This window comes from Nonomuraea sp. NPDC003214, from assembly GCF_053590035.1.
Genome location: NZ_JBSFSX010000004.1, coordinates 448,917 through 506,587, shown reverse-complemented (window position 1 = coordinate 506,587; position 57,671 = coordinate 448,917). Strand labels below are relative to the sequence as shown.

Annotated in this window: 42 protein-coding genes (1 of these 42 only partly in view); 10 read left to right on the top strand and 32 right to left on the bottom strand. The window is 75.1% G+C overall.

The window, feature by feature from the left end; translation table 11 throughout:
• The 3 genes in view from ACWDXC_RS14675 to ACWDXC_RS14665 are tightly spaced (at most 28 nt apart) and all read right to left on the bottom strand, a layout consistent with a single transcriptional unit that may run on beyond the window.
• Window positions 1-3,984 carry the 5' portion of an SDR family NAD(P)-dependent oxidoreductase gene (locus ACWDXC_RS14675; protein WP_449981654.1) on the bottom strand. Its footprint begins 1,323 nt before the window's first position, so 3,984 of the gene's 5,307 nt are visible here — the first part of the coding sequence; its start codon is at window positions 3,982-3,984; its stop codon lies beyond the left edge, outside the window.
• A gap of 4 nt (window positions 3,985-3,988) precedes the next feature.
• Window positions 3,989-9,355 (bottom strand): type I polyketide synthase, encoded by a 5,367-nt coding sequence (locus ACWDXC_RS14670; protein WP_449981652.1) that lies wholly within the window; start codon window positions 9,353-9,355, stop codon window positions 3,989-3,991.
• Window positions 9,356-9,383: 28 nt separating this feature from the next.
• Window positions 9,384-18,098, bottom strand: a complete 8,715-nt coding sequence (locus ACWDXC_RS14665; RefSeq protein ID WP_449981650.1) for a type I polyketide synthase — start codon at window positions 18,096-18,098, stop codon at window positions 9,384-9,386.
• 264 nt (window positions 18,099-18,362) lie between these two features.
• On the opposite strand from ACWDXC_RS14665, the gene ACWDXC_RS14660 reads away from it, so the two are divergent.
• Window positions 18,363-19,727, top strand: coding sequence for a condensation domain-containing protein (locus ACWDXC_RS14660; RefSeq protein WP_449981648.1), 1,365 nt, complete (start codon window positions 18,363-18,365; stop codon window positions 19,725-19,727).
• 24 nt (window positions 19,728-19,751) lie between these two features.
• Window positions 19,752-21,284 carry an AMP-binding protein gene (locus ACWDXC_RS14655; protein ID WP_449981646.1) on the top strand — a complete coding sequence of 511 codons (1,533 nt, stop codon included), beginning with the start codon at window positions 19,752-19,754 and terminating at the stop codon, window positions 21,282-21,284.
• Between the two features lie 33 nt (window positions 21,285-21,317).
• On the opposite strand, the gene ACWDXC_RS14650 is transcribed toward ACWDXC_RS14655, so the two are convergent.
• The gene (locus ACWDXC_RS14650; RefSeq protein WP_219509639.1) at window positions 21,318-21,587 is read right to left on the bottom strand and encodes a phosphopantetheine-binding protein; all 270 of its coding nucleotides are present in this window, start codon (window positions 21,585-21,587) and stop codon (window positions 21,318-21,320) included.
• A gap of 177 nt (window positions 21,588-21,764) precedes the next feature.
• On the opposite strand from ACWDXC_RS14650, the gene ACWDXC_RS14645 reads away from it, so the two are divergent.
• Genes ACWDXC_RS14645 through ACWDXC_RS14635 form a run of 3 tightly spaced genes read left to right on the top strand, consistent with a single transcriptional unit; the run spans window position 21,765 to window position 25,477 of the window.
• Window positions 21,765-23,399, top strand: a complete 1,635-nt coding sequence (locus ACWDXC_RS14645) for a condensation domain-containing protein (protein WP_449981644.1) — start codon at window positions 21,765-21,767, stop codon at window positions 23,397-23,399.
• A 4-nt stretch (window positions 23,400-23,403) separates the two neighbouring features.
• The gene (locus ACWDXC_RS14640) at window positions 23,404-24,294 is read left to right on the top strand and encodes an LPD16 domain-containing protein (RefSeq protein ID WP_449981642.1); all 891 of its coding nucleotides are present in this window, start codon (window positions 23,404-23,406) and stop codon (window positions 24,292-24,294) included.
• A gap of 4 nt (window positions 24,295-24,298) precedes the next feature.
• Complete coding sequence (locus ACWDXC_RS14635; RefSeq protein ID WP_449981640.1) at window positions 24,299-25,477, top strand: cysteine desulfurase family protein; 1,179 nt, start codon at window positions 24,299-24,301, stop codon at window positions 25,475-25,477.
• On the opposite strand, the gene ACWDXC_RS14630 is transcribed toward ACWDXC_RS14635, so the two are convergent.
• Genes ACWDXC_RS14630 through fabG form a run of 18 tightly spaced genes read right to left on the bottom strand, consistent with a single transcriptional unit; the run spans window position 25,464 to window position 42,374 of the window.
• Window positions 25,464-26,441, bottom strand: coding sequence for a hypothetical protein (locus tag ACWDXC_RS14630; protein WP_449981638.1), 978 nt, complete (start codon window positions 26,439-26,441; stop codon window positions 25,464-25,466). The genes ACWDXC_RS14635 and ACWDXC_RS14630 overlap by 14 nt on opposite strands.
• Before the next feature lie 17 nt (window positions 26,442-26,458).
• Window positions 26,459-27,616, bottom strand: coding sequence for an ABC transporter permease (locus tag ACWDXC_RS14625; RefSeq protein WP_449981636.1), 1,158 nt, complete (start codon window positions 27,614-27,616; stop codon window positions 26,459-26,461).
• Window positions 27,613-28,791 carry an ABC transporter permease gene (locus ACWDXC_RS14620; RefSeq protein ID WP_357588057.1) on the bottom strand — a complete coding sequence of 393 codons (1,179 nt, stop codon included), beginning with the start codon at window positions 28,789-28,791 and terminating at the stop codon, window positions 27,613-27,615. Before ACWDXC_RS14620 ends, ACWDXC_RS14625 begins: the two co-directional genes overlap by 4 nt.
• 1 nt (window position 28,792) lies before the next feature.
• Entirely contained in the window at window positions 28,793-29,731 is a 939-nt protein-coding gene (locus tag ACWDXC_RS14615) for an ABC transporter ATP-binding protein (RefSeq protein WP_357588059.1), read from the bottom strand.
• On the bottom strand, window positions 29,728-30,744 hold the full coding sequence (locus ACWDXC_RS14610) for a right-handed parallel beta-helix repeat-containing protein (protein ID WP_449981633.1): 1,017 nt from the start codon (window positions 30,742-30,744) through the stop codon (window positions 29,728-29,730). The genes ACWDXC_RS14615 and ACWDXC_RS14610 overlap by 4 nt, the downstream gene beginning before the upstream one ends.
• A complete protein-coding gene (locus tag ACWDXC_RS14605; protein ID WP_449981631.1) occupies window positions 30,735-31,256 on the bottom strand; it encodes a hypothetical protein in 522 nt (173 codons plus the stop codon). Before ACWDXC_RS14605 ends, ACWDXC_RS14610 begins: the two co-directional genes overlap by 10 nt.
• On the bottom strand, window positions 31,253-32,050 hold the full coding sequence (locus tag ACWDXC_RS14600) for an alpha/beta fold hydrolase (protein WP_449981629.1): 798 nt from the start codon (window positions 32,048-32,050) through the stop codon (window positions 31,253-31,255). The genes ACWDXC_RS14605 and ACWDXC_RS14600 overlap by 4 nt, the downstream gene beginning before the upstream one ends.
• A gap of 11 nt (window positions 32,051-32,061) precedes the next feature.
• The gene (locus tag ACWDXC_RS14595) at window positions 32,062-32,904 is read right to left on the bottom strand and encodes an ester cyclase (RefSeq protein ID WP_449981627.1); all 843 of its coding nucleotides are present in this window, start codon (window positions 32,902-32,904) and stop codon (window positions 32,062-32,064) included.
• Window positions 32,904-33,443, bottom strand: coding sequence for a phosphopantetheinyl transferase (locus tag ACWDXC_RS14590; RefSeq protein WP_449981625.1), 540 nt, complete (start codon window positions 33,441-33,443; stop codon window positions 32,904-32,906). Before ACWDXC_RS14590 ends, ACWDXC_RS14595 begins: the two co-directional genes overlap by 1 nt.
• Complete coding sequence (locus tag ACWDXC_RS14585) at window positions 33,440-34,345, bottom strand: ACP S-malonyltransferase (protein WP_449981623.1); 906 nt, start codon at window positions 34,343-34,345, stop codon at window positions 33,440-33,442. Before ACWDXC_RS14585 ends, ACWDXC_RS14590 begins: the two co-directional genes overlap by 4 nt.
• A 12-nt stretch (window positions 34,346-34,357) precedes the next feature.
• Window positions 34,358-35,227, bottom strand: a complete 870-nt coding sequence (locus ACWDXC_RS14580) for an alpha/beta fold hydrolase (RefSeq protein WP_357588069.1) — start codon at window positions 35,225-35,227, stop codon at window positions 34,358-34,360.
• Window positions 35,224-36,468 (bottom strand): NAD(P)/FAD-dependent oxidoreductase, encoded by a 1,245-nt coding sequence (locus ACWDXC_RS14575; protein ID WP_364170740.1) that lies wholly within the window; start codon window positions 36,466-36,468, stop codon window positions 35,224-35,226. Before ACWDXC_RS14575 ends, ACWDXC_RS14580 begins: the two co-directional genes overlap by 4 nt.
• Window positions 36,465-37,193 carry a nitroreductase family protein gene (locus ACWDXC_RS14570; protein ID WP_219509626.1) on the bottom strand — a complete coding sequence of 243 codons (729 nt, stop codon included), beginning with the start codon at window positions 37,191-37,193 and terminating at the stop codon, window positions 36,465-36,467. The genes ACWDXC_RS14575 and ACWDXC_RS14570 overlap by 4 nt, the downstream gene beginning before the upstream one ends.
• The gene (locus ACWDXC_RS14565) at window positions 37,190-39,742 is read right to left on the bottom strand and encodes a beta-ketoacyl synthase N-terminal-like domain-containing protein (RefSeq protein ID WP_449981620.1); all 2,553 of its coding nucleotides are present in this window, start codon (window positions 39,740-39,742) and stop codon (window positions 37,190-37,192) included. The genes ACWDXC_RS14570 and ACWDXC_RS14565 overlap by 4 nt, the downstream gene beginning before the upstream one ends.
• Before the next feature lie 31 nt (window positions 39,743-39,773).
• Window positions 39,774-40,838, bottom strand: coding sequence for an aminomethyltransferase family protein (locus ACWDXC_RS14560; RefSeq protein WP_364170735.1), 1,065 nt, complete (start codon window positions 40,836-40,838; stop codon window positions 39,774-39,776).
• Between the two features lie 2 nt (window positions 40,839-40,840).
• On the bottom strand, window positions 40,841-41,317 hold the full coding sequence (gene fabZ / locus ACWDXC_RS14555; RefSeq protein ID WP_219509623.1) for a 3-hydroxyacyl-ACP dehydratase FabZ: 477 nt from the start codon (window positions 41,315-41,317) through the stop codon (window positions 40,841-40,843).
• Window positions 41,314-41,604, bottom strand: a complete 291-nt coding sequence (locus ACWDXC_RS14550) for an acyl carrier protein (RefSeq protein WP_219509622.1) — start codon at window positions 41,602-41,604, stop codon at window positions 41,314-41,316. Before ACWDXC_RS14550 ends, fabZ begins: the two co-directional genes overlap by 4 nt.
• A 41-nt stretch (window positions 41,605-41,645) precedes the next feature.
• Window positions 41,646-42,374, bottom strand: a complete 729-nt coding sequence (fabG, locus tag ACWDXC_RS14545; protein WP_308125978.1) for a 3-oxoacyl-ACP reductase FabG — start codon at window positions 42,372-42,374, stop codon at window positions 41,646-41,648.
• 161 nt (window positions 42,375-42,535) lie between these two features.
• Here fabG and ACWDXC_RS14540 point away from each other — a divergent pair, with 161 nt between their 5' ends.
• Window positions 42,536-44,173, top strand: coding sequence for an FAD-dependent oxidoreductase (locus ACWDXC_RS14540; protein ID WP_449981617.1), 1,638 nt, complete (start codon window positions 42,536-42,538; stop codon window positions 44,171-44,173).
• 17 nt (window positions 44,174-44,190) lie between these two features.
• Here the strand turns inward: ACWDXC_RS14540 and ACWDXC_RS14535 are convergent, their stop codons facing one another.
• Entirely contained in the window at window positions 44,191-45,606 is a 1,416-nt protein-coding gene (locus tag ACWDXC_RS14535; RefSeq protein ID WP_449981615.1) for a BTAD domain-containing putative transcriptional regulator, read from the bottom strand.
• A complete protein-coding gene (locus tag ACWDXC_RS14530) occupies window positions 45,606-46,793 on the bottom strand; it encodes a macrolide family glycosyltransferase (RefSeq protein WP_449981613.1) in 1,188 nt (395 codons plus the stop codon). Before ACWDXC_RS14530 ends, ACWDXC_RS14535 begins: the two co-directional genes overlap by 1 nt.
• Before the next feature lie 171 nt (window positions 46,794-46,964).
• Between ACWDXC_RS14530 and ACWDXC_RS14525 the strand changes: the two genes are divergently transcribed.
• Window positions 46,965-48,065, top strand: a complete 1,101-nt coding sequence (locus tag ACWDXC_RS14525) for a DegT/DnrJ/EryC1/StrS family aminotransferase (RefSeq protein WP_449981611.1) — start codon at window positions 46,965-46,967, stop codon at window positions 48,063-48,065.
• Here the strand turns inward: ACWDXC_RS14525 and ACWDXC_RS14520 are convergent.
• The 3 genes from ACWDXC_RS14520 to ACWDXC_RS14510 are packed head-to-tail and all read right to left on the bottom strand — an operon-like array spanning window position 48,037 to window position 50,467.
• The gene (locus ACWDXC_RS14520; RefSeq protein ID WP_357588079.1) at window positions 48,037-48,636 is read right to left on the bottom strand and encodes a dTDP-4-dehydrorhamnose 3,5-epimerase family protein; all 600 of its coding nucleotides are present in this window, start codon (window positions 48,634-48,636) and stop codon (window positions 48,037-48,039) included. The genes ACWDXC_RS14525 and ACWDXC_RS14520 overlap by 29 nt on opposite strands.
• A 3-nt stretch (window positions 48,637-48,639) precedes the next feature.
• Window positions 48,640-49,860: a methyltransferase domain-containing protein gene (locus tag ACWDXC_RS14515; RefSeq protein WP_449981609.1), complete on the bottom strand. Its 1,221-nt coding sequence runs from the start codon at window positions 49,858-49,860 to the stop codon at window positions 48,640-48,642.
• A gap of 10 nt (window positions 49,861-49,870) precedes the next feature.
• Window positions 49,871-50,467 carry a DUF1707 SHOCT-like domain-containing protein gene (locus ACWDXC_RS14510; protein WP_449981607.1) on the bottom strand — a complete coding sequence of 199 codons (597 nt, stop codon included), beginning with the start codon at window positions 50,465-50,467 and terminating at the stop codon, window positions 49,871-49,873.
• A 96-nt stretch (window positions 50,468-50,563) separates the two neighbouring features.
• Between ACWDXC_RS14510 and ACWDXC_RS14505 the strand changes: the two genes are divergently transcribed.
• The gene (locus ACWDXC_RS14505) at window positions 50,564-51,985 is read left to right on the top strand and encodes an NDP-hexose 2,3-dehydratase family protein (RefSeq protein ID WP_449981605.1); all 1,422 of its coding nucleotides are present in this window, start codon (window positions 50,564-50,566) and stop codon (window positions 51,983-51,985) included.
• Here ACWDXC_RS14505 and ACWDXC_RS14500 read toward each other — a convergent pair.
• Window positions 51,966-52,802 carry a TIGR03621 family F420-dependent LLM class oxidoreductase gene (locus tag ACWDXC_RS14500; protein WP_364170716.1) on the bottom strand — a complete coding sequence of 279 codons (837 nt, stop codon included), beginning with the start codon at window positions 52,800-52,802 and terminating at the stop codon, window positions 51,966-51,968. The two genes, ACWDXC_RS14505 and ACWDXC_RS14500, sit on opposite strands and share 20 nt — an antisense overlap.
• Entirely contained in the window at window positions 52,799-53,509 is a 711-nt protein-coding gene (locus tag ACWDXC_RS14495; RefSeq protein WP_219509612.1) for a 4'-phosphopantetheinyl transferase family protein, read from the bottom strand. Before ACWDXC_RS14495 ends, ACWDXC_RS14500 begins: the two co-directional genes overlap by 4 nt.
• A 280-nt stretch (window positions 53,510-53,789) precedes the next feature.
• Here ACWDXC_RS14495 and ACWDXC_RS14490 point away from each other — a divergent pair, with 280 nt between their 5' ends.
• The gene (locus ACWDXC_RS14490) at window positions 53,790-54,755 is read left to right on the top strand and encodes an aldo/keto reductase (RefSeq protein WP_219509611.1); all 966 of its coding nucleotides are present in this window, start codon (window positions 53,790-53,792) and stop codon (window positions 54,753-54,755) included.
• Here ACWDXC_RS14490 and ACWDXC_RS14485 read toward each other — a convergent pair.
• Window positions 54,731-55,390: a response regulator transcription factor gene (locus tag ACWDXC_RS14485; protein ID WP_449981602.1), complete on the bottom strand. Its 660-nt coding sequence runs from the start codon at window positions 55,388-55,390 to the stop codon at window positions 54,731-54,733. The genes ACWDXC_RS14490 and ACWDXC_RS14485 overlap by 25 nt on opposite strands.
• Entirely contained in the window at window positions 55,380-56,156 is a 777-nt protein-coding gene (locus ACWDXC_RS14480) for a sensor histidine kinase (RefSeq protein ID WP_449981600.1), read from the bottom strand. The genes ACWDXC_RS14485 and ACWDXC_RS14480 overlap by 11 nt, the downstream gene beginning before the upstream one ends.
• 54 nt (window positions 56,157-56,210) lie before the next feature.
• On the opposite strand from ACWDXC_RS14480, the gene ACWDXC_RS14475 reads away from it, so the two are divergent.
• Window positions 56,211-56,399 carry a hypothetical protein gene (locus tag ACWDXC_RS14475; protein ID WP_219509608.1) on the top strand — a complete coding sequence of 63 codons (189 nt, stop codon included), beginning with the start codon at window positions 56,211-56,213 and terminating at the stop codon, window positions 56,397-56,399.
• Between the two features lie 156 nt (window positions 56,400-56,555).
• On the opposite strand, the gene ACWDXC_RS14470 is transcribed toward ACWDXC_RS14475, so the two are convergent.
• The gene (locus tag ACWDXC_RS14470) at window positions 56,556-57,476 is read right to left on the bottom strand and encodes a UbiA family prenyltransferase (protein ID WP_449981597.1); all 921 of its coding nucleotides are present in this window, start codon (window positions 57,474-57,476) and stop codon (window positions 56,556-56,558) included.
• Between the last annotated feature and the right edge of the window lie 195 nt (window positions 57,477-57,671).

Genomic DNA, 57,671 nt, shown 5'->3' with positions numbered 1-57,671 from the left:
GGGCTTGCGGCGGGCCAGGCGCGGGATGAGGGCCTTGCCGTCCACGACGCGGACCTGGGGCTCGCCGGTGGCGGTGACGAGGGCCCAGTCGGTGTGGCCTTCCTGGGCCTCGGCCAGCACGAACCGGCCGGGCTGCTCCGACTGCGCCGAGCGCACCAGCCCCCACACGGCGGCCGCCGCCGGGTCGCCGGGCCGGGTGGCGAAGACCACGGTGGCGTCGTCGGGCTGCGCGGCGACGGCGTCGAGGACGCGTGTGGTCAGCTCGCGCACGCGGGACGGCACGTCGGGGTGGTCGCTGACGCACGGGATCACCACGGGGTCGGCGGCTCCGGCCGCGGCGGCGGGGGCCTCGACCCAGTCCACGCCGTGCGCTGCCGTGCCGGTGGCGGCGCGGCGGGGCGCGGCGGCGCGGACGCGCAGGCTGCCGATCGACAGGACGGGCGCGCCGTCCGGACCGGCCGCCTCGACGTGCGTGTCGTCGCCGTCCACGGCGAGGCGTACGCGCAGCTCGGGGGCCTGCGAGGCGTGCAGGGCGACGCCGCCGAACGCGAACGGCAGCCGCAGCTCGTCGTCGCCGCCGGCCAGCACGAGCGGGTGCAGCGCGGCGTCGAGCAGGGCGGGGTGGATGCCGAACCCGTCGGGGTCGACGCCGTCGGGCAGGGCGACCTCGGCGAACAGCTCGTCGCCGCGCCGCCACACCGCGCGCAACCCCTGGAACGCCGGACCGTACTCGTAGCCGCGCTCGGCCAGCCGCTCGTAGCCGCCCTCGACCTCGACCGGCTCGGCGCCCTCCGGGGGCCAGGTCCCGGCCCACGGGTACGCGGCCGTGTGCGGGGCGCCGGGGGTGAGGGCGCCGGAGGCGTGCCGCTGCCAGCCGTCGGGGGTGCGGGAGTGGACGGCGACGGCGCGGCGTCCTTCGTCGCCGGGCGGGTCGACCGTGACCTGGAGGGTGACGGCGCCGCTGTCGGGGATCGGCAGCGGGGCCTCGATGACGAGCTCGTCCAGGCGGCCGCACCCGGCGTGGGCGCCGGCTTCGAGCGCGAGCTCGGCGAACGCGGCGCCGGGCAGCAGCGCGCCGCCTTCCACGGCGTGGTCGGCGAGCCAGGGCGCGCCCCGCGCCGACAGCGGGCCGGACAGCACGTACGCGTCGCCCGCGACGGGGACGACGGCGGCGAGCAGCGGGTGCCGGGAGCCGTCGATGCCCGCGCCGGCCGGGCGGGCGGGCGCCTCGTGGTCGCCGAGCCAGTAGCGGCGCCGTTCGAAGGCGTAGGTGGGCGGCTCCGCGGCCGGGTACGGGGCGGCGGCCAGGGCGGTGAGCCAGTCGACCGGCGCGCCGAGCACCCAGGCGTGGGCGAGCGCGGCCAGCATGCGCGGCCAGTCGCCCGCGCCGCGCCGCAGGGAGGCACAGACCCCGGCGGTGATGCCGGCGGCGTGCCGGCTGTCGTCGGCGTCGGCGCCGAGCACCGGGTGCGGGCTGCACTCGACGAACAGCGGCGTGCCGGTCCCGGCGAAGGCCCGGACCGCCTCGTCGAACAGCACCGGGTTGCGCAGGTTGTCGTACCAGTAGCCGGAGGTGAGCCGGTCCGGCTCGACGAAGCGCCCGTCGAGGGAGGAGCAGAAGGCGACGCCGGTGTCCTGCGGCCGTACGCCGTCGAGGGCGGCGGCGAGCTCGTCGGCGATGGGCTCGACGAGCGGGGTGTGGGAGGCGTAGTCGACGGCGATGCGGCGCGTGCGGACGGCGTCGCCGCAGGCGGCGGCGAACTCGTCCAGGGCGGCGTCCTCGCCGGCGACGACGCAGGAGGCGGGGCCGCTGTGCACGGCCACCCAGAGGCGGCCCGCCCACGGCTCGATCCGCGCCTGAGTGTCGGCGGCGGGCAGGGCGACGGCCATCATGCCGCCGGTGCCGCTGAGCCGCAGCAGGGCGCGGGAGCGCAGGGCGACGACGCGGGCGGCGTCCTCCAGGGTGAGCGCCCCGGCGACGCAGGCGGCGGCGATCTCGCCCTGGGAGTGGCCGAGGACGGCGGTGGGCTGGACGCCGAGCGAGCGCCACAGCTCGGCGAGCGAGACCATGACGGCGAACAGGACGGGCTGGATGACGTCGGTGCCGTCGAGCGCGGGGGCGCCGCCGGTGCCGCGCAGCACGTCGACGACGGACCAGCCGGTGTGCGGGCGCAGTGCCTCGTCGCAGCTCAGCAGCCGGTCGTGGAAGACGTCGCTGGTGTCGAGGAGGTCGACGGCCATGCCCGCCCACTGGGAGCCCTGGCCGGGGAAGACGAACACGGGCCGGGGGGCGGGCAGCGCCTCGCCGAGGACGGCGGCGGCGTGCGGGGCGCCGGTGGCGAGGGCGTCGAGCGCGTCGAGCAGCTCGGCGCGGCCGTCGGCGACGACGGCGGCGCGGTGTGCGAACGCGGCGCGGCGGGCCAGGGCGCGGCCGGTGGCGCGCAGGTCGGCGTCGGTGGCGGTGGCGGCGTAGCGGCGCAGGCGGGCGGCCTGGGCGCGCAGCGCGGTCTCGGTCTTGGCGGACACGGTCCAGACGAGCGGCTCGCCGGTCGTGGCGGGCGTGCCGGCGGGGGCGGGGACGGCTTCGAGGATGACGTGGGCGTTGGTGCCGCTGACGCCGAAGCTGGACACGCCGGTGCGGGCCGGGCGGTCGGCGGGCAGCGCGACCTCCTCGGTGGCCACGCGGACGCCGCCGGACTCCCAGTCGACGTGCGCGGTGGGCTCGGTGACGTGCAGGGTGCGCGGCAGCACGCCGTGGCGCATGGCCTGCACCATCTTGATCACTCCGGCCACCCCGGCGGCGGCCTGGGTGTGGCCGATGTTGGACTTGACCGAGCCGACCCACACGGGCTGGTCATCGGCGCGGCCCCGGCCGTAGGTGGCCAGCAGCGCCCCGGCCTCGATCGGGTCACCGAGGCGGGTCCCGGTGCCGTGCGCCTCGACGGCGTCCACGTCGCGGGTGTCCAGCAGGGCGTCGGCGAGAGCCTGGCCGATCACGCGTTCCTGGGCGGGGCCGCTGGGAGCGGTCAGGCCGTTGCTGGCGCCGTCCTGGTTGACGGCCGAACCGCGGATCACCGCGAGCACGCGCCGCCCGTTGCGGATCGCCGACGACAGCCGCTCCAGCACCAGCACGCCCACGCCCTCGGACCACGCCGCCCCGTCGGCGGAGGCGGAGAACGACTTGCACCGCCCGTCCGCCGACAGCGCCCGCTGCCGCGAGAACTCGATGAACGGCACCGGTGACGCCATCACCGTCACGCCGCCGGCCAGCGCGAGCGCGCACTCCCCGCGCCGCAGCGACTGCACGGCCAGGTGCAGGGCGACGAGCGAGGAGGAGCAGGCGGTGTCGACGGTCAGGCTGGGGCCCTCCAGCCCGAGCGTGTACGAGACGCGCCCCGACAGGACGCTGGAGGCGCTGGAGGTGAACAGGGTGCCCTCGACCGAGCCGGGGGCCAGCTCCAGGAACCGGGTGGAGTAGTGCTCGTACATGCATCCGGCGTAGACGCCGGTGCGGCTGCCGCGCAGCGTGCCCGGGTCGATCCCGGCCCGCTCCAGCGCCTCCCAGCACGACTCCAGGAACAGCCGGTGCTGCGGGTCCGTCGCCAGCGCGCTGCGCGGGCTCATGCCGAAGAATCCCGCGTCGAACTCCCCGGCGTCGTGGACGAAGCCGCCGTGCCTGACGTACGACTTGCCCGCGGCCTCGGGGTCGGGATCGTAGAGGCCGTCCAGGTCCCAGCCCCGGTCGGCGGGGAACTCGGTGATGGCGTCGCCCCCGGACGCCACCAGGTCCCACAGCTCCTCGGGGCTCGTCACCCCGCCGGGGTAGCGGCAGGCCATGCCGACGATCGCCACCGGCTCGTGCCGGCGGCCCTCCTCGTCGGCGAGTTGCCTGCGGGTGTCCGCCAGTTCGACGGTCGCGCGCTTGAGGTAGGCGCGGAGCTTGTCCTCGGTGCCCATCGGTCTGGCCCTTCCGGTCTCGGTCATGGCGTCACATCTCGTTGTCGATGAGGGCGAAGATCTCCTCGTCGGAAGCGGAATCGATCTTGTCCATCACCGTGTCGGGACGGCCCGCGCCGTCCGGAGCCGCGCCGAACCTGGCCAGGCCGCTCTGCAGCACCGCGACGAGCTTGCTGCGGATGGCCTCGCCGTCGCCCGTGGCGCTGGTGAGCATGGATCCCACACGTTCGAGCGCGCCGCGCAGGGTCTCCTCCGGGGAGGGCGGGGCAGGCGCGAGGGTGCTGAACAGGTACTCGGCGAGCGAGCTGATCGTCGGATGGTCGAAGACGAGCGTGGGCGGCAGGCGCAGACCGGTGTCGGCGTTGAGCCGGTTGCGCAGTTCGACGGCGGTGAGGGAGTCGAAGCCGAGCTGGTTGAAGGCGCGGTCGACGCTGACCTTGTCGGGGCTGCCGTGGGCGAGCACGACGGCGACGTGGCCGCGCACCCGTTCGGTGAGCAGGCGCAGCGCCTCGTCCCTGGTGAGCGTGGCGAGCCGGGACATCAGCTCGGCCACGCCGGCGGGCTTGGCGGTGCGGCGGGGGGTGCGGACGAGGCCGTGCAGCATGGGCGGCAGGTCGCCCGCCTCTGCTCGGGCGCGCAGCCCGGCGGTGTCCCAGCGGGCGGCGACGACGAGCGGGTCGGGGCTGGTGAGCGCGGTGTCGAACAGGTCGAGGCCCTGCTCGACGGTCAGGGGGGCGATGCCGGTACGGGCGAGCCTGGCGACGTCGGCCTGCGAGAGGCCGCCCGACATTCCGGACGCGGTGTCCCACAGGCCCCAGGCGACCGACACCGCCGCCAGGCCCAGCTCCCGCCGGTGCGCGGCGAGGGCGTCCAGGAACGCGTTCGCCGCCGCGTAGTTGCCCTGACCGGCGTTCCCCAGCACCCCGGCCAGCGACGAGAACAGCACGAAGAACGCCAGGTCCCGGTCGCGGGTGAGCTCGTGCAGGTGCCAGGCGGCGTCGGCCTTGGGGCGCAGCACCGCGTCCATGCGTTCGGGGGTCAGGCTCTCGATCAGCGCGTCGTCCAGGACGGCCGCGGTGTGGACGACCCCGGCCAGGGGCACGTCCGCGAGCAGGGCGGTCAGCGCGTCGCGGTCGGCCACGTCGCAGGCCGCGACCGTGACCCGGGCGCCCAGCCCCTCCAGCTCCGCCACCAGCTCACCGGCACCCGGAGCGGCCTCACCACGCCGCGACACCAGCAGCAGATCCCGTACCCCGTGACCTGTCACCAGACGGCGGGCCACCAGCGCGCCCAGACCACCCGTGCCACCAGTCACCAGCACAGGTCCCGAAATTTCCGGCAATGGGCGGGTTTCGGGCTTGCGGCGGACGAGGGCCGGGGCCAGCACCCTGCCGTCGCGGACCCGTACCTGGGGCTCGGCGACGGCGGCCAGGCTGCCCCAGTCGGCGTGGCCGTCCTCGACCTCGGCCAGCACGAACCGGCCGGGCTGCTCGGCCTGCGCCGCCCGCACCAGCCCCCACACGGCGGCGCCCGCCGGGTCGCCGGAGCGGGTGACGAACGCCAGCCGCGACTCGGCCATCCGCGCGTCGCCGATCGCCGCCAGCACCTGCTGGGTGAGCCGGCGGACGGCGGCGGGGACGTCGCCGGGACGGTCGGTGACGCACGGGATGACGACGGCCTCGGCCACGCCGCTGCCGGGCGGCGTCTCGGACCACTCCACGGCGTACACGGCCTGCGCGGGCCCGGCCGGCGTCCCGGACGGAACCGCCCGCACGCGAAGGGAGGCGAAGGAGAGCGCCGGCTGTCCCGCCGGGGTGGCGGCCTCCAGCGCGCACTCGTCGCCGCCCGCGCCGGTCAGGCGCACCCGCAGCCGGTCCGCGCCGGGCTGGAGGAGCCGCAGGCCGCGCAGCTCGAACGGCAGCCGCACGCTCTCGTCGTCCCCGGCGACGAGCAGCGGGTGGAAGGCCGCGTCGAGCAGCGCGGGGTGGATGCCGAACCCGTCGGGGTCCACGTCGCCGGGCAGGGCGACCTCGGCGAACAGCTCGTCGCCGCGCCGCCACACCGCGCGCAACCCCTGGAACGCCGGACCGTACTCGTAACCTCGCTCGGCCAGCCGCTCGTAACCGCCCTCGACCTCGACCGGCTCGGCGCCCTCCGGAGGCCAGATCGCGGCCCACGGGTACGCGGTCGCCTGCGGGGCGCCGCCCGCCGTGACGGTGGCGGACACGTGGCGGGTCCAGTCGGCGTCCGGGTCGCCGGCGGGCCGCGAGTACACGCGTACCGGCCTGGCCCCCGCGTCGTCGGCGCTCTCGGCGACCACCCGGACGGCCACCGCGCCCTCCGGCGGCAGCGTCAGCGGCGACTCGAACACCAGCTCCTCGACCGCGTCGCAGTCCACCCGCCCGGCCGCCTCCAGGACCAGCTCGGCCAGCGCCGCCCCGGGCAGCACGACCGTCCCGGACACCGCGTGCCCGGCCAGCCAGGGCGCCGTGGCCACCGACAGGCGCCCGGTCAGCACCACGGGCCCGTCCTCGGGCAGGTCGACGGCCGCGCTCAGCAGCGGGTGCCCGGCCTCGCGCAGCCCGGCCGCCGCCAGGTCGGCGGCGGGCGCGGGCGGGGCGAGCCAGTAGCGTTCGCGCTCGAAGGCGTACGTCGGCAGGTCCACGAGCCGGCCGCCCGCCGCCCGCGCGGGCCAGTCCACGCGCACCCCCGCCGTCCAGGCGCGGGCCAGGCAGCCGGCGAGCCCGTCGGTCTCGGTACGGTCGCGGCGGTGCAGGGGGACGATCGCGGCGTCCTCGCGGGTGACGCAGTCGTGCGCCATCCCGGACAGCACAGCCTGCGGCCCCACCTCCACGAAGACGCCGACGCCCTCGTCCTCCAGGCGGGAGATCGCCGCCCGGAACAGCACCGGCCCGGTGATCTGGTCGAGCCAGTAGGAGGTGCTCGCCCACGTGCCGCCCGCTCCCGGGACGACCGTGGTGTGCGGCCTGCCGAACGTCACCCCCGCCAGCTCGGCGGCGAACGCCGACAGCATCGGCTCCATCAGCGGCGAGTGGAAGGCGTGGCTGACCGGCAGGCGGCGGATGCGGCGGCCCCGGGCCCGCCACTGCTCGGCGACGGCCAGGCACTCCCGCTCGGCGCCGGACACGACCACGGCGGCAGGGCCGTTGACGGCGGCGACGCTCACGCGCGACTCCAGTCCGGCGATCGACCCGGCGACCTCCTCGGCGGTGGCCTCCACGGCCACCATCGCGCCGGGCTCGCGCAGCTCCTGCATGAGCCGGCCGCGCGCGGCGATGAGGCGGGCGGCGTCGGCCAGGGACCACACCCCGGCGGCGTACGCGGCGGCGTACTCGCCCACCGAGTGCCCGGCGACCGCGTCCGGCCGCACGCCGTGCGAGGCGAGCAGCTTGAGTGCGGCCACCTCGAAGGCGAACAGCGCCGGCTGCGTGTAGGCGGTCCGGTCGAGCAGAGCGGCGGTGGCGCTGCCGGGCTCGGCCCACATCACGTCCCGCAGCGGCCTGTCGAGGTACGGGCCCAGCGCGTCCCACACGTCGTCCAGGGCGGCGGCGAACACGGGGGACGCCGCCGCGAGCTCGCGGCCCATCCCGGCCCGCTGCCCGCCCTGCCCGGTGAACAGGAACGCCGTCCTCGGCTGCTCCCCCGCCACCCCTTCCACCACGGTCGCCCCGCTCGGGGAGCTCCCGTCGGCGGGGACCGCCCTCCCGTTGGCGTGCGCGGCGGGGACCGCTGTCCCGTTGGCGTGCGCGGCCGGGGCGGGTGTGCCGGTGGCGTACGCGGCGAGGGCGGTGGTGAGGGCGGCGTGGTCGGGGCCGAGGACGACGGCGCGGTGCGGGAGGGCGGCGCGTCCGGCGAGGGTGCGCGCCACGTCGGCGGGCCGGGGCGGCTCGTCGGAGGTGACGGCGGCGTGCAGCCGGGCGGCCTGGGCGCGCAGGGCCCGGGGGCTGCGGGCGCTGATCGGCCAGGCGACCTGCTCCGGTGGCTCCGGCGTCACGGGCCCGGACTCGGGCTCGGCGGCGGGCTCGGCGGCGGGGGCCTCCTCGATGATGAGGTGGGCGTTGGTGCCGCTGATGCCGAACGAGGAGATCCCGGCCCGGCGCGGCCGTTCCCCCGAGGGCCAGGCACGGGCGGCAGTCAGCAGCTCGGCCCGCCCGGACTCCCAGTCGACGTGCGGGGTGCGTTCGGTGACGTGCAGGGTGGGCGGCAGCACCTCGTGGCGCATGGCCTGCACCATCTTGATCACTCCGGCGACGCCGGCGGCGGCCTGGGTGTGGCCGATGTTGGACTTGACCGAGCCGACCCACACCGGCCGGTCGTCGGCGCGGCCCCGCCCGTAGGTGGCCAGCAGCGCCCCGGCCTCGATCGGGTCACCCAGACGGGTCCCGGTGCCGTGCGCCTCGACGGCGTCCACGTCCCGCGTGTCGAGCCGCGCGTCCGCCAGGGCCTGGCCGATCACGCGCTCCTGGGCCGGGCCGCTCGGTGCGGTCAGCCCGTTGCTGGCGCCGTCCTGGTTGACCGCCGAACCCCGGATCACGGCCAGCACGCGCCGCCCGTTGCGGATCGCCGACGACAGCCGCTCCAGCACCAGCACGCCCACGCCCTCGGACCACGCCGCCCCGTCCGCCGAGGCCGAGAACGACTTGCACCGCCCGTCGGCCGACAGCGCCCGCTGCCGCGAGAACTCGACGAAGATGTCCGGCGCGGCGATCACGGTGACGCCGCCGGCCAGCGCCAGCGTGCACTCGTCCTGGCGCAGGGCGCGCGTGGCGAGGTGGAGCGCGACCAGGGACGACGAGCAGGCCGTGTCCACGGTGATGGACGGCCCCTCGAGCCCGAGCGTGTACGAGACGCGCCCCGACAGGACGCTCGGCGTGCTGGAGGTGAGCAGGCTGCCCTCGACCTCTTCGGGCACCCGGTCGAGGAAGCGCGTGGAGTAGAGCTCGTACATGCTCCCCGCGTAGACGCCGGTGCGGCTGCCGCGCAGCGTGCCCGGGTCGATCCCGGCCCGCTCCAGCGCCTCCCAGCACGACTCCAGGAACAGCCGGTGCTGCGGATCCGTCGCCAGCGCGCTGCGCGGGCTCATCCCGAAGAATCCCGCGTCGAACTCCCCCGCGTCGTGCAGGAACCCGCCGTGGCGCACATAGGACTTCCCGGACGCCTCCGGGTCGGGGTCGTACAGCCCGTCCACGTCCCAGCCCCGGTCGGCGGGAAACTCGGTGATCGCGTCGCCCCCGGACGCCACCAGGTCCCACAACTCCTCCGGGCCCGTCACCCCGCCGGGGAAACGGCACGCCATGCCGACGATCGCCACCGGCTCGTGCCGGCGGCCCTCCTCGTCGGCCAGCCGCCGGCGGGTCTCCGCCAGCTCGACGGTCACACGCTTGAGATAGGCACGGAGTTTCTCGTCATTCGCCACGTTCTGGCCTTTCCATAGACAGGGGGGACGTCATCGCCCGGTTGTCGATCAGGGCGAAGATCTCCTCGTCCGATGCGGAGCCGATCTCCGCCGCGCCGCCGGTGCCGGCGGGGTCGGCGGAGGGGACGGCGCTGGTGGCCCCGATCCTCGTGAGAGCGCTCTGCAGGATGGCGACGAGCTGGCCGCGCATGGCGTCCGCCTCGCCGTCGGCCGTCCGCAGCATCGACTCGGCCTGGTCCACGGCGGCCCGCAGCGTGTCCTCGGCCGACGGCGCCTCGGGCGCCAGCGCGCCGAACAGGTAGGCGGCCAGCGCGGTGACGGTCGGGTGGTCGAAGACCAGCGTGGCGGGCAGCCGGAGCCCGGCGTCGGCGTTGAGCCGGTTGCGCAGTTCGACGGCGGTGAGCGAGTCGAAGCCCAGCTCGTTGAAGGCCCGGTCGACGTCCACGTCTTCAGGGCTGCCGTGGGCCAGGACGGCGGCGACGTGCGAGCGGACCAGCTCGACCAGGTGGGCGCGGCCGTCGGCCTCGGCCATCCCGGCCAGCCGCTCGGTCAGCCCGCCGGGGCCGGCGACGGCCGCCGTGCTCGTCGCCGCCGTCGCGCGCCGAGGGGTGCGGACGAGGCCGCGGAGCATGGGCGGCAGGTCGCCCGCCTCCGCTCGGGCGCGCAGCCCGGCGGTGTCCCAGCGGGCGGCCACGATCAGCGGCTCTGAGCTGGTCAGGGCCGTGTCGAACAGGTCGAGGCCCTGCTCCACGGTGAGCGGGGCGATGCCCGCGCGGGCCAGCCTGGCCACGTCGGCCTGCGACAGGCCGCCCGACATGCCGGATTCGGTGTCCCACAGGCCCCAGGCGATCGACACCGCCGTCAGGCCCAGCTCCCGCCGGTGGGCGGCCAGCGCGTCGAGGAACGCGTTCGCCGCCGCGTAGTTGCCCTGACCGGCGTTCCCCAGCACCCCGGCCAGTGACGAGAACAGCACGAAGAAGGACAGCTCGCGATCCTGGGTCAGCTCGTGCAGGTACCAGGCCGCGTCGGCCTTGGGCGCCAGCACCGCGTCGAGCCGGGCCCCGGACAGCCCTTCCAGGACGGTGTCGTCGAGCACGGCCGCCGTGTGGACGACCCCGGCCACCGGCACGTCCGCGAGCAGCTCGGCCAGCGCGTCGCGGTCCGACACGTCGCAGGCCGCGACCCTGACCCGGGCGCCCAGCCCCTCCAGCTCCGCCACCAGCTCACCGGCACCCGGAGCGGCCTCACCACGCCGCGACACCAGCAGCAGATCCCGTACCCCGTGAACCGTCACCAGACGGCGGGCCACCAGCGCGCCCAGACCACCCGTGCCACCAGTCACCAGCACAGGTCCCGAAATTTCGGGCAATGTTCCCGGGGTGAGCTCCTGCCGGGTCAGGCGGGGCGCCAGCAACTGCTCGTCGGCCGTGGCCAGCTGGGTCTCGCCGGAGGCGACGGCGGCGGCGAGGCGTTCCCAGGCGGTGAAGCCTGGCCCGATCTCGGCCAGGGCGAAGCGGCCGGGATGCTCGGACTGGGCCGACCGCAGCAGGCCCCAGACGGCGGCCGTCCCCGGCCCGCCCGGCCGGGTGGCGAACACCAGCCGCGACCCGGCGAACCGCTCGTCGGCCAGCCACCCCTGCGCCAGGTCGAGGACCTCGCGCAGCGCGTCGTGCGCCGAGTACGGCAGGTCGTCGCCGTCCACCTGGACAGGAGCCAGCACGGTGGCGGGCACGCCGCCCGCGTTCATGCCGGCCAGCGAGGCGAGGTCGTAGTGGCGCGGCGCGGCGATCCCCGCCCGCTCCAGCTCGGCCGCCAGCTCGTCGGCGGCCTCGTCGTACCCGACGAGCGCCCAGCCACCGGCCCCGGCCGCGGACGGCTCGGGCAGCGGCGTCCAGTCCAGCGTGTGCCCGGCGGCCCCGGCGGCGGGCCGGGCCGCGCCGCGCGGCAGGCGGCGCAGGGCCAGCTCGGCGGCGGCGATCCGGGCGCCCGTGCCGTCGAACAGCGCCAGCGCGATCCGGTCGTCGCCCAGGTCGGTGATCCGGGCGCGCACCGTCTCGGCCCCCAGCGCGGTGACGCGCACGCCGCTCCAGGAGAACGGCAGCAGCAGCGCCGACGGGTCGTCGGCCGACTCCAGCACCACCAGGTGCAGCACCGCGTCCAGCAGCGCCGGATGCAGCACGAACCGGCCGGCGTCGGCGCGCGCCTGCTCGGGCAGCGCCACCTCCACGTACGCGTCGCCGCCGTCGCGCCAGGCGGCCCGCAGCCCCTGGAACGCGAGACCGTACGCGTAACCGCGCTCGGCGAGCAGCTCGTAGAGGCCGTCCAGGCCGATCGGGCTCGCCTCGGGCGGCCAGCCGGGCAGCCACTCGGGGGCGTCCCCGGCGCCGGGGCCGAGCAGGCCGGTGGCGTGGCGCGTCCAGGGGGCGTCGGCGTCGCCCGCCGGGCGGGCGTGCACGGTCAGGGCGCGGCGGCCCTGCTCGTCCGGCCCCGACACGCTGACCTGCACGTGCGCCGCGCCCTCCGGCGGAAGCGGCAGCGGCGCCTCCAGGGTCAGGTCCTCGACGGCGTCGCAGCCGGCGGCGGCCGCGGCCTGCAGCGCCAGCTCGACGAAGGCGGTGCCGGGCAGCAGGACGCCGCCGTCGATCGCATGGTCGGCCAGCCACGGCACGGCCGGCACGGACAGCCGCCCGGCCAGCAGGAACCCGTCGTCGGCGGCCACCGGCAGCACGGCGCCCAGCAGCGGGTGCCCGGAGCCCGGCGCGCCGAACAGCTCCCCCGAGCCGCCCGAGGGGGCGGTGAGCCAGTGCCGGGCCCGCTCGAACGGGTAGCCGGGCAGGGCCTCGTGGTGGCGGCGGGCCGTGCCGAGCGCGGCGGCCCAGTCGACGCCCGCGCCGAGCACCCACGCCTGGCCGAGCGCCTTGAACAGCCTCGGCGCGCCGCCGTCGCCGCGCCGCAGCGTGCCCGTGGCGCCGCCGGGCGCGCCGGCCGCCGCGAGCGTGTCCTGGACGTGGCCGGTCAGCACCGGGTGCGGGCTGGCCTCGACGAACACCGGCGTGCCCGCCGCCGCGACCGCCTCGATCGCCTGCTGGAACCGGACCGGGTTGCGCAGCCCGGTGAACCAGTACTCGGCCGTGAGCAGGCCCGGGTCGATGAACTCGCCCGCGTACGAGGAGCAGAACGCCACCTCGGTGTCGCGGGGCCGTACCCCGTCGAGGACGCGCAGGATCTCCTCCCGCAGCTCGTCGATGTGCGGGGTGTGGGCGGCGTAGCCGATGGCGACGCGGCGGGTCTGCACGGCGTCGCCGCAGGCGGCGGCGAACTCGTCGAGCGCGTCGGCGTCGCCCGCCACGACCGTGCTGGACGGGCCGCTGAACACGGCCGGCCACAGTCGTCCGGCGAACGGCTCCAGCAGCTCGCCGACGCGGTCGGCGGGCAGCGACACGGCGAGCATGCCGCCCTTGTCGCCCAGCCTCGTCAGCGCCCGGCTGCGCAGCACGACCACGCGGGCGGCGTCCTCCAGGGAGAGCGCCCCGGCGGCGCACGCGGCGGCGATCTCGCCCTGCGAGTGGCCGACGACGGCGGCGGGGTGGACGCCGAGCGTGCGCCACAGCCCGGCCAGCGCGACCATGACCGTGAACAGCACCGGCTGGATGACGTCGGAGCCCTCCATCGGCGGCGCGCCGGGGCGTCCGCGCAGCACGTCGATGACGGACCAGCCGGTGTACGGGAACAGGGCGCGGTCGCAGCGGGCGGCCTGCTCGCGGAAGGCGGGGCTGCCGTCCAGCAGGTCGACGGCCATGCCGGCCCACTGGGAGCCCTGGCCGGGGAAGACGAACACCGGCTTGGCCTCGGCGGGCGCGACGCCGCTGGTGACGGCGGCGTGCGGCGTCCCGGCGGCCAGGGCGGCGAGCCCGGCCAGCAGCTCGTCCGGGTCCGCGGCCACCACCACGGCCCGGTGCGCGAACACCGCCCGCCGCGCCAGCGTCCGCCCCGCATCCACCAACACCCCGACCACACCACCCGCGACCGCGTCGGCGGACTCACCAGCGGGGACGTCGGCGTCCGCAGGGACGTCGGCCTCCACAGTGGCGGCCTCCGCAAGGGCGGCGACGTCCGTGGAGGTGGCGGCCTCCGGGTGGGTGACGGCGCCCGCGAGGGCGGCGGCCTCCGCAGCGGTGGCGGCCTCCGCGAGCTGGGCGGCCTCCGCGAGGGCGGCGGCCGACCCGGCGGTGGGGTCGGTGGCTTCGGAGGTGGGGGCGGCGATCTCGGCGGTGGGTTCGGGGGTGGGGGTCTGGGTGATGAGGGTTTCGGCGTGGGTGTGGAGGCGGGCGGCCTGGGTGCGCAGGGCGGCCTCGGTGCGGGCCGACACGACCCAGACGATCGGCCCGGCGTCCGTGCCGGCCACCGGCTCCTCGTACGGGAGCTCGGCGGGCGATGGGGCGGCTTCCACGATGACGTGCGCGTTCGTGCCGCTGATGCCGAAGCTGGAGACCCCGGCCCGGGGCGGCCGGTCCCCCGTGAGCTCGACCGGCTCGGTGAGCAGGCTGACCCCGGCCGAGGCCCAGTCGACGTGCGGCGTCGGGTCGGCGGCGTGCAGGGTGGGCGGCAGGGTCCGGTGCTCCAGCGCCTTCACCATCTTGATCACCCCGGCGACGCCGGCGGCGGCCTGGGTGTGGCCGATGTTGGACTTGAGCGACCCGAGCCAGACCGGCCGGGCGGGGTCGCGGCCCTCGCCGTAGACGGCGATGACCGAGTCGGCCTCGATGGGGTCGCCGAGCCGGGTGCCGGTGCCGTGCGCCTCCACGGCGTCGACGTCGGCGGCGGTGAGCCGGGCGTCGGCGAGCGCCTGCCTGATGACCTCGCGCTGGGCCTGCCCGCTGGGGGCGGTGAGCCCGTTGCTGGCGCCGTCCTGGTTGACGGCGCCGCCGCGCAGGACGCCGAGGACGCGGTGGCCGTGGCGGCGGGCGTCGGAGAGGCGTTCGAGCACGAGCATGCCGGCGCCCTCGGCCCAGCCGGTGCCGTCGGCCTGCGCGGAGAACGCCTTGCACCGCCCGTCGCGGGCCAGCCCGCCCTGCCTGCTGAACTCGACGAACATGCCGGGCGTCGACATCACGGTCACGCCGCCCGCCAGCGCCAGCGCGCATTCGCCGCGCCGCAGCGCCCGCATCGCCAGGATGATCGAGACGAGCGAGGAGGAGCAGGCCGTGTCGGTGGTGATCGCGGGGCCGCGCAGGCCGAGCGTGTAGGCGATGCGGCCGGAGACGACGCTGAGCGCGGTGCCGGTCAGCAGGTGGCCGTCGGAGGCGCCGTCCGGCTGGTGCAGGCGGGGCCCGTAGTCGGGGGCCATCGCGCCGACGTACACGCCGGTCGGGGAGCCGCGCAGCGCCGCCGGGTCGATGCCGGCGCCTTCGACGGCCTCCCAGCAGATCTCCAGGAGGAGGCGCTGCTGCGGGTCCATGGCGGTGGCCTCGCGCGGGCTGATCCCGAAGAACGCGGCGTCGAACCGGTCGGCGTCGTGCAGGAACCCGCCGTGCCTGGTGTCGCTGGTGCCGGAGCCGCCCGAGCCGAACAGGGTGCCGAAGTCCCAGCCCCGGTTGGCGGGGAACTCGGTGATGGCGTCGGAGCCGGTGCTGACGAGCCGCCACAGGTCCTCGGGCGAGGCGACCTCGCCGGGGTAGCGGCAGCCCATGCCGACGATCGCGATCGGGTCGTCGTCGGCCCGCGCCGGGGTGACGGCGGCGGCGGTGGCGGGCTCCGGCTCCGCTCCGGTGAGCAGTCCGTGCAGGAAGGCGGTCAGCCGGTCGGGCGTGGGGTGGTCGTACAGCAGCCCGGCGGGCAGCCGCAGCCCGGTGGCCGAGCGCAGCTTGTCGCGCAGCTCGACGGCGGTGGCGGACTCCATGCCGAGGTCCTTGAACGTGCGGCCGGGCTCGACCGCCGCCGCCTCGCCGTAGCCGAGCAGCCGCGCCGTCGTGTCCAGCACCAGCTCGCGCACCTCGGCGCGCGACGTCCCGCCGCGCGGCGCCGCCTCCTGCGGCTCCGCGTCCAGCGGGACCGGCGTCGCCGGCGCGGTGCGGCGGGGCGTGGCGGAGGCGCCGTGGGTCAGGTGCTGGAACGGGTACGTGGGCAGGTCGATCGGGCGTCCGCCGGGGCAGAGGCGGGCCCAGTCCACCGGTGCGCCCTGCGCGTACGCCTGGGCCAGCGACCGGGTCAGCCGTTCGGCGCCGCCCTCGCCGCGGCGCAGGGTGCCGGTCACGGCGACGTCGCGGCCCGCGTCCTCGGCCGTCTCCTCCACGCCGGTGACCAGCACCGGGTGCGGGCTGCACTCGACGAACAGCCCGCACTCCTCCAGGGCGGCGCGCACCGCCTGGCCGAAGCGGACGGGGCGGCGCAGGCTGCGGTACCAGTAGGCGGCGTCGAGCCCGGCGGCGTCCATCGGCTCGCCCGTGAGCGTCGAGACGAACGTCGTCTCCACACTCACCGGCCGGATCGGGGCGAGCGCGGCCAGCACGTCCTCGCGCACCGCCTCGACCTCGGGCGAGTGGGAGGCGTAGTCGACCGGAATGATCTTGGTGCGGTGCCCGGGCAGCCGGGTGGCGAGCTCGGCCAGCGCCTCGCGGGGGCCGGAGACGACCAGCGAGCGCGGCCCGTTGTAGGCGGCGACGGAGACACCGTCGGGCAGCACGGGCTCGACCACGTCCAGCGGGGCGGCGACCGACATCATGCCGCCCTTGCCGGTGATGCCGGCGATGGCGCGGCTGCGCAGGGCGACGACCCTGGCGGCGTCGCCCAGCGTGAGCGCCCCGGCGACGGCGGCGGCGGCGATCTCGCCCTGCGAGTGGCCCACGACGGCGGCGGGGTGCACGCCGTGGGCGCGCCACGTCCCGGCCAGCGCGACCATGACCGCCCACAGCGCGGGCTGCACGACGTCGACGCGGTCCAGGCCGGGCGCGCCGGGGCGCTCGCGCAGGACGTCCATCAGCGCGTACGGGACGAAGGGCGCGAGGGCGTCGGCGCACTCGGCGAGGCGGGCGGCGAACACCGGGGAGGCGTCGATCAGCTCGCGCGCCATCCCGGGCCACTGGGAGCCCTGGCCGGGGAAGACGAACGCGCACCCGCCGGGCACGGCGGCGCCGGTGACGACGGAGTCGTGGGGACGTCCCTCGGCCAGGGCGGCGAGCGCGTCCCGCCGGGCTTCGCGGCCGGTGGCGAGGACGACGGCGCGCCGCTCGAACGGCGTCCTGGTAGCGGCGAGGCTGAGCGCCACGTCCACCGGCGCGGCGGCGGGGTCCGCGGCGAGCGCGGCCAGCCGGGCGGCCTGCTCACGCACGGCCCCCTCCGCTCGCCCGGACAGCACCCACGGAGCCTGATCGCCCGCTCCCGTGACGGCCCCGGCCCCGGCTTCGCTTTCGGCTTCGGCGGGTGCCGCCGCGCCGGGGGCGGGCGGCGGGGGCTCGGCGAGGATGAGGTGGCAGTTGGTGCCGCCCATGCCGAACGAACTGACGCCCGCGAGCAGGCGGCCGCCGTCCGGCCAGGGGCGGGTCTCGGCGACGACGCTCAGGCGCAGCGCGTCCAGGGGGATGGCGGCGGGCGGCGTGCGGAAGTGCAGGCTGGCGGGCAGTTCGCGGTGCTTGACGGCCAGCACGACCTTGAGCAGCCCGGCGATGCCCGCCGCGCCCTCCAGGTGGCCGATGTTCGTCTTGACGGACCCGACCAGCAGCGGCTCGGCGCGCCCGGTCCCGTAGGCGGCGCCGAGCGCGGCGGCCTCCACCGGGTCACCGGCCTTGGTGCCGGTGCCGTGCAGCTCGACGTAACGCACCTCGCCGGGCGTCACCCCGGCCTCGGCGCAGGCGAGCCTGATGACCTCCTCCTGGGCCCGGGCGCTGGGCACGGTCAGCCCTTCGCCGCCGCCGTCGTTGTTGACGGCCCCGCCGAGGATCACCGCGTGCACCCGGTCGCCGTCGGCCAGCGCGTCGGCGAGCCGCTTGAGCACGACGACGGCGCCGCCCTCGCCGCGCACGTACCCGTTGGCCCGCTCGTCGAAGACGTGGCAGCGGCCGTCGGGGGACAGCGCGCCGAACGCGCCGATGGCGGCGGTGGTCTCGCCGAGCAGGTTCAGGTTGACGCCGCCGGCGAGCGCCACGTCGCTCTCGCCGCGCCGCAGGCTGGCCGCGGCCATCTGGACCGCGACGAGCGACGACGACTGGCCGGTGTCGAGGGTGAGGCTGGGGCCGCGCAGCCCGAGCGCGTACGAGATCCGGTTGGCGATCAGCGCCCGGTTGACGCCCGTGTAGGCGTGGCGGCCGGGGCCGGGCGCCCGGTCGCGCAGGGCGGCGTAGTCCTGGGAGATCGCGCCGAGGAAGACGCCGGCGGCGCTGCCGCGCAGCGTGGCGGGCACGACGCGGGCGTGCTCGAGGGCTTCCCAGCCGAGTTCGAGCGCCAGCCGCTGGTGCGGGTCCATCGCGGCCGCCTCGTTCGGCGAGATGCCGAAGAAGGCGGCGTCGAAGCCGTCGACGTCGTCGAGGAACCCGCCCCGCCGGTACTCGGCCGCCTCGGGCCATCGGCCTTCGGGCGCGTCCGTGACCGCGTCCTCGCCATCGCGCAGGAGTTTCCAGAAACTGTCCGGATTCGTTGCCCGCGGCAGTCTGCACGCCATGCCGATGACGGCGATGGCGTCCGGCTCGCTCCGCTGTCCCGACTCACCCATCAATGCGCCACCCCAAAGCCTCGGGCGTCCAATTGACGCCGTTTATCCGAACGGCTGTGAAGCATTTACCGACAGCCGGACGAGTTCGCGGCCATTGCATAGTGAGTGAGACCCTAATTGGCGGTTCGGACCGGGGGCACAGGTCGCAGGCGGCACCTTGTTGCCGCCATTTGTTGCCATCGCCGCCGGCCGTCCGGCCCCTTGACCCGGGCGGCGGCGGTCGGGGATGAATGACGGACGGACGAAGCCGCGGGAGGAGGGCGCATGCCCGTCGAGTCTCCGCTCAGCCACGGCCAGTTGTTCAGCTGGCGGGAGATCGAGCGGTATCCGGAGGACTGGCTGGCCGAGGCGAACCTGCCCGCCACCTGGGACCTGCGCGGCCTGTCCATCGGCCAGGTGACCGCCGCGCTGGAGCGGCTCGTCGCCCGGCACGAGGCCCTGCGGACCACGTACGACCCGGGCGGCGGCACGCCGGTGCAGCGCGTGCACGAGAGCGTGGCGCTGCCGATCGAGCGGGTGGACCGGGTGGTGACCGACCCGGCCGAGCACGAGCGGACCAAGGCGGAGCTGGTGGCGGTGCCGTTCGCGATGGCGGACGACCTCAACTGGCGGGGCCGGCTGGTGTGCTCGCGCGGCGCCCCGGTGTACCTGACGCTGGTGTTCTCCCATCTGATCGTGGACCTGTGGTCGATCCACCACCTCCAGGACGAGTTCAAGGCGCTCACGTCGGGCGCCCGCCCGGCGCCCGCGGGACCGCCGCCGCGCGAGGTGGCGCGGCGGCAGCGCGCGGACGCCTGGCGGCCCCGCCAGGAGGGCGCCGAGCGCTACTGGCGGTCGGTGCTGGCCGAGGGGCTGACGGACGAGCTGCCGACGCTGCCCGCGCGGGTCAAGCGCGAGCGGCTGGAGCTGACGCTGCACTCGCGACGGCTGGGCGGCCTGGCGGCGGAGGCCGCGCGCAGGCACGGCGTGACCGCGCCGGCGGTGGTGATGGCGTTCGTCGCCGCCGGGCTGGCCCGGCACCTGGGCACCGACCGGGTGACGATGAGCCTGATGTCGTCCAACCGGTTCGCCCCGGAGGACCAGCACCTCATCGGCACCATGAACCAGCTCGTCCCCGTCGTGACCGAGGTGGACCGGCGGGCCACGCTCGCCCAGCACATCAAGCGGCTGCACTGGGCGGGGGCCAGGGCCTACCGGCACGGCAGCTACGACTTCGACCGCGTTACCGAGGTGGCCGGGCCCGCGCCGGAGCACGGCTGCTGGGTCAACCACTTCTTCCGCGCCTGGTTCAACTACGTGCAGGTGGACCGGCGGCCGAGCGACCCGGCCGACCAGACGCCGGCCGAGCTGGCCTGGACGCCCGTCGCCCAGCCGTACGGGCAGGCGTTCCGGGTGCGGGTCGAGGTGCGGGGCGGGCGCACCGGCGTGCTCATGCTGGGCGACCCCGACGTGCTGCCGGCCGAGGCGATGACGGACCTCATGCGGACGATCCCGATGGGGATCCAGCTCGCGCTGACGGAGCCGGACCGGGCGCTGAAGGACCTGTGGAGCGCGGGCGCCGAACTTCCCCTGGCGCTGTTCCCGGCGAACCCGCCCAGCCCGCCCGGCCCGGCCGGGTCGTCCCGGTAGCGGGCCGTCATCGAGGGAGAGGCCATGGCACGCACCCTCCACCAGTGGTTCGCCGCGTCGGCGGCGCGTCACGGCGACCGGGTCGCCCTGGAGACCGGCGGCGAGCGCTGGACGTACGCCGAGCTGGAGGCGCTGTCCGGGCGGCTGGCGGCGCTGATCGCCGGCGCCTGCGACGGGCCGCCGTCGCGGGTGGGGCTGCACGCGGGCCGCGGCCCGCTGGCCTACGCCGGGTACCTGGCGATCCAGCGGCTCGGCGCGGCGGCCGTACCCCTGAGCCCGGCCGCGCCGCCCGCCCGCAACCGGCTGGTGGCCGCGTCCGCCGGGCTCGGCGCGGTGCTGTCGGACGCGGGCCTGGAGCCGCCCGGACTGCCGGACGGCGTCCGCGTGGTGCGGGCCGGCGCCGGGCAGCCGCACCCGTCGGGCCCCGCGCCGTCCGCGCGGGCGCGGGCCGACGACGTCGCCTACGTGCTGTTCACCTCGGGCTCGACGGGGACGCCGAAGGGCGTGCCGATCCGTCACCGCAGCGTGGACGCCTACCTGCGGCACGTGATCCCCCGGTACGGGCTCGGGCCCGGGTGCAGGGTGTCGCAGACCTTCGACCTGACGTTCGACCTGTCGGTGTTCGACCTGTTCGCCACCTGGGGCAGCGGCGCGACGCTGGTCGTGCCGGGCCGCTACGACCTGCTCAAGCCCGTCGCGTTCGTCTCCCGGGAGCGGCTGACCCACTGGTTCTCGGTGCCGTCGGTGGTGTCGGTGGCGATGCGGCTGCGCCGGCTGGCGCCGGGGTCGATGCCGTCGCTGCGGTGGAGCCTGTTCTGCGGGGAGCCGCTGACGCTGCGGCAGGCGGAGGCGTGGCGGGCGGCGGCGCCGGACAGCGTCCTGGAGAACGTGTACGGGCCGACGGAGCTGACGCTGAGCTGCACCGAGTACCGCCTGCCCGCCGACTCTGCGCGCTGGCCCGCGACGGCCAACGGGACGGTGCCGATCGGCCTGCCGTACCCGGGCGTGGAGCACCTGGTGATCGACGGCGACGGGCGGCCGGCCGAGGAGGGCGAGCTGTGCCTGCGCGGCGTGCAGCGCTTCCCCGGCTACACCGATCCGGCGGTGAACGCGGGCCGGTTCGCCGCGTTCGACGGGCGGGTCGCGACCGGCGCGGAGACGGGCGCGACGGCGGCGCCGGAGCTGTGGTACCGCACCGGGGACCGGGTGTCCTGGCGTGACGGGGTGCTGGTGCACCTGGGCCGGCTGGACCAGCAGGTGAAGATCTCCGGTCACCGGGTGGAGCTGGGCGAGGTGGAGTGCGCGCTGCGCGGGCAGCCGGGCGTGCAGGAGGCGGTCGTGCTGGCGCTGCCCGGCCCGGACGGCGAGCCGGAGCTGGCCGCCGCCTGCACCGGGCTCGACGGGGCGGTGCTGGACCCGGTGGCGCTGGTCAAGGGGGTCACGCAGGTGCTGCCCGGCTACATGGTGCCGCGCTCGGTCACGCCGGTGGCGGAGCTGCCGCTCAACGCCAACGGGAAGGTGGACCGCCGGGCCGTGGCGGCGGTCCTGCGCGGGTGACGGCTGCGGGACGGCCCCGCTCAGAACGGCCGCTCAGAACGGCCTGGGGCGGTCCGGGCGGGTCGTCATCAGCGTGGACAGCGCCAGCCACAGCGAGCCGACGGTCGCGAACGTGGACTCGTCCAGGAGCTCGTCGGGCAGCTCGACCGCGTAGCCGTTCTCGATGTCGACCATCAGCCGCACCACGCCCATCGAGTCGAGACCGAGCGCCGACAGCTCGTCGCGGGCGGTGAGCCCGGCCGACTCCGCGTACGGCAGATGCGCGCGCAGAATGCTCTGGAACCGGTCCGGAATTTCCAGCATCGCGTTACCCCCAATCCAGTGGTGAATATTCAGGCTGCCGAACGGCGGATCATCGGTCAACAATGGCGCTCCTGGCCGTTTCCCACGGCCGGAACCTGCCATTGAACAGCGGTTGTGCCGGCTGTCCTGAAAAGCCGATCCTCGAATGTGTCCGCCGACCGCCGGGGGTGGGAGAAAATGAAATCCGCGAGCCTGTGCTGGGGGCAGCGCTACATGTGGCTGCGGGTCCACCAGCTGCCGCCCGGCCACCAGCACGAGACGCACGTGGTGCTGCGGTTCGACCTGCCCGCGGGGCTGACGGTCGCCGCCTGCCGGGCGATGCTCACGTACCTGACGCGGCGGCACGAGATCCTGCGCACGACCTTCGGCCCGGGGCCGGAGCAGCGGGTGTGTCCGCCCGCGCCGCTGCCCGTCACGGTGGTGACCGCCGAGCGCGACGGCGGCGCCACGCCCGCCGAGGTGGTCGAGGAGCTCAGCACGCGCCCGTTCGACCTGGCCGGGGAGTGGCCGGTGCGGGCGTGCCTGATCACCTCCGGCGGGGCGCCGCGGCAGTGCGTGCTGGTGTTCAACCACCTGGCGGTCGACATGTGGACGCTCGGGGAGATCAAGCGGGAGCTGCGCACGCAGAGCGCGGGCGTCGTCGCCCGCCGTCCGGCCACGCTGCCGCCGGTCCGCCACCAGCCCGCCGACCTGGCCCGGCACGAGGCGTCGGCGGACGCGGCCATCGTGGCGTCGCGCGCGATGGCGTACTGGCAGGAGGAGGTCGGCGCGCTGCCGGCCGACCCCTTCGCGGCGCGCCGGACCGAGCGGGCCGACGGCCCTCCGGCCGGGCACGCGACGCTGATCTCGCCGCCCATGCTGGCGGCGTCGCGGCGGATCGCCGCCCGGCACGGCGTGTGGCCGTCGCTGGTGCACGTGGCCGCCTACACGGCGATGGCGGCCCTCTACACCGGGCGCGCCGACGTGGCGCACCTGGCGTTCGTCAGCAACCGCGAGTCGCACCCGTGCCCCGACGTGCTGACGTGCATGTTCTCGCCGATGCTGGTGCGGGTGAGCTGCGCGGGCGACCCCTCGTTCGGCGAGCTGCTGCGCCGGGTGGCCGCCGCGTACGGGCGGGCCGGGGAGCACGCGTACGTGCCCTACGACAAGGTCGTGGAGATGGTGTCGCGGGAGGGGTCGCGGCGCGGCGCCGCCGTACGGCTCGGCTCGGAGATCAACTTCATCAAGCAGCGCACCCGCGAGTACGGCGGCCGCCGCACCGCCTTCACCTGGAACCCGGTGCCGTGGGCGTGGGCGCACCACGGCGACGACACGTACCTGCGGGTGGACGAGTGGCGCGACGCGGTCGCCCTGTCGCTGCACGCCGCCTCGTCCGTCATGGACGCCGGCGACGTCGAGCGGTTCCTGCGCGGCATGGAGGCGCTGGTCCTCGCCTGCGACGCCCGCACGTCGCAGGAGGGCGCGCCCGGTCCGACGCTCGGCGAGGCGGCCAGGATCGCCGGGTTCGCCCCGGCGGGCGCGCCGCCCGGCCCCGTCCCGCTGGAGACGTGGGACGGTCACGCCGGCCCCGCCGCCCGCGCCCTGGCCGACGCCGTGCGGGAGGCGCACGGCCTCGGCCCCCTCGATCTCTCCGACAGCTACACCCTCGCCGGAGGCCAGGCCCTGCGCATCCCGCAGGTGCTGGCCGAGCTCGCGCGGCGCGGCTGGGAGGGTCTGACCCTCAACCAGCTCGCCGGGCCCGCACCGCTGGGCGCGCTGGCCTCCCGGCTGGCCCAGGGGCGCCTTCACCAGAACCAGGCACACTCGGAGTGAGACCATGAACCACGCATCCACCGGCCAGGTGACCAGGTCACAGCGCCTGGTCGCCTCGGAGCGGGAGCTCCGCGACGCGATAGCACGCGAACTGCCCGGCGAGGACCTCGCCAACCTGGTCGTCATGGGCGGCCACTTCATGCTGTTCGAGGACGCGGCGTCGGGGCGGCTCGTCCCGGGCGTCATCGAGGAGCAGGCGGACGAGACGATGCGCCGCCGGATCGCCGGCCGCGTCGGCATCTTCCCCGGCTACACCTGGGAGCTGTCGGCCGGGCTGCTGCGCGACTACGCCGCCGCCGGCGTCGACACCCGGCTGCTGCTGCTCGTCAACGACTGGCAGTACGTGCCGTCGGCGGACCGCCCGGCCTCCGAGCTGCGCGCGGAGTTCTTCGCCGGCTTCGCCGAGCTGCCCGGCTCGTACGAGAAGATCCTGCGCGAGGCCGGGCTGTCGGCCGAGGACGTGCTGCCGAGCAGGAAGCACCCGCTGGCGTTCCCGGAGACGTGGCTGAAGTACCGCTTCCAGAAGGCCGCCGACCGGCTGGTCAAGCAGGGCCGGCTGGAGAAGCGCTACCTCGACTCGGGGAGCGGCGACAGCGAGGTGGCCTTCCTCGACGCCGACGGCAACTACCGCACGCTCATCAGCTGCGGCATCACCGGCTGCGCCGGCGAGATCACCGAGATGGTCTCCGAGGTGTACCGGGCGGGCTACCGGGCCATTCTGATCTTCGCGCCGGGCGAGTGCCTGATGCCCGTGCAGACGGGCGTGGACATCGCGCTCAACCTGTACGAGCTGCCGGGCATGCGGGTGGTGATCGCCGATCCGGGCGGCAGCGGCGAGATGTCCGCCGAGGAGATCTACGGCAAGCTCGTCACCGTCAGCACGTTCGGGAGCTGACGCCATGAAGGTCATCTATCTGGACGGCTGCGCGACGACGCGGGTGGACGACGAGGTCCTGGACGCGATGCTGCCGTTCCTGCGCGAGGAGTACGGCAACCCGTCGTCCCCGCACGTGCTGGGCAAGCGGGCCAGGCGGGCGGTGGACGAGGCGGCCGCGTCGGTGGCGGCGCTCCTGGGCGCCGACCCTGGCGACGTGGTGTTCACCTCGGGCGCGACCGAGAGCAACAACCTGGCGCTGCTCGGCATGTTCGGCCACGACGACCGGGCGCCCGTCAACGGGCTGTTCTGCCCGACGGACCACAAGTCGTCGCTGGCGATCGGCCGGGCGCTGGCCGGGCGCGGCGTGGACGTGCGGATGATGCGGGTCGGCCCGGACGGCCGGATCGACCTGGAGCACCTGGCCGGGCGGCTCGACCTGCACTCGCGGGTGGCGACCGCCGCGTGGGTCAACAGCGAGATCGGCACCGTGCAGCCGGTGGCGGAGCTGGCCGCGCTCTGCCACGAGGCGGGCGCGCTGCTGCACGTGGACGCGGCGCAGGCGGCCGGGCGGATCCCGTTGCGGGTGCGGGAGGCGGCGGCCGACACGCTGTCGATCTCCGGGCACAAGATCCGCGGCCCGAAGGGCGTCGGCGCGCTGTACGTGCGGCCGGAGATCCGGCACCGGCTGCGGCCGGTGATGTTCGGCGGCGGCCAGTACGAGCTGCGCAGCGGGACGATCCCGGCGCACCTGGTGGTGGGGCTGGGCAAGGCGTGCGAGCTGGCGCTGGCCCGGCTGGAGGCCGAGCGGGCGCGGGCCGCCGAGCTGCGCGCGACCGCGCTGGACATGCTGCGGGCGGGGCTGCCGGGCGTGCGGGTCAACGGCGACCCGCGCCACGGCGTGCCGCACGTGCTCAGCGTGGTGCTGCCCGGCGTGCGCGGGGAGAGCCTGGTGTCGAGCCTGTCGTCGGTGGCGCTGGCCACCGGGTCGGCGTGCAACTCCGGGTCGCAGGAGCCCTCGCACGTGCTGACGGCGATCGGCCTGGACGCGGAGGACGCCAACAGCACGGTCCGGATCTGCCTGGACGCCCGGATGCCGTTCGAGGATCTGGTGCTCGGGCTCGACCTGGTCGTGGAGCGGGCCCGCGACCTGGCCGGCGTGGTCGTCGCCACGGGCGCTCAGGCCCCCCTCAGCCCGTCTTGAGGAACTTCCTGGCCGCTTCCACCCCTGCCTGGAAGCGGCTGGTGGCGTCCAGGTCGCGCATGAGCGTGGCGATGTGGCGGCGGCAGCTGCGCACCGACATGCCGAGCTTCCTGGCCACCACCTCGTCGGTGTAGCCCTTGGCCATGAGGGCGGCGATGGACTGCTGGAGGTCGTCGGCGACGGTGCCGTAGCCGAACTCGACGCCCTCCAGCGGGGTCGCGCTCTCCCACAGGTGGTTGAACATGTCGAGGAAGAACCGGGCGATCCCCTGGTTGCGCACCCGGGCCAGGGACACGTCGCCGTCGCCGTCGCCGAACAGGGCGACGAGGGAGCGGTCGAAGACGATCGCCGAGCGGGGCACGTTGCTGACGGTGTAGACCTCGACCCCGGCGTCCGTGAGCCGCTTCATCGCCAGCCGGGTGGCCACGTCGGCGCGGCTGCGGTGCTGGCAGATGACGCGCACGGTCACGCCCCTGGCGACCAGCACGAGGTACATCTGCGACAGGTCGCCCGCCTCGCCGATCCCGGCCTGGAGCACGAGCAGCTCGTCCCGGCAGGCGTCGCCGGCCGTCTTGAGGAAGCCGCGCACCTCCAGGTCGCCGACGAGGTAGTCCACGGTGCTGCGGGCGGCGTCGCCGCCGAGGAAGCCGACGCCCTCGCGGATCTGGTCGATGAGCTCGCGCCGCCGGTAGATCTCCCGCTCGACGGAGGAGACCAGCGAGGCGACCGCGAGATCGGGGTCGACGGGCACGTACCGGCCGATGGTGGCGGCGTCGGCGCGCAGCAGCCGGTTCTCCACCAGGTGCTGGACGGCCTGGCTGACCAGGTGGACGTCGATGCCCAGGTCGGCGGCGGCCACGTCGACGGCCTCGATGGCCCCCTTGCGGGCCGCGTAGTGGTAGACGTCGGTCTCGTGCCCGCCGTCGGAGGCGGACCTGCCGGTGAACAGCGCTGTCATGGACATGGTCGTCACTCCTTCTCTCACGCCGGCGTGCGGCGGCTGAACAGGACAAGTGAGGCGGACAGCAGGAGGGCCGCCATCCCGGCGAGCACGCCGAGCTGCGGCAGCACCGCGCCGAGGCCGGTGCCGGGCTCGGCGAGCCGCAGCAGCGCGTCCATGCCCCAGGCGTGCGGGAACAGGTGGCCGATCGCGTTGAGCACGTCCGGCGAGGACTCGCGCGGCCACAGGCAGCCGCCGAGCATCCCGAGGACGACGCCGAGCGGCGGGCCGATCGCGGGGGCCTGGTCGGGCGAGCTGAGCAGGGTGCCGGTGAGGATCGCGGCGCCGGTGGCGACGAGCGCGAACACGCCCACGACGGCCGCCACGCCTACCGGGTCGCCCCACGAGACGCCGAACAGCAGCGCGCTGACCACGACGATGAGCGCCGCCTGCGCGAGCGCGACGATCAGGCGGCTGACGGCCTCGCCGAGCAGCACCGACCTGCGGGTCACGGGCGCGGTGAGCGCCCGCTGCAGCATGCCGAGCCGGCGACTCTCCACGAGCGCGGCGGCCACGGCCATCGAGTTGATGAACGTGAACAGCAGCAGGTTGGCCGGGGCGGTGTAGGCGAAGCCGCCCGGGTCGCCGCTGCCGGTGGCGGTGCCGGTCACGCCGACGCGCCCCGACTCGGCCTGCGCCCGGCGTACGTGGGCGGCGGCCTCCTCGGCGGTGGCGCCCGCGGCCCTGACGGCGCGGGTGGCCTCCAGGACGGCGGCGACCTTGGCGACCGCGCCGTCGACGGCGCCGCGGGCGGCCAGGCCGCTGCCGTTGGCCTGGGTCATGACGAGGTCAAGGCGGCCGGCGCCGGGCCCGATGATCAGACCGGCGGCCAGCTCCCCCGACCGCACGGCCGAGCGTACGTCGTCCGTCTCCGTCATGGCGCGCACGTCCAGGTCGGCGTGCGCGCGCAGCTCGGCGAGCAGGGCGGCGGTGACGGGGTCGGAGCCTTCGGCGACGACGCCGACCGGCAGCTTGCCGGAGGCGCCGCCGCCGAACGCCATGCCGACGAACAGGATCGACACGAACGGCATGATCACCATGAAGAACAGGCCGGTGCGGTCGCGGGCGTGCCTGCGCAGGTTGGCGGCCACGAGCGCGGCCACCGGCCTGGGCCGGTGCGGTGCCTGCGCGGGCGTCACAGCAGCATCCCCTTCCTGAGGCCGAGGACGGCCAGGCCGCCCGCGACGAGCGCGATCGCCAGCAGGACGGCGACGGGGCCCGCGACGGCGGCCACGCCCGCGCCGGACCCGGCGAGCTCGGCCAGCGCCGTGGCGGTCCAGCCGTTGGGGGTGAGCAGCGCCGCCGTCTGCAGCGGGCCGGGCAGGCTGTGCAGGGGTACGAGGCTGCCGCCGAGGAACGCCGCCACGAACGAGATCACCATGATCACCCCGTCGGCCTGGGCGTCGGTCCTGACCCGGGCGGCGACCAGCATGGTGATCGCGGCGGCGGCGAGCACGTGCGCGGTCAGCACGGTCAGCACGGCGAGCGGGTCGCCCCAGGAGGAGCCGAAGATGAGCGTGCCGGACGCCCAGGTGGCGCAGACGCTGACCATCGCCAGCCCGAACCCGACGACGGCCTTCCCGGCGACCGGCACCCAGGCGGCGAGCGGCCCGGCGCGCATCCGGTCGAGGGTGCCGAGCTTGCGCTCGGTGAGCAGGCTGCGGAAGGACGCGCCGACGACGAAGAAGGCGAACAGCGCCGCCATGCCGGAGCCGTAGTAGACGGCCAGGTCCACCTTGCCGCCGGCCAGCGGGTCGCCGGTGAGCGCGAGCGCGGGACCGGCGGCGCCGTTGCGCTCGACCAGCTCCTTGACCTCGTCGCCGGGCACCCCGGCGAGCAGCGCGGCCCGCACGGCCAGAGTCCTGGCGTCCACGACGGCGGAGATGCGGTCCACGACCGCGCCCGCGACCACGCCGGCCAGCGGCGATCCGGCCGAGGTGAGGACGGTGACGTCGCCGCCCTCCCCCGCGCCGACGCGGGCGCTGAACCCTGCGGGGAAGACGATGGCCGCGCCGATCTCGCCCGCGTCGAGCGCCCGCCGCGCCTCCCCGCCGTCCGGCAGGTCGCGCAGCGTCACGCTGCCCTTCAGCTCCTCGGCGCCCGCCACCTCGCGGCGCACGCTCGCCGGGAACTCGCCGCCGTCCAGGTCGACCAGGCCGATGGTGGCGCGCAGCGGCGGGTCGTCGCCGCCGAGCGCCAGCCCGAACAGCGTGGCCAGCGTGACGGGGACGATCAGCGCGATGACGATCGCGGTGCCGTCGCGCAGCCTGGTGCGCAGCTCGTGCGCGCTCACCGTGAGCAGGGCCCGCCCCATGTCAGTCCCGCAAGGTGGTGCCGGTGAGGTGCAGGAACGTGGCTTCCAGGTCGGGCTCGACGACCTGGGCGGCGGTCACGGTGGCATGTCCCTCCACGGCGGTGATGAGCGACGGCAGCAGGTAGCGCCCGCCGTCGGCGAGCAGCCGCACGGACGACTCCCCGGTCCTGGCGGCCTCGCTCACGCCCTCGACGGCGCGCAGCTTCCCGAACGCGGCGGCGACGTCGCCGTCCAGCACCAGCTCCACGGTGTCGGCGCCGCCGACGAGGGAGACCAGCTCGCGGCGGGTGCCGTCGGCGACGATGCGGCCGTGGTCGATGATCGCCACCCGGTCGCAGACGCGCTCGACCTCCTCCATGTAGTGGGAGGTGTACAGCAGCGCCATGCCGTCGGCGACGAGGCGTTCGAGGCCGTCGAGGATGGCCTTGCGGCTCTGCGGGTCGACGCCGACGGTCGGCTCGTCCAGGATGAGCACCTGGGGGCGGTGCAGCAGGGCGGCGCCGATGTTGACGCGCCGCTTCATGCCGCCGGAGTAGGCGCCGAGCTTGCCGTCGGCCCGGTCGGCCAGGCCGATCAGGTCGAGCACCTCGTCGACGCGGGCGGCCAGGCCACGCCGGGGCAGGCCGAACAGGCGGCCGAAGAAGCGCAGGTTCTCCCTGCCGGTCAGCTCCGGGTAGAGGGCGATCTCCTGCGGGACGTAGCCGATCCGCGCCTTGGCGCGCAGCGGCTCGCGGGCCAGGTCGACGCCGCCGACCAGCACCTCGCCGGCGTCGGGGCGGAGCAGGCCGACGAGCATGGAGATCGTGGTGGTCTTGCCGGCGCCGTTCGGGCCGAGCAGCCCGTACGCCTGCCCGGGGGCGATGGACAGGCCCACGTCGTCCACGGCGACCAGGTCGCCGTAGCGTTTGCCGAGGCCCCGGCAGGCGAGTGCGGCCGTCATCGCCGCCACCCGGGCGCGTCCTGCGGGTCGCCCTTGCCCGCCGTGTTGCCCGCGTACACCTGCCGGGCGGGGTCGGCGCCGAGCTGGTAGTCCAGCGGGCTGTTGCCGGTGACCCGGTTCCACAGCAGGTGGCAGCCGTCGACGTCGTCGCCGCCGAAGTCCTTGGACGAGCCCAGGACGAGCCCGGCGCCCATCACCGACTCGCCGCTGGGGTGGTTGTCGTGGATGCGGTTGTCGACGACGGTGACGCGGTGCGCGCCGATCAGGGCGAGGCCGACGCCGGAGATCGGCGGCCCGGCCGCGCCCAGCCCGTCCGGCTCGGCCCCGGCGGCGAGCACGTTGCCGTACAGGTCGTTGCCGGAGACGAGGCAGTCGCGCACGCCGCCTTCGGGCTCGCCCTCGTACACCTGGTTGAGCAGCAGGATGCCGATCGCGTTGCCGTGGCAGGAGTTGCCCGTCACGCGCGCCTGCGAGGAGTTGTCGACGAAGACGCCGAAGGCGTTGCCGGTGCACTCGTTGCCGGTGATCTCCGCGTCGGAGCGGGGGCAGAAGCTGAGCGCGACGCCGCCGTACTGGCTGCCGGAGGCGTGGCAGCGCACCACCCGGCAGCCGGTGGACTCGCGCAGGTAGACGCCCCAGACGGCGTTGCCGCGCAGCTCGGCGTCCCGCACGCTCACCCCGGCGACGGTGTGGGCGTAGACGCCCGCGCCGGAGAAGCCGCGCACGCTCAGCGCCTCGACACGCACGCCGCCGGCGGACTCGCCGTACACGGTGACGCCGCTGACCACGTCCTCGGCGGCGTCGTGCAGCCGGGGGACGCCGGCCGGGCCGCCGCCGCCGGGCTCCAGCACGGTGCGCCCGGCCCCGGCTCCGGTCAGCGTCACTCCGGGGTGCCTGATCCAGACGCTCTCCCGGTACGTGCCCTCCTCCAGGACGACGCGGGCGCCGGGGCCCGCCTCGTCGAGGGCGCGCTGGATCGGCTCGCCGGGGCGGACGGTTCTCGTCACGGACATGCGTTCCCCTTCTCGGCCAGGTAGACGATCGCCAGCGACACGAACACGCCGCCGCCCTCGCCCCACCGGGCGGCGGCGGCCACGGTCCGGGACCGGGGCGCGCCGCCGGCGGCGGTCGCTGGAGCCTTCTCGGGAGCGTTTTCCGGAGCTGCCAGCCGGAGCAGGGCCGCGCGGGCGCTGGCGCCGCGCACCCGGTACGCCGCCCCGCCCGTCAGGGGGAGCCCGGTGGAGTCGGCCAGCTCGCAGGCCGCCTCGTCCAGCAGCGGGCGCGCCCACGGGGCCGGCGGCTCCTTCACGGCCTCGAAGTCGTGCCAGGTGAAGCCGGGCGGCCGGCCGCCGACGGCCTTGATCAGGCTCTCCTTGACCGAGACGGCGACCGGGCCCGCCCCCAGGCTCCGCTCGGCGGCGGTGGCGACGTGCCGGGCCAGCAGGTGCCCGCCCCGGCCGACGGCCGCGGCCAGCCGGTCGGCCTCCACGATGTCCACGCCCAGCAGGACGGCCGGCGCGCTCACGCGAGCGTCCCCGCGCCGGTCGCCGCGCCGGTCCCCGCCACGAAGGACGTCAGGGCCGCCGTGTACTCCTCGGCCCGCTCCACCATCGGGATGTGGCCGCTGTCCTCGACGAGCAGCAGCTCGTGCCCGTCGCGCCCGGCCAGCGCCTCCGCCCACGGCGCCACGGGCGTCATCCTGTCGTGCCGCCCCCACACGTACAGGGCCGGGCAGGTCACCTTGTCCAGCGCGGGCGGCACCCGGTAGGCGCGGGTGGCCTTGAGGCTGCGCGCCATCGACACCATCGACTCGGGGCGGGCCAGCAGCTCGCCCGCCTCCGCCATGCGCTCGGCGGAGAAGTGGCAGCCCTCGTGGAACAGGGCGGCGACCATGCGGCGGCCGAAGTCCTCGCCGGTCGGCCGGATGCTGCCGCGCCGGTCGAAGCTCAGGCCGACGTCGGGGTCGGCGGACAGGCCGGGGGCGCCGCTCACCACGATGGCGCGCACCCGGTCGGGGCGGCGGCCCGCCAGGTCGATCGCGACCAGGCCGCCGAGGGAGTTGGCGCAGACGACGACCTGGCCGTCCGCCCCGGCGGCGTCGCAGGCGTCGAGCAGCGCGTCGCCGAGCCGTTCGATGGAGCCGGCCAGCCGCCGGTCCAGGCCGCAGATCGGCTCGTTCGTGCGCAGCACCGGCACGCCGGCCCGCTCCAGGCTGCGGTAGGGGTGGTCCCAGATCCAGCCGCCGGCGAACAGCGCGGACATGAACACCACGGCGGTGTCCGCGTCGCCGAGCCGGTGCTCGGTGGTGAATTCCCTCATCGTGGCTCCAGTCACAGCGTCGGGGCGTCGTCGGGGGTCCAGCCGCACCCGCAGGCCGCGCCCGAGGCGACGACCTGCTCGCACGTCGGGCAGCGGGCGTAGTCCCGCGCGGAGGCGGGGTACCAGACGCTGGTGTGGACGCGGGTGCACAGGCCGCTCCTGAAGAAGCGGCGCATGGCCCGCTGGTGCGGCCGGGCGTGCACGGCGCGCATCGACTCGGGCCGGTCGAAGGCGCTCAGCGTGAACTTGCGCCCGCCGACGTCGAACGTGGTCACGCCGAGGAAGCCGCGCGTGGCGCGCAGCGACTTGACGATCTCGACGCTGAGCAGGTCCACGTCGGCGGCCTCGGCGTCGTCGCGGATCTCCAGCCAGGTCAGGACGAGCGCGCCGGGGCGCTCGGTGCGGCCGGTGGCGGCCCTGGCGCTCACGCCGAACTCGCGCGTCCCGTCGGAATCGGGCGTGAAGCGGGCCGTGTGGCCGAGCGCCGCGGCGAGGGCGAGCCGGTCGAACGTGCGCCGCACGTGCGGGCCGTCCGCCCCGGCGGTGACCAGGTCGACGCCGTCGACGGCGACGGCGCCGCCGGTCGCGGGCATGCCCAGGTACGGCTCGCGGTGGTCGGCGGTCAGCCGCCACGACACGGCGGCGGCGCTCTCGTCGCCGGTGACGCGCTCCACGTCGAAGCGGGCGTTCCTGAAGCGGGACAGCGTGGCGGCGGCGTGCGCGGCCAGCGCCTCCCCGGCCAGCGGGGCCCCGGTGTCGGGGTCGGCGTAGGTGGCGGCGGTGGCCGCGACGGCCTCGGCGTCGCCGGACCCCCACGCCTCCAGATGCGCCTCGGCGAGCTTCCTGGCGTCCATCAGCGGCCCCCGCCCTCGATCAGCCGGTTCGTCCGCTCGGTCCGGGCCCCGCCCTCGGGCAGGCGGTTCGTGGGCTCGGTCCGGGGCCCGTTGTCGGGGAGGCGGGTCGTCCGCATGGCCCGGGACCCGTCCTCGGGGAGGCGGGGGGTGCGGACGGCCAGGGCCAGGGCGCGCAGGTCGGTGTGGCTGACCGACACCCGGATCCACCCGGGCACGGACGCGGCCAGCGCCGGCAGGTCGCCGAGTAGGCGCACGGACGGCGGATGCCCGTCACGGCAGGCCGCGTCCGCGGCGCAGGCCGGGGTCGGCAGCGGCAGGATCTCCACCTGGCCCAGCCGCTCGGCGTCCGCCGGCAGCCCGAGCAGGCGCAGCACCGCCCGCTTGGCGGCCAGCCGGCCCGCCCAGCGCTGCAGCGTCCGCCCGCCCGACCTGACCCGTTCGGCGCGGGTGAAGACGACCTCCAGCGGCATGCCGGCGACCAGGTCGCGCGGGCCGCCGAGCCCGGCGTGGCCGACGATCGCGCTGCCCCACCGCCTCACGCCGCCACCCCCTTGGCCAGGCGTCGCGGCGTGGCCGGGTCGGCCATGCTCAGGCAGCGCACCCCGGCGCGGCGGGCCAGCCCGGCGAGCACCTTGCTGTCGCCCACCTCGACGAGGGACGGCGCGAGCGGCGCGACCGCCGCCATCGTGGCGGTCCAGCGGACCCGGCCGGTGAGCTGGGCGACCAGGGCGCGGCGCAGGACGTCCACGTCGGTGGTGGGCTCGCCGGTGACGTTCGGGACGACGGGGAGGCGCGGCTGCCGCAGCGGCGCCCCGGCCACCGCCGCCGCCCACGCGGCCTCGGCCCCGGCCATCAGCGGCGAGTGGAAGGCGTCCCCCACCTTCAGCGGCACGATCTTGACGTCGGGGGCGAGTCCGGCCAGCCGGTCCAGGCCGGGCGGCGCGCCCGACACCACCACGTGGCCGGGCGCGTTCTCCAGCGCCACGACGACCGGCTCCCCCGGCTCCGACGCGGCCCCGGCCAGCTCCTCGACCCGCTCCACCGGCAGGCCCATCACCGCCCGCATCCCGCCCGACGCGGCCACCCCGGCCATCAGGCGGGCCCGCAGCTCGACCAGCCGCACGGTCGCGGCCAGGTCCAGGACGCCCGCCGCGTGCAGCGCGCTCAGCTCGCCCACGCTGTGCCCGGCCACGACGGCGGGCTCGTACCCCTCCTCGTCCAGCACGGCCAGCGCCGCCAGGTTGCACGCCGTCACCGCGATCTGGGCGTGCTCGGTGGCGACCAGCCGGTCCAGCGGCCCCCGCGCGCACAGCGGCGAGATCGGCCGCGCCAGCAGCGCGTCGACCTCGTCGAGCCGCTGCCGGGCCGCCGGGCTGCGGCGCAGCCAGGCTCCCATGCCGACGCGGACCGTCCCCTGCCCGGGGAAGAGATAGCCGAGCATGTGCCGTCCCCTCTAGAGCCGGCGCCGGGGGCGCCGCTCCTCGTGCGCGGGCCGCTCGGTGCCGAGGAAACCGAGCAGCAGCTTGCTGACCTCGTCGGGGGCGTCCAGGGGCAGCCAGTGACCGGCGTCCTCGATCCGCTCGTAGCGCCAGGGGCCCTTCACGTACTTGCCGGAGGCGGTCATGCCCTCCTCCAGCAGCGCCTTGTCACCCGCGCCCCAGATGCCGAGCGTCGGCGCGTACACGGGCGGGAACGGCCGGGCGGGGCGCAGCTCGGCCTCCGGCGAGCGGTTGGCCCGGTACCAGTTGAGCCCGGCGGTGAGCGCGCCCGGCCGGGCCAGGTCGCGCAGGTAGCGGTCGTAGTCGCCGTCGCGGCCCATGATCTCCTTGAACAGCCGCCAGCCGTTGCGCCGCAGCAGCTCCTCGCTCACGCCGGGGAACTGGTAGAAGAGCATGTACCAGGAGGCCGCCCGCTGCTCCAGCGACGGCGTGGCGAAGACGCCCGGGTGCCCGACCGACAGGACCACCAGGTGGTCGAGCCTGCGCGGCATGAGGAAGGCGTACATCCACGCGATCGCCGCGCCCCAGTCGTGGCCGACCAGGTGCGGGCGCTTGATCCCGAGCTTGAGCGTGAGCGCCACGACGTCGTTGACGATCGTCTGCATGCCGTACGCCTCGGCCTCCTGCGGCTTGCTGGAGTCGCCGAACCCGCGCAGGTCCGGCGCGATCACGCGGAAGCCGCCCTCGACCAGCGCCGGGATCTGGTGCCGCCACAGGTAGGAGGAGTCGGGGAAGCCGTGCAGGAGGATGACGGGGTCGCCCTCCCCCTCGTCGATGTAGGCGAGCTCGATGTCGTTGACGCTTACGGTCTTCTTCTCGGTCATGCGGTCTCCCTGAACAGGCGCTCAGCGAAGAACTCGCTGAAGCCGAACTCCGGTACGTCCTCGGGCGCGACCATGTTGAGCAGCCCGGTCACCTGGGCGGCGAAGTTGCGTGCCATCAGCCTGCGGACCCGCCGCCTGCGCTCCACCGCGGCCGGCCCGAACTCCACGTGCAGCCTGCTGATGATGGACGCGCCGAAGTCCAGCCGCTCCAGCCGCGAGCCCCGCTCCTTCACGTACGGCTCGAACGCCGCCGGGGACCAGTCGGAGGAGGCCAGCAGGATGTCGCACACGGTACGGGCGTCACGCATGGCGCACGACAGGCCGGTGCCGAGCACCGTGTCGGCGTTGCCCGCCTCGTCGCCGATGAGCACGACGCCGTCGGTCAGCGGCGGCCCCTCCGGCACGCTCGACACCGACGGCCACACCGACAGCGGGCCCGCGGGCCTGGCCCCGGTCACCGCCCTGCCGCGGTCGGGCAGGCACTTCAGCGCGTACGCGGCCAGGAACCGCTCCACGCCGCCCGGGCCCCGGTAGCGGTGCTTGTTGGCCACGGGGAAGTTCAGGTAGAGGCGGGCCCGGCCGTAGCCCTGCGGGAACACCATGAACATGACGTCGCCCTCGGTGCCCATCGCCTGCACGTCCGGCGGCCAGCCGTCCATGCCCTCGACCATCATGCCGCCGCCCCAGTGGTGCATGGAGTTGCGCATGGTGACGCCGATCTGGCGGCCCACGGTGCAGCCGCGTCCCGTCGCGCCGAGCACGAGGCGGGGGCGCAGCTCGTGCTCGCCCTCCTCCGTCCGGTAGGTGACGACGGGCCGCTCGCCGGCGACGACGCGGATCCTCGCCGCGTCCATCACCAGCCGGGCGCCGCCCGCCACCGCCTGCTCGGCCATCAGCGCGCACACCGCGTGATGCGGGAACGACATCGGGCCGCCGACACCCGGGATGAACCGGGTCATGTCCACCGCCTCGACCTCGTCCTCGGTGACGGCCTCGTCCCAGGTCATCCACTCGCGGATCTCCCAGGCGCCACCGGCCGAGAAGCAGTCGTCCACGCCGAGGCGCTGCGCCTCCACGATCCCCCACGGCGCCAGCCACTCGCCGCGTACGAGATCGTGGTAGGTCGCCTGCTTCTCCAGCAGCACCACCGACAACCCGCCGGCGGTCAGCTTGCAGGCGGCGGAGGCGCCGGCGATGCCCCCGCCGACGATGACGACGTCGGGCTGCTCGGGTCGGGTCACTGCCCCCACCTCTCCCAATAGGTGCGTTCACCGGCGCTGTAGCGGGCCGCCGGGCGGAAGCCGTCACCCAGCGTGTAGGCGACGGGGATCATGCACACCTGCGTGACCCCGGACGGGATGCCGAGCAGCCGCCCGGTCTCCCGCTCGTGCGGCACGTGCAGGCAGGTGATCGTGCTGCCGAGGCCCCGGCTGCGCAGGGCGAGCTGGAAGGACCAGATCGCGGGGAAGATCGAGCCGTAGAAGATGCTGGCCCGCGTCTCGCCGTGCTGCACCAGGTGGCCGGGGTCCTCGGCGACCTTGCTCGCCATGCGCTCCCGCCAGCGGGCGTTGATCTCGGCGATGTCCGGCGGCCGGCCCAGCACGCACGGGATCACCAGCACGGGCACGGCCGCGATCGTCTCCGTCAGCGCCCGTGCCGAGTCGAAGTTGCGCCGGGCCTGCGCGTCGTTGCGCCGCCGGCCCGCGTTGGTCCACATGTCGTTGCGGTGGAACGTCCATGACGAGCGGATCATCTCGGCGAGCTTCTCCTTGACGCCCGCCTCGGTGATCACCAGCCAGCGCCAGTTCTGGTGGTTGTTCGCGGTCGGCGCCTGGACCGCCACCTCCAGCGCCTCCCGCACGATCTCGCGCGGCACGGGCCGGTCCAGGTCCAGCCGCCGGCGCACCGACCTGGTCGTGGTCAGCAGCCTGTCCGTCTCGGCCACGTCGAACGGCCTCTCGCTCACACCGCCTCCAGCAGTACGGCCCCGCGCACGGAGTCGTGCGCCGCCGTCAGCGCCACCGCCCGCTCCACCGCCCCGGCCAGTTCCGGCCCCGCGACATACGGCCCGCCGGCCGCCTCACCGTCCGAGGACCCGGCAAGCTCCGGCGCCGGCTCCGGGCCGGAGGCTCCGGCCAGGGCGGGGGTGTGCGCGGCGGGGGTGGTGAGGGCGGGGGTGATGCCGTCGCGGACGGCGAGGGCCGCCAGGGCGATGTTCATGGCGCCGGTCGCCGACTGGCAGTCGCCGATCAGGGCCGCCGAGGCGGTGAGGAGCGCGCCCGGCATGCGCGCCCGGACCGCCGCCGCCTCCTCGGCGTCGCGCGGCAGCCCGGTGGCGGCGCCGACGACCAGGCCGGGCGCCGCACCGGGCAGCTCCAGGCTGCGCGCCACCGGCTCGGCTCCTTCGCCCGCCACGTGCCGCGTCCCGGCCACCCGCGCGTACGGCCTGCCGCCACGCCGGGCGCAGTGCTCGGCGGACTCCACCACGAACGCCACCGCCCCCGACCCGGCCCCCTGAGCCACCGGCCCGGAAGCCCCCTCACCGCCCGCGACCCCGGTCTGCCCGGGGACGCCCCCCTCGGCACCGGAAGCCGAGGCCGGGAGCCCGTACGGAAAGCCCGAATGCGCGGACGGAGCGGAGGACGCGGAGCCCGCGCCCTCCGGGGTGGCGGTCGCCTGGGGGGCGGGGGTTTCGTCGGCGGCCACCACCAGGACGACGTCGGCCTTGCCCGCGGCGATCATCTCCAGGGCGCAGTCGAGGGCGATGGACGCCGACGCCGCGCCGTTGCAGATGGTCGTGGTGGGCCCGCGCAGTCCGAGCGTCTGGCAGACGGCGCCGCCGGTGGCGTTCAGGACGACGTTGGAGAAGCTGAGCACGGCGGGCTTGTTGGGGTTGAGCGCGATGCTGTCGTCGAACCCGCCGGTGCTCTCGGCGGACCCGGCGCCGGTGGCGAAGACCAGCGCGACGTCGTCGAGCGCCCGGCGGGGCAGTTTGAGCCCGGCGTCCTCCCAGGCGAGCCGGGAGGCGGCGATGGCCAGGCGGGACAGCCGGTTCATGTGCCGCCACAGCGACCGGGGCGCGAACGTGCGGCCTTCCAGGGAGGGGGCGCGCCCGTCGGCGCGGCGGCCGGCAGTGATGGCGGCGGCGGTCTCGGCGATGCCGGTGCCCGCGCCGGTGACCGGCCCGAGCCCGGTGATGACGGCGTCGCGGCGGAGCGGCGGGTCGTGCGGGCGGGGTTCGCCGGACGGGCCGGGCCCGGCGCCGGTGCGGGGCCGGGTCAGCACGAGGGAGACGTTGTTGCCGCCGAAGGCGTAGTTGTTGGAGACGACGGTGTCGATGGTCATCGGGCGGGCGTCGTTGGGCACGTAGTCGAGGTCGGCGCGGGAGTCGTCGTCGAAGCCGATCGTGGGGGGCGCGACGCCGTGCCGCAGGGCGAGGACGGAGGCGACGGCCTCGACGGCTCCGGCGGCGCCGAGGGTGTGGCCGACGAACGACTTGATGCTGCTGGTGGGCACCTGGGGGGCGCGTTCGCCGAAGACCAGGCGCATGACCTTGGCCTCCATGGCGTCGTTGGCCGGGGTGCCGGTGCCGTGGCCGCTGACGTAGTGGACGTCGGCGGGGGTGAGCCCGGCGTCGGCGAGCGCGCGGCGGACGGCGCCGGCGCCGCCTCGGCCGGTGGGGTCGGGGGCGGTGGCGTGGTAGGCGTCGGCGGACAGCCCGTAGCCGGCGACCTCGGCGAGCGGGGTGGCGCCGCGGGCGAGTGCCAGGTCGAGCGGCTCCAGCAGCAGGAACGCGGCGCCTTCGCCCAGGTTGAGCCCGTCGGAGTGGCTGTAGGGGCGGCAGGGCCCGGTGCTGAGCGCCTGGAGCCCGGCGAAGCCCGCGTACGTGCCGAACAGCAGCGGGTCGACCCCGCCGGCGAGGACGGCGTCGGCCTCGCCGGTGAGGATCTTGTCGCGGGCCAGGCCGACGGCGTTGCCTCCGGCGGCGCACGCGGTGGACACCAGGACGCGCGGGCCGCCGAGGCCGAGCCGCCGGGCGACCACGTCGGCGGTGTGGTGCATCGGCTGGTAGCGCCCCTGCGGCCCTGGGGTCGCCTGGCACTTGCCGAGGATGATCCCGAACCGCCCGGGATCGGGCCCCGCCGAGCCCGGCCCGCCGACGCCGGAGCCGACGCCAGGGCCGGCACCCGGACCGAGGCCCGTGCCGGGGCCGGGTGCGGGGCCGGGGCCGGGGCCGGGGAGGGGCAGGCCGGCCTGTTCGATCGCCTGGCGGGCGGCGACCAGGGCGAGCCTGGCGGTACGGTCGCCGGCTTGGACGCCGGCGGGGAGCTGGGTGTCGATCCAGGCGTCGGGCACCTGCCCGGCGTGCCTGGCGGCGAACACGGCGTACGCCGGGTCCTCGATGGGGGCGAGCCCGCCCCTGGCCGTGGTGAGCCGCGTCCAGAACTCCGCGGGGTCCCTGCCGGCCGCGCAGATGATGCCCAGGCCGGTGACCACGACGGGCCGCAGCGCCATGCTCTGCCTCCTTCTCAGCGTGACCGGCCGATCAGATGATCGGGATGCTCCAGCTCTTGGGCACGATGTACGGGCTGGTCAGCGTGGTGACGCCGAGACCGCCGACGGTCAGGTCCAGTCCGGCGGCCGCGAGCTCGGGGTCGACGCGGGCCAGGCCGAGGGTGGCTCCGAGGCCGGTGCTGTGGACGGCGTGGACGACCTCGCCGACGTCCTGGCCGCCCGCGAGCACGCGGGTGCCGGGCGCGGGGACGCCTTCGCAGCCGGTGAAGCCGACCGTGCGCCGCCCGTCCCCGCTCTCGAACGCCTCGAGCACGGCCTCGCGTCCGACGAAGTCGTCCTTGGTGATGTCGACCAGCCAGTTGGCGCCGATCTCGATCACGGTGGCGCCGGGGGTGGCCTCGTGCCGCGGGATCGGCTGGCGAACCTCCAGCATGGCCAGCTCCAGCGCCTCCTGCCCGGCGGCCTGGGCGTGCTCCAGCGCGCCGGCCCACAGGCGGGACGCGGCCTCGCGCGGGACGATCATCTGGTAGCCGTACTCGCCGGTGTAGCCGGTCCTGGCGAAGACGATGTCCACGTCCTCCCAGGTGGCGTCCACGACCGATTCGAACGGCAGGGAGGCCAGCTCGCCGTCGATGAGCCGGCCGACGACGCCCCACGCGTACGGCCCTTCGAGGCCGATGACGGTCAGCTCGGCGGAGCGGTCGGTGATCTCGGCGCCGTCGACGGCGTGGGCGTTCAGGTGGTCCAGGAGCTTGGAGCCGGCGCCGCAGGAGCTCTCCAGAAGCAGGCCGTCCTCCCTGCCGAAGGCGATGACCTGGTCGACGACCTGGCCGGAGTCGTCGAGGACGAGGCTCATCATGCAGCGGTCGGAGGTCAGGTACTCCACGTCGCGGGCGAGGATCCGCTGGGCGAAGTCCACGGCGGCGGGGCCGGTGATCTCGATGAGGCGGTGCCCGCCGAGGTCGAGCACGGCCGCCCGTTCGCGCAGCACCTGGTACTCCCCCGCGAGGGTGGAGAAGCGCAGCGGTACGGTGACGTCGCCCACCTGGCCGTAGACGGTGTCCTCCGGATGCCGGGTCGCGAGGACGCTTGCCATGTTCACACCTTTCGCACGGAACGTTGGTTCGCCGGGTCGGCGATGGTGAGGTTTCCTTCGGCGGCGATCTGGCCGTCGACGCGGGCCGAGACCCGGTATTCGGCGAACCCGCCGCCGCCCCCGGTGCGCTCGGCGGTGAGCACGAGCTGGTCGCCGGGCACGACGGGGCGGCGGAAGCGCATCGCCCTGACGCCCGCCAGGTAGCTGATCTCGCTGGCGCCGGCCAGGGCGAAGACGACGCCGGCGAGCTGGGCCATGGCTTCGACCATGACGACGCCGGGCAGGACGGCCTCGCCGGGGAAGTGTCCCTGGAACCACAGCTCGGTGCCGGTGACGTTCTTGGTGGCGGTGCCCTTGACGCCGGGGACGACCTTGCCGACGCGGTCGAGGAGCAGCATCGGCCAGCGGTGCGGCAGGACGGCGCGGATCTGGTCGTGGTTCAGCCCGGAGACGGGCGGCGCCTGTTCGGCGACCGTCATGCCGTGGCCCGCAGGCTGGGGTCGACCTCGTCGGCGAGGCGGGACACCGAGCCGAACACGGCCATGTCGCTGTCGTAGAGCGCGACGCCGAACTCGGCCTCGATGGCGACGTACAGTTCGAGCACGTCGAGGCTGTCGAGTTCGAGGCCGCGGCCGAACAGGGGCTGGTCGTCGGTGATCCAGCCGGGTTCGATCTCCAGGTCGAGCCGCGAGACGATCATCTTCTTGATCTGGCTGCAGGTCTGCTGCCGCTGCGCGGCCCTGGCCCGCAGTTCGTCGATGGTCATGGGTTCTCCTTGTGCGCCGGGCTGCTGCTGGTCGGGGCGGGTCACTGCAGGCCGCCGCCGTGCGCGACGACCACTGAGCCGGACATGTACGAGGCCTTGTCCGAGGCGAGGAAGCTGACGATGGCGGCGATCTCCTCGGGGCGGCCCATGCGGCCCAGGCGGATGCGCGACTCGTACCGCTTCTTGATGTCGGCGGGCACCTTGCGGGTCATGTCGGTGGAGACGAAGCCGGGGGCGACGACGTTGGCGCGCACCCCGTGCGGGGCGGCCTCGTTGGACAGCGCGTGGGTGAAGGCGATGATCGCGCCTTTGGACGCCACGTAGTTGGTCTGGCCGGGGAAGCCGCCGTCGAGGCCGCTGGAGGAGGAGATCGTCACGATCGACCCGCTCCGCTGGTGCTGCATGATCTTGAGCGCTTCGCGGCAGGCGAGGAAGGTGCCGACGAGGTTGGTGTCCACGGGGGTGCGGAACTGCTCCAGGCTCATCGCGATGAGGTAGCGGTCCAGGGTCACTCCGGCGCTGGTCACGAGCACGTCGAGGCGGCCGTGTTCGGCGCGGACGTCGCGGAAGAGGCGTTTGACCTCGTCCTCGTCGGTGACGTCGGCGCGTACGGCGGCGGCGCTGCCGCCTTCCGCCGTGATCAGGCCGGCGACCTCCTTGGCGTCGTGCTCGGAGCGGGCGTAGTTCACGACGACGTGGGCGCCCTCGCGGGCCAGGTCGAGGGCGACGGCCCGGCCGATGCCGCGCGACCCGCCCGTCACCACGGCCACGGATCCTGGGGCAAAGAGCATCATCTCTCCAGGAATTCGATAATCACCGGATCGATCAACTGGATCTTCTCTCCATAAGCTACTAAGCCCCGATATCACCCCTGTATCACGCAGATATCTGCGCATTGACCTGAATAATCGCGATATATGACTCTGGGGCCATGAATGAGCTCAATGCGGAAGTTCTGGTCGTCGGTGGCGGGCCCGTCGGGCTGTGCGCCGCCATTGAGCTCGCCCGCCACGGAATATCGGTGCTCCTGGTGGAAAGGCACGCGGGCACGGCGATTTTCCCCAAGGCCCGCCTGATCACCACCAGGACGATGGAGCTGCTGCGCGCCTGGGGCCTCCAGGAGGAGGTCGAGCGCGCCGGCATGCCCCGCGAGGAGTACCTGGCGGTGGGCGTCGGCAGCTCCCTGACCGCGCCGGACTTCGTCCGCTCGGCCGCCGAGCTGGACCGCGACGCCCCGCAGAGCCCCACGTACACGTTCCTGTGCTCGCAGGACCGGCTGGAGGTGATCCTGCGCCGCCACGCCGAGTCGCTGCCCGGCGCGGACATCCGGTTCGGCGTCACCATGACCGGCCTGCGGCCCGGCCCCGGCGGCGTGACGGCGGGCCTGCGCGACGAGAGCGGCCGCGAGACGTCCGTGACCTGCCGGTACGCGGTCGCCGCCGACGGCAGCCGCAGCGGCGTGCGCGACGCGCTCGGCATCGCCGTCGAGGGCCCCCCGCCGCTCGGGCACATGATCAGCATCATGTTCGAGGCCGATCTGGGCTTCCTGCCGCCCGACCGGCGGGCCGCGCTGTCGTTCCTGCGCGACCCGCCGTGCGCCGTGGAGGCCGTGGACCACGAACGGCGCTGGATGGTGCAGACCGGCTACGAGCCCGAGCTGGGCGGCAGCCCGGCGGACTTCACCGAGGAGGTGTGCCTGGCGGCGGTGCGCGCGGCCGTCGGCGTCCCGGACCTGCCGGTCACGCTGCTCGGCGTGATGCCGTGGCTGCAGCAGGCCAAGGTCGCCGCCGCCTTCCGCGCCGGGCCCGTCTTCCTGGCGGGCGACGCCGCGCACGTGGCGACGCCGCAGGGCGGGTTCGGCATGAACTGCGGCATCCAGGACGCGCACAACCTGGCCTGGAAGCTCGCCGCCGTGCTGCGCGGCGCCGCGAACGAGGCGCTGCTGGACACCTACGAGGCCGAGCGCCGGCCCGTGGCCGTCCGTACCGTGGACGAGAGCCTGAACAACGCGCTGATCACCTTCGAGATGATGGAGGGGCGGCTGTCGATGCGGGAGGCGATCGAGCGGCAGGCGGGGCGGCGCAGCAACGAGGGCCTGGTGCTGGGGTTCGCCTACGACTCCGCCGCCGTGCTGCCCGACGGCACCGCGCCGCCCGCCCCCGCCGACCCCTACCGCACGTACGTCCCCGCCGCGCGTCCCGGGCACCGGGCGCCGCACGTCTGGCTGTCCGGCCCCGGCGGCCGCCTGTCGACCCTGGACCTGCTCGGCCCCCGCTTCACCCTGCTCACCCCGCCGGGCAGCGGCTGGCTCGCGGCGTCCGCCCACCTCACCGCCTCCCTCTCGGTGGTGGAGATCGCCCCCGACGACCTCACCGCGCCGCCGGCCGCGGGTGGATCGGCCCGGGCTCCGTACGTGTCCGCGACGTGGGCCAAGGAGTACGGGGTCGGCCCGGAGGGGGCGGTGCTGGTGCGGCCGGACGGGCATGTCGCCTGGAGGTCCACGGCGGGCCCGGCGTCGGCGCGGGCCCTCGCGGAGGCGCTGGCCGGGGTGCTGGGGCACGGACGGTGAGCCGCGGGGCCGGGGCGTCAGGCGGCGGCGCGGGAGCGGAGGCGGGCGGCGCCGAGCCGGAGGGACAGCGGGTTGCCGCCCGAGGTGCCGACCAGATCGGCGACCGCCTGGGGGCCGAGGGCCGCGCCGACGAGCAGGTCGGCCAGGCGGGTGGCGGCCTCGTCGGCGAGGGGCCGCAGGAACGCCCGGTGCGCGCCCTGCCGGGCGACGAGGTCGTCGAGCGGGTCGGCGCTGGTGACGATGACGCGGCAGCCGGGCCCGCCGGGCAGCAGCGGCAGCACCTGGTCGGCGCTCTCGGCGCCGTCGAGCACGACGAGCACGCGCCGGCGCGCGGTGCAGCTCCGGTAGAGGGCGAGCTTCTCGGCCGGGTCGGCAGGCAGGTCGGGAGCGCCGAGGGCGCGCAGGAACCGGTCCAGGACCGGGCCGGGCCCGGTGCCGCCCATGTCGGCGTAGAGCTGCCCGTCGGGGAAGCGGTCGAGGCGGCGGTGCGCCCAGTGCACGGCCAGGGTGGTCTTGCCGACGCCCGCGGGACCGCTGAGCACCATGGGGCCGGGGGCGCGGGCGGAGCCGAGGATCGCGTCGAGGGCGACCAGCTCGGCCTCGCGGCCGACGAACGGCAGGACGCGCGGCGGGAGCTGGCACGGCACGACGCGGGCGGCCGGCCGGGCGGAGGCCGGGGCGGCGGGCGGGCGCATGAGGGCGGACTCGTCGCGCAGGATCTGCTCGTGCAGCCGCCGCAGCGCGGGGCCGGGTTCGAGGCCGATCTGCTCCAGCAGGTAGCGGCGGGTCTCCTGGTAGGTGCGCAGCGCGTCGGCGCGGCGGCCGGCCCGGTACTGGGCGAGCATGAGCTGGGCGCGGACGCGCTCGCGGAAGGGCGATTCGGCGACGAGGGCGAGCAGTTCCGGGATCACCTGGTGGTGGCGGCCCAGCTCGATCTCCAGCTCCAGGCAGGTCTCCAGCGCCTCCAGCCGTGACTCGGCCATCCGGGCGGCGTCGTAGCGCAGCCCGCGGATGTCCTCGAACGGCTGCCCGCGCCAGAGGGCGAGCGCGTCGCGCAGCAGCAGGACGGCGTCCTCCCGGGCGGCGGCGTCGGCCCGGCCCCGGGCCTGCCCGACGAGGTCGCGGAAGCGGAGCCAGTCGATGCTGGCCGGGGCGGCGCGCAGCAGGTAGCCGGGGCTGGAGGTCTCGATGAGCCCTGCGCCGAGCGTGCGCCGCAGCCGCGACACGCAGATGGCGACCTGCCGCCAGGCGCTGCGGGGCGCGGATCCGGCCCACACGGCCTCGACGAGCCGTTCGACGCTCATCACGCGGTTGGGGTTGAGGAGCAGGCTGGCCAGGATGACCAGCTCGCGGTGGGCGCTCATGGGCAGCTCGGCGCCGTCCTTGACGACGGTGAGCGGGCCGAGCACGCGGAACTCGAAGGCGGTGTCCATCAGGCGGTCAGCCTGCTTTCGAGCACGTCGGCGGCGCGGGCGGTGCCCCCGGCGGCGGCGATCTCGCCGCGCATCGCGGCGGCGGCCCGGTGCATGGTCGCGTCGGCGGCGACGTCGAGGACCGTCTCGACCAGCAGGCCGGGGGTGAGGGCGGCCGGGTCGAGGGTGCGGCCGAGGCCGAGTTCGGCGATGCGGCGGGCGCTGACCCGGTCGATGGCGGTGGCGGGGACGACGACGGCGGGGCGGCCCCAGTGCAGCGCCTCCATCGCGGTGCCCATGCCGCCCTGGGTGACGGCGACGCGGGCGTGGCGCAGCACGTCGAGGTGGGACACCCAGCGGTGCGCCTCGACGGTGGGCGGGAGCGGGCCCAGCTCGGCGGGGTCGAGGCCGTCGCCGAGGGTGACGACGGTCCGCCAGGGCAGGTCGGCGAAGGCGCGCACGCAGGTGCGGACGAGCTCGGGGCGGCTGGTGAGCACGGTGCCGAAGGACAGCAGCGCGATCGGCAGGCCGTCGCCCGGCGGCTGCCATCCGGTGAGGAAGCGGCGCTCGTCCAGGCAGGGGCCGACGAAGGCGAACCGCTCGTCGAAGGTGTCCCCGGCGTACTGGAAGGCGCGCGGCAGCGCGACCACGTTGGAGTCCTGCACCTGCCACCACAGCTCGGCCGGGTCGGCGCTGACGCCGTGGGCGGCGGCCAGGTCGCGGGTCCTGGCGAGCATGCCGTCGACCCAGCCGGGCAGCTCGGGGCCGGGACCGCCGCCGCCGTCCTCGGCGTAGACGGCGGTGAGGAAGGAGAAGTGCTCGTTGGCGGCGAACACCGGGATGAACTGCGTGGCGGGCACGTCCCATTTCCTGGCCAGGACGCGGCCGGCGTGCAGGACGGACACGTCGTAGACGATCACGTCGGGCCGGTGTTCCGGGCCGGCGGCGGCGAGCATCGCCGCGCTCTCGTCGAGGAAGAGCGAGAGCAGGCCGAGCGGGTCGTCCTCCAGCTTGCGCAGGTCGACGTCCCGGTAGATCGACTCGTACGGGAGCAGGGTGGCGCCGGCTCCCGTCACCAGCCCGGCCATGGCGGGCGAGGTGAGATAGGTGACCTGGTTGCCCCGGCGGACGAGCTCGGCCGCGACGGCGAGGCCGGGAATGACATGTCCGTGGTCGGGCTGGCACATGAAAAGAAAACGCCCCGTCATGTGAGGCCTCCCCGCAATGATTGCGCATTTACGTGCGCTGCCCAATCTATGGACGGGCGGGAGAATCGGTCACCCCTAGCTTCCCCCTCACCTTCGCGGCGCTTTCTAGGGGTTCCCCCGATCGGGGCCCCGCTGTTTATTCTGGGGCCGCCGGAGCCAGCAGGAGGACGAATGGTCACGCGCGTCTGGGATTATCTGCCCGAATACGAATCCGAGCGAGCCGACATCCTGGACGCCGTGGAGACGGTGTTCGCCTCGGGGCAGCTCGTGCTGGGGCAGAGCGTGCGCTCGTTCGAGGAGGAGTTCGCCGCCTATCACGGGGTGCGCCACTGCGTCGGCGTCGACAACGGGACGAACGCGGTCAAGCTGGGGCTGCAGGCGCTGGGCGTCGGGCCGGGCGACGAGGTGATCACGGTGTCCAACACTGCGGCGCCGACCGTGGTGGCCATCGACGCCGTGGGCGCCGTCCCGGTCTTCGTCGACGTGCGCGCCGGCACGTACCTGATGGACGTGGAGGGGGTGGCGGCGGCGATCACGCCGCGCACCCGCTGCCTGCTGCCGGTCCACCTGTACGGGCAGTGCGTGGAGATGGAGCCGCTGGAGCGGCTGGCCGCCGAGCACGACCTGGTGATCCTGGAGGACTGCGCGCAGGCGCACGGCGCCCGCCACCACGGCCGGGTCGCCGGCTCGATGGGGCACGCGGCGGCGTTCTCGTTCTACCCGACCAAGGTGCTGGGGGCCTACGGCGACGGCGGGGCGACGATCACCTCCGACCCGGAGGTGGAGCGGGCGCTGCGGCGGCTGCGCTACTACGGGATGGAGAAGACGTACTACGTGGTGAGCACGCCCGGCCACAACGCGCGGCTGGACGAGGTGCAGGCGGAGATCCTGCGCCGCAAGCTGCGCCGGCTCGACCGCTACGTGGACGGCCGCCGGGCGGTCGCCGCCCGCTACGCCGAGGCCCTGGCCGGCACCGGGCTGGTGCTGCCGGAGACGGCGCCGGGCAACGAGCACTCCTACTACCTGTACGTGGTGCGCCATCCGCGCCGGGACGAGATCCTGGAGGCGCTGCGCGGCTTCGGCATCCAGCTCAACGTCAGCTACCCGTGGCCGGTGCACACGATGTCGGGGTTCGCGCATCTGGGTCACGGGGCGGGCAGCCTGCCGGTGACCGAGGCGCTGGCCGGGGAGATCTTCTCGCTGCCGATGTACCCGTCGCTGCCGGTGGAGCTGCAGGACCGGGTCATCGCGGCGCTGCTGAAGGTGCTGTAGCGGGCGCGTAGCGGGGCAGCAGGCCGAGCGCCGCCGCCTCGGCCAGGGTGGGGGCGGCGGCGTCGCGCTCCGACAGCAGCGGCGTCTCCCCCGCCGGCAGCGGCAGCGCCAGGTCCTCGTCCAGGACCGACAGCGTGAGGTCGTCGGCCGCGCGGTACTCCGACGACAGCAGGTAGCACATGACGGTGTCGTCCTCCAGCGCGGCGAACGCGTGCCCGGCGCCCGGCGGCAGGTAGACGGCCCGGCCGTTGCCCGCGGTGAGCTCGACCGCGTCCCAGCGGCCGAACGTGGGCGAGCCGTCGCGCAGGTCGACGACCATGTCCAGGGCCCGGCCGCCGGCGCAGAAGACGTACTTGGCGGTGCCGGGCGGGACCAGCGTGTAGTGCACGCCGCGCACGACGCCGCGCCGGGAGACGTTGCGGCTGGCCTGGGCGACGGTGAACAGCGGGCGGCCCACGGCGGCGGCGAACGCGCTCTCCTGGTAGGGGGAGGCGAAGCTGCCGCGCCGGTCGGGGTAGACGTCGGGCTCGAAGGCGAAGGCGCCGGTCACGGCGAGCTCACGGTGGCGCACGGGTCATCCCCTGACGAGGTGGACGTCCGGCACGTACAGGATCCAGGAGCCGCCCGCGTCGCGGAACGCCGTCTCCTTGGCCATGATCTCCTCGGCGTGGTTCCAGGCGAACAGCAGCGCGTAGTCGGGGTACGGGTCGGCGAACGCCTCCGGGCCGAGGACGGGGATGTGCGAGCCGGGCGTGAGCCTGCCCTGCTTGGCCGGGGTGGTGTCGCAGATCAGCGGGACGAGGCCGGGGCCGATGCCGCAGTAGTTGAGCACGGTGGCGCTCTTGGCGGTGGCGCCGTAGCCGTACACGGTGGCGCCCCGGGCGCGCAGGCCGGTGAGCAGGTCCACGAGGCCGTCGCGGATGCCGGCGACGCGGCCGGCGAAGGCGGTGAGCGTCGCGGGGGCGGCCAGGTCGGCGGCCTCCTCGGCGGCCAGCAGCTCGGCCACGGCGGGCGTGGGGGTCCTGGCGCCCTCGCGGGCGAGCGTGTAGCGGACCTCGCCGCCGTGCACGGGCAGCCGTTCGACGTCGACGAGCTCGAAGCCGTGGCGGCGGGCCATCGCGCGCACGGAGGTGGCGGAGAAGAGGTAGAAGTGCTCGTCGTAGATCTGGTCGAAGGAGGCGCGCTCGACGACGTCGCCGAGGTACGGGTCCTCGAAGACGAACACGCCGCCGGGCCGCAGCAGCGTGGCGACCCCCTTCATGATCGAGTCGAGGTAGGGGATGTGGCACAGGGTGTTGGCGGCGTAGACGACGTCCGCGGGCCCGTCGAAGGCGCGGATGCTCGCGGCGGTGGCGGCCTCGAAGAAGTCCTTGCGCACCCGCACGCCGCGGGCGGCGGCCAGGTCGGCGACGCCGCCGGACGGCTCGACGCCGAGGTGCCTGACGCCGGCGGCGGCGATCGTGGCCAGCATGGTGCCGTCGTTGCAGCCCAGCTCGACGACGAACGGGTCGGGCCCGGTCAGCTCGGTGGCGAGCAGCCGCCCGGCCAGGGCGCGGAAGTGCTCGCGCATCACGGCGGAGCCGGACGACAGGTACGGGTAGCCGTCGTGGAACATCCGCTCGCGCGGCACCTCGTGCAGGAGCTGCACCATGGCGCAGCTCTCGCACACGCCGACGGCCAGGTCGAAGAAGAACTCCTCCCCGGGGTCGGCGGGGAGGACGAAGGCGTCGGAGACCGGCTGGCGGCCGAAGTCGGCGAAAGGGTGGAGACGGCCCGAGCAGATCCGGCACGCCATGCGGTCCTCCTTAGTCGGTGTCCCGGCGATAGCGCACCCAGACGTCGCCGGTCTGCACGTATCCGGTGAGCCGCACGGTCACGCCGTCGGGCGCGAGCGGCACGGGCGGGCGGTTGTAGACGGCGCCCATCCACCGGCGGACGACCTCCTCGTCCCGGACGATCCAGCCGCGCGGCACCACCACGGTGATGTCGCCGAACCAGGAGGTGATCTCGATGTCGAGCCGCACCTCCCGGTGCGGGCAGTCGGCCCGGGTGAAGTCGACGCGCACCTTGCCCCACCGGCCCGCCTTGGCGCTCAGGTAGGCGGGCACGCTCCAGCGGCCCACCTGGGCGAGCTTGCCGCTGGTCGTGTGCAGCTGTAACGCGCCGCCCGCGGGTGCGGGCAGCGCCGCGGTCGCCGCGACCGCCGCGGACGGCGGGCCGGGGTGCGGCAGGTCGGCCACGACGTCGTCCAGCTCGCCCAGCGTGCGGGCGGAGTAGGTGCGGTCGACGCGGTCGTTCAGCTCTTCCAGGCTGATGCGTCCCTCGCTGACGGCCACGCGCAGCATCTCGGCGACTCTCTCGCGGTCGTGGTCACTGGCCCGCACTTCCCGGTGATCGGTCATGGCGTCCACCCTAGAAGGGTAGGAATGCGGCGGCCCAGTGCAGAACCCCTATCCTCTGACCTCGCGCGGGACAGGGGTGGGGGCGCAAGGCAGGGGTTGAGCGGCTCGCGTGGCCGGTGGCAGCGTCGGCGGTGGGACAACCGTTGTGAGGAGCCTGCCATCAGCGACGTACACGAGTGGTTGCGCGAGATGGCCGGGCACACGTCGATGAGCGTGACCCGGCTCCCCCTGGAGGAGCTGGCCGGCTGGCGCGAGGACCCGGCGACGGGCAACATCCACCACCGCAGCGGCCGGTTCTTCACCGTCGAGGGGCTGGACGTGCGCCGCCCCGGGTGGGCGGTGCCGGCGTGGACGCAGCCCATCATCAACCAGCCCGAGGCGGGCATCCTCGGCATCCTGCTCAAGCGGCCGGGCGGCGTGCCGCACCTGCTGATGCAGGCCAAGAACGAGCCGGGCAACGTCGACGGGCCGCAGCTCTCCCCCACCGTGCAGGCGACCAGGAGCAACTACACGGGCGTGCACCGGGGGCGGGCGGTGCCGTACCTGGACTTCTTCCGGGAGCGGCGCGGCCGGGTGCTGGCCGACGTGCGCCAGTCGGAGCAGGGCGCGTGGTTCTACCGCAAGCGCAACCGGAACATGGTCGTGGAGGTCGGCGAGGAGGTGGCGGCGGCCGAGGGGTTCCGGTGGCTGCCGCTGCGGCTGGTGCGCGACCTGCTGTCGGTGCCGGACCTGGTCAACATGGACGCGCGGACGGTGCTGGCGTGCCTGCCGGCGCTGGACGAGCCTGGCGGCGGCGGGTTCGGCGGTGACGGGTTCGGCGGCCTGCTGGCCCGCTCGCGCGACCCGCTGGCGGGCGCCCGGCACGACGTGCAGGAGGTGCTGAGCTGGCTGAGCGGCATCCGCTCGACGGTGGACGTGCATGCCGGCCCGCTGCCGCTGAACCGGCTGCGCCGCTGGCACCGGGACGCGGGCCGCATCACGCACGAGAGCGGCAGGTTCTTCGACGTGATCGGCGTGCGCGTGGAGGCGCGCGGCCGGGAGGTCGACCGGTGGACGCAGCCGATGATCGAGCCGGTGGGCACCGGCCTGGTCGCCTTCCTCGTCCGGCCGATCGGCGGGGTGCTGCACGCGCTGGTGCACGCCCGCGTCGAGCCCGGCTACACCGACGTGGTGGAGCTGGCCCCGACCGTGCAGTGCACGCCGGGCAACTACGACCACCTGCCGGCGTCGGCCCGGCCGCCGCTGCTGGCGCACGTGCTGGCGGCGCCGCCGGAGCGGGTGCGCTACGACACCGTCCTGTCGGAGGAGGGCGGGCGCTTCTTCCACGCGCGCAACCGCTATCTGGTGGTGGAGACGGACGAGGACCCGCTGCCCGGCCACCCGTCCTTCCGCTGGCTGGCGCTGCACCAGCTCGACGCGCTGCTGCGGCACAGCTACTACCTGAACGTGCAGGCGCGCAGCCTGAACGCGTGCCTGCACGGGCTGGCGAGCGAGCCGGTCAGCGGAGGTGCGCGATGACCTCGCCGAAGTCCTCCATCGCGGAGTCCATCACGGTGACGTAGGTGAAGCCGAACCGTTCCCGGTCGCGCCTGACCTGCTCGGCGATCTGGGCGGGGGTGCCGGCGAACAGCGTCGGCACGTCCAGGAGCTGGCCGGTGGTGAGGTCGGGGGCGTAGCGGCGCAGGCCCTCCAGCCCGGCGCGGCGGTCGCGGGTCAGCACGGTGGCCTTGGACAGCACGTTGAGCTCCGGCGGCGCGGCCCGCCCGGCCGACTCGGCGCGCACGTGCGCGACCCGCTCCAGCAGCGTGGCGGCGTCGACGAGCGCGGTCCTGCCGTACTCGGGCCGGTAGGGGGCGCCGGTGAAGCTGACGATCTCGGCGGTGCGGGCTGCCAGGGCGAGCACCCGGTCGCCGTGCCCGCCGATCATGAGGGGCGGGCGCTTGCGGTCCAGCAGCCGGTCGAGCTCGGCGACGAGCCTTTCCAGCGTGCGCGTACGGGCGCCCGCGCCGAACGGCAGCCCGGCCGCCTCGAACTCGGCGCGCACGTAGCCGGTGCCGAGCCCGAGCTCCAGCCGCCCGTCCATGAGCCGGTCGAGCGTGACGACGTCGCGGGCGAGCAGGGCGGGCCGGTGGAAGGAGGCGTTGAGCACGTACGTGCCGATGAGCGGCCGTTCGGTGGCCTCGGCGGCGAGCAGCGCGGTGGGGAACGGCGCGAGCAGGTTCAGGTGGTCGGGCACGGCGATCACGTCGTAGCCGAGCGCCTCGGCGCGGCGGCACCGGGTCACCCAGGCGTTCCTGGAGCAGTCCTCGGCGATGAGCACGACGCCGAACCTCATCGCAGCGTGCTCTCGTGACCGCGGGCGGGCGGGACGGCCGGCGGGACGGTGTGCGCGGCGGCGATCGCGGCGACGGCGGTGACGATGAGCCCGCCGCCGGTGCGCCACCTGCCGCTGAACCCGGTGAGCGGGCGGCCCATCCAGCGCGGCCCCGGCACCAGCAGCTCGGCCCGGAACGTGCCGCGCAGCGGGTCGACGCTGACCACGGCGTCCTGGAAGTCGAGCCAGCGCCCGGCCAGCGGGAACCAGGCCTTGTAGACGGACTCCTTGGCGCTGAACAGCAGCCGGTCCCAGCTCGTGCGCGGGTGGCGTTCGGCCAGGCGGCGCAGCATGTCGCGCTCGCCGGGGACGGAGACGACCTCCAGCACCCCGGGCGGCAGGGGCGCGTCGGGCTCGGCGTCGATGCCGACGGCGCCGGGCTCGGCGCTGACGGCGGCGGCCCGGTAGCCGGCGCAGTGGGTGATGCTGCCGATGACGCCGGGCGGCCAGAGCGGCTCGCCGTAGGAGCCGCTGAGGATCGGGACGGGGTCGAGGCCGAGCCGTCGCATGGCCCGGTGGGCGCAGTCGCGGGCGGTGGTGAACTCGGCCCGGCGCTTGACGGCCACGCGGCGCACCAGCGCGGCCTCCTCCGGGAAGAGGATGACGCCGGCCGGGTCGGTGAAGGTGTCGAAAGACTTGACCGTCACCGGCAGGATCTCCTCGATCACCTAATCCTCCTCGCACCCCGTATAACCGGCACATTAGCCGCCGTCCAGGGTGGCCGAAAGGAAGGCCAATCATCTTTATGGGTGCCGCCGGATTTTCTGGGGTAGGGACAGGGGTTCCGGCGTGGCCGGGAAGCCGGGAGGTCCCCTATCATGCGCAGGGGCACATCGGGGGTTGACTGACCAATCCCACACTTTGTGAAGTACGGGGTTGCCACGCGATTTGAAGCCCTTTTTGATAGGAAGGCGCACACGTGGAAAGCGACGGAATGTAAGGGGATTCGTGCGGTACACGAGGCTCGGCCCGTCGGGGCCGGTTATCTCCGGCGTCGGGCTCGGCTCGCTCGCCCTGTCCGGCGCCTACGGGCCCGTCGGCGACACCGACGCCGACCGGCTGCTCCGGGCGGCGCTCGACGCCGGCGTGACCTTTCTCGACACGGCGGGCTTCTACGCCGCGGGCCACGTGGAGAGCATGATCGGCAAGGCGGTCGCGCGCCGGGGTGACGGCGTGGTGGTGGCCACGCGCGGCGGGGTGCGCCGTCACGGCCCGCGCGGGACCGTGGAGTCCGACGGGCGGCCCGGCTCCCTGGAGCGCGACTGCGACGCCTCGCTCAGGCGGCTGCGCACCGGCCGCATCGGCCTGTTCTACCTCGACTGCCAGGACGAGCGCGTCCCCGTGGAGGCGGGCGTGCAGCGGCTGTCGGAGCTGGTGGCGGCCGGGAAGATCGCCCATGTGGGGCTGACCGGCGGCACCCCGCAGCAGGTGCGGCGGGCGCACGCGGTGCACCCGATCAGCGCGGTCGCCGTGGAGTTCTCGCTGTGGGGGCGGCGGCCCTCGCAGGGGCTGCTCGACACCGTGCGGGAGCTCGGCATCGCCGTGGTCGCCGCCCGGCCGCTGGGCCGCGGGTTCCTCACCGGCCGGATGGGGTCACGCCCGGCGCTCGGGCCGGGCGACTGGCGGCACGCCGATCCGCGCTTCGACGCCGAGCAGCGCGAGGCGTGCGCGCCGCAGCTGAAGTCGCTGGAGGCGATGGCCGCCCGCCTCGACGTGGGGGCCGGCCGGCTCGCGCTGAGCTGGCTGCTGGCGCAGGGCGACTACGTGGTGCCGGTCCCGAGCACGCGCGACCCGGTGCATCTGGAGATGAACCTGGCGGCCTCGTCGGTCGAGGTGCCGTCGGCGACCCGCGACGCGCTGGCGGAGCTCTTCCCGGCCTGCCCGTCGGGTCAGTCGTCGCCGCCCCTGCTCTGAGGCGGGATGAGCGAGGCGGCCAGGGCCTTGTTGACGGCGTCGATGCGGGAGGCGGCGTTCAGCTTGACGAAGATGTTGCGCATGTGACGCTTGACCGTCGCCTCGGCCAGGCCGAGCCGGCGGGCGATCTGGTTGTTGCTGAGCGCCTGCGCGGCCAGCTGCAGCACCTCCAGCTCCTTGTCCGACAGCACGCCGGTCGAGGGCGCCTCCACGCGGGCCAGGCTGCTGCGGGAGACGGCCAGCACGAGCCGCGACGGCTCCTCGTGGACGCTGCGCACGGCCGAGATCAGCTCGTGCCGGTGCACGCTCTTGAGCAGGTAGCCGCGGATGCCGGCGGCCAGCAGCCGGGTGAGCAGGTACGGGCCGTCGTACATGCTGAGGATGATGATGCCGGTCTCCGGCGAGAGCGCGCGGATGCGGCCGACGGTCTCGGTCACCTCGTCGCCGGGGATCTCCACGTCGAGCAGCACCACGTCGGGCAGCGTCTCGGCGACCACGCGCACGGCGGTGGCGGAGTCGCCGGCCTCCCCCGCGACGCTGATGTCGCCGACCGACTCCAGGATCTCCCGCAGTCCCTCCCGGAACAGGGCGTGATCGTCGACCAGGACCACGGAGATCCGGGTGTCAGGCGTCACGCTGTCCACCGGGCCGCCTCTTGAGTGGGACGAAGAGCTGGACCAGGCAGCCCCGGCCCGGCTCGCTGGAGATGAGCACCCGGCCGCCGAGCAGCTCGGCGCGCTCGCGCATGGAGGTGAGGCCGACGCCGTCGTGCTCGCGGGCCCGGGCCGGGTCGAAGCCGTGGCCGTTGTCCTGGACGGAGGCCGACAGCTCGTGCGGGGCGATGTTCACCCGGACCACGACGAGCTTGGGGCGGCCGTGGCCGAGCGCGTTGCGCACGGCCTCGCGGACGATGAGGAACGCCTCGTCGAGAACGCGCGGCGGGGCCCACGACTCGTCGCCGCTCACGTCGAGCCCGACGGAGACCACGTCGTCCTCGACGGTCTCGACGAAGCCGAGCAGCGCCTTCTCCAGGCTCTTGACCGGGACCTGCGGGTGCAGCTCGGAGGTGATCTGGCGCAGGTTCTCCATCGTCTCCTGGACGGCCTGCTGGGCGAGGCTGATCTTGGCGGCGGCGCGGGCGGCGTCCACCGGCCGGTAGACCTCCGACAGCGCGAGCTGCTGGTGGGCGACGCTGACGCCGTGGCCGATGCGGTCGTGCAGCTCGCGGGCGATGCGGCGGCGCTCGTCGTCCTGAGCCTCGTGGACCTGGTTGAGCAGGAAGCTGTGGTAGCTGTCGGCCGACTCGCGCACGCGCCGGGACAGGCTCTCCTCCATGCCGCTGACGGCCAGCGTGATCAGGTCGGCGGGCGAGTCGTACGCGTCCGCCAGCCCCCGGGTCAAATGCCGCAGCGCCGAACGGAAGAAAAGTGAGCCCGCCTCAAGTGAGGCTTTGGGATGGACGCCGCCCGCGGCCCGCGCGTTTCCCACCTCGCGCGCGTGAAATTGATAGAGCTCGCCCACCTGCACCTTTCCGGCACGGAGCGTGGCCGCCACGTCGTCGAGCACCTGACGGGCGGTGGAGAGCGCGAGCTCGCGCGCGCTCTGATCTGCGAAGACGACGTTACCGGCGGTCTGAAGGGCTGATTCGAATTCGTTGAGGATTAAATCACGACACGATTCGACTAATTCCGCCGGGTCCCCCGTGGCCCCGTGTGCCGCCTCCAATGTCCCCCCTCCGCCGCCGCGCGTTGAGCGTTCTCCAAACTATCGCGCGACCAGGAGACACATGCAACATTTGGGTCAGATCCATGACAAAAACGCGGTCAGGTGAAGAAGATGTTGCGTTCCCATGAACGCTCCATACGGGCGGCGCGCCCGCCGCCGCCCGCCGTCCCCGCCGCCGGCGCCCGCTTCCGGGCCCCGCGCGGCCGGCAGCCCGGCCGCCGCCACCGCCACCACGCCCGCCGCCAGCGCCGCCACGACGCCGCCGAGCGGCGCCCGCGCCAGCGCCACCGCCAGGGCGAAGGCCACCAGCAGCACCACCGCGGCGCCCACCATGACCTGCCGCGACATCCGCTCCCCGATGAGCACGCCGAGCGTGCGCCGGCCGGCCGCCGTATCGCCCTCGATGTCCGACAGGTCCTTGGCCGGCACGCCGACGAACACCATCCAGCCGATCGCCACCCCGGCGAACAGCACCAGCGCCGTCGGCGCGGCCACGCCGCCGCCCGCCGTCGCCACCGTGAACCCCGCCAGGTACGACAGCAGCCCCGACAGGCACAGCACCGCGACCGTGCCGCCCGAGGTGTCCTTCAGCGGCAGCGGCGGGCCCGAGTACAGGTAGCCCAGCACCAGGTTGCCGGCGATGATCCACGGCATCTGCCCCGGCAGGCCCGCCGTCGCCACCAGCGCGAGACACCCGGCCCCGGCCGCCACCACGGCGGCCAGCCGGGCGTCCAGGTCACCCCGGGCGATCGGCCGGCCCGAACCGTTGATCTGGTCCTCCGCGACGTCGGTCACCCCGTTGAAGAGGTAGATCGCGAAGATCGACAGCACCCAGGCGGCGGCACCCTGGGCGACCTGCGGGAAGGAGGCGGCGGCGGTCGCGGCCGGCAGCGCGAGCGCGACGCCGGTGAGGTAGCGCAGGGCCGAGACGGCCAGCACCAGAGGTCGGGCCTCTGCGACGCAGAGACCGAGGGCACGCGCGGACAAGGCTGCCATGTCCGCATTGTGAGCGGCCCGCGCCGGGCCTGACATAGGGGCGATCCGAAGGTTGTAGCCGGGACTGCGCCTTTCGATACGGGGGGTGGTACCCGGGGCTATTACCGGAGAACTCCTGATGCCCCGTCTTGCCCGGCCCGCGAACCCCCTTATAACGTCCGGCCATAACGCCGGGAAAGCCGAACCGCGGGGGCC

Bases quoted from the DNA above. Each gene is read 5' to 3' on its own strand.
- ACWDXC_RS14665 (WP_449981650.1), bottom strand. From the start codon at position 18,098: ATGGGTGAGTCGGGACAGCGGAGCGAGCCGGACGCCATCGCCGTCATC.
- ACWDXC_RS14660 (WP_449981648.1), top strand. From the start codon at position 18,363: ATGCCCGTCGAGTCTCCGCTCAGCCACGGCCAGTTGTTCAGCTGGCGG.
- ACWDXC_RS14655 (WP_449981646.1), top strand. From the start codon at position 19,752: ATGGCACGCACCCTCCACCAGTGGTTCGCCGCGTCGGCGGCGCGTCAC.
- ACWDXC_RS14650 (WP_219509639.1), bottom strand. From the start codon at position 21,587: ATGCTGGAAATTCCGGACCGGTTCCAGAGCATTCTGCGCGCGCATCTG.
- ACWDXC_RS14645 (WP_449981644.1), top strand. From the start codon at position 21,765: ATGAAATCCGCGAGCCTGTGCTGGGGGCAGCGCTACATGTGGCTGCGG.
- ACWDXC_RS14640 (WP_449981642.1), top strand. From the start codon at position 23,404: ATGAACCACGCATCCACCGGCCAGGTGACCAGGTCACAGCGCCTGGTC.
- ACWDXC_RS14635 (WP_449981640.1), top strand. From the start codon at position 24,299: ATGAAGGTCATCTATCTGGACGGCTGCGCGACGACGCGGGTGGACGAC.
- ACWDXC_RS14630 (WP_449981638.1), bottom strand. From the start codon at position 26,441: ATGTCCATGACAGCGCTGTTCACCGGCAGGTCCGCCTCCGACGGCGGG.
- ACWDXC_RS14620 (WP_357588057.1), bottom strand. From the start codon at position 28,791: ATGGGGCGGGCCCTGCTCACGGTGAGCGCGCACGAGCTGCGCACCAGG.
- ACWDXC_RS14615 (WP_357588059.1), bottom strand. From the start codon at position 29,731: ATGACGGCCGCACTCGCCTGCCGGGGCCTCGGCAAACGCTACGGCGAC.
- ACWDXC_RS14610 (WP_449981633.1), bottom strand. From the start codon at position 30,744: ATGTCCGTGACGAGAACCGTCCGCCCCGGCGAGCCGATCCAGCGCGCC.
- ACWDXC_RS14600 (WP_449981629.1), bottom strand. From the start codon at position 32,050: ATGAGGGAATTCACCACCGAGCACCGGCTCGGCGACGCGGACACCGCC.
- ACWDXC_RS14595 (WP_449981627.1), bottom strand. From the start codon at position 32,904: ATGGACGCCAGGAAGCTCGCCGAGGCGCATCTGGAGGCGTGGGGGTCC.
- ACWDXC_RS14585 (WP_449981623.1), bottom strand. From the start codon at position 34,345: ATGCTCGGCTATCTCTTCCCCGGGCAGGGGACGGTCCGCGTCGGCATG.
- ACWDXC_RS14580 (WP_357588069.1), bottom strand. From the start codon at position 35,227: ATGACCGAGAAGAAGACCGTAAGCGTCAACGACATCGAGCTCGCCTAC.
- ACWDXC_RS14565 (WP_449981620.1), bottom strand. From the start codon at position 39,742: ATGGCGCTGCGGCCCGTCGTGGTCACCGGCCTGGGCATCATCTGCGCG.
- ACWDXC_RS14560 (WP_364170735.1), bottom strand. From the start codon at position 40,838: ATGGCAAGCGTCCTCGCGACCCGGCATCCGGAGGACACCGTCTACGGC.
- fabZ (WP_219509623.1), bottom strand. From the start codon at position 41,317: ATGACGGTCGCCGAACAGGCGCCGCCCGTCTCCGGGCTGAACCACGAC.
- ACWDXC_RS14550 (WP_219509622.1), bottom strand. From the start codon at position 41,604: ATGACCATCGACGAACTGCGGGCCAGGGCCGCGCAGCGGCAGCAGACC.
- ACWDXC_RS14540 (WP_449981617.1), top strand. From the start codon at position 42,536: ATGAATGAGCTCAATGCGGAAGTTCTGGTCGTCGGTGGCGGGCCCGTC.
- ACWDXC_RS14535 (WP_449981615.1), bottom strand. From the start codon at position 45,606: ATGGACACCGCCTTCGAGTTCCGCGTGCTCGGCCCGCTCACCGTCGTC.
- ACWDXC_RS14530 (WP_449981613.1), bottom strand. From the start codon at position 46,793: ATGACGGGGCGTTTTCTTTTCATGTGCCAGCCCGACCACGGACATGTC.
- ACWDXC_RS14525 (WP_449981611.1), top strand. From the start codon at position 46,965: ATGGTCACGCGCGTCTGGGATTATCTGCCCGAATACGAATCCGAGCGA.
- ACWDXC_RS14515 (WP_449981609.1), bottom strand. From the start codon at position 49,860: ATGGCGTGCCGGATCTGCTCGGGCCGTCTCCACCCTTTCGCCGACTTC.
- ACWDXC_RS14510 (WP_449981607.1), bottom strand. From the start codon at position 50,467: ATGACCGATCACCGGGAAGTGCGGGCCAGTGACCACGACCGCGAGAGA.
- ACWDXC_RS14500 (WP_364170716.1), bottom strand. From the start codon at position 52,802: ATGAGGTTCGGCGTCGTGCTCATCGCCGAGGACTGCTCCAGGAACGCC.
- ACWDXC_RS14475 (WP_219509608.1), top strand. From the start codon at position 56,211: ATGGACGCCGCCCGCGGCCCGCGCGTTTCCCACCTCGCGCGCGTGAAA.
- ACWDXC_RS14470 (WP_449981597.1), bottom strand. From the start codon at position 57,476: ATGGCAGCCTTGTCCGCGCGTGCCCTCGGTCTCTGCGTCGCAGAGGCC.